This is a genomic window from Martinezella lusitana (genome assembly GCF_010668395.1).
Taxonomy (GTDB): domain Bacteria; phylum Pseudomonadota; class Alphaproteobacteria; order Rhizobiales; family Rhizobiaceae; genus Rhizobium; species Rhizobium lusitanum_A.
Genome location: NZ_WUEY01000015.1, coordinates 115,344 through 164,173 on the forward strand (window position 1 = coordinate 115,344; position 48,830 = coordinate 164,173).

Annotated in this window: 53 protein-coding genes, 1 pseudogene and 1 riboswitch (1 of these 55 only partly in view); of the genes and pseudogenes, 26 read left to right on the forward strand and 28 right to left on the reverse strand. The window is 61.1% G+C overall.

The genetic code is table 11. From position 1 onward, the window contains the following. The 5 genes from GR212_RS26130 to GR212_RS26150 form a co-directional block, all read right to left on the reverse strand. A protein-coding gene (locus GR212_RS26130; protein ID WP_163991028.1) for a hypothetical protein crosses the window boundary here: on the reverse strand, nt 1-145 show its 5' portion. Its footprint begins 263 nt before the window's first position; the window shows 145 of its 408 coding nt (coding positions 1-145); it begins with the start codon at nt 143-145; its stop codon lies beyond the left edge, outside the window. A 123-nt stretch (nt 146-268) separates the two neighbouring features. Then, nucleotides 269-940, reverse strand: a complete 672-nt coding sequence (gene purQ / locus GR212_RS26135) for a phosphoribosylformylglycinamidine synthase subunit PurQ (RefSeq protein ID WP_163991030.1) — start codon at nt 938-940, stop codon at nt 269-271. Nucleotides 941-1,043: 103 nt separating this feature from the next. After that, complete coding sequence (gene purS, locus GR212_RS26140) at nt 1,044-1,286, reverse strand: phosphoribosylformylglycinamidine synthase subunit PurS (RefSeq protein WP_037202350.1); 243 nt, start codon at nt 1,284-1,286, stop codon at nt 1,044-1,046. Between the two features lie 17 nt (nt 1,287-1,303). Then, nucleotides 1,304-2,068, reverse strand: coding sequence for a phosphoribosylaminoimidazolesuccinocarboxamide synthase (purC, locus tag GR212_RS26145; protein ID WP_015340039.1), 765 nt, complete (start codon nt 2,066-2,068; stop codon nt 1,304-1,306). 265 nt (nt 2,069-2,333) lie between these two features. After that, nucleotides 2,334-2,888 (reverse strand): RBBP9/YdeN family alpha/beta hydrolase, encoded by a 555-nt coding sequence (locus GR212_RS26150; RefSeq protein WP_163991032.1) that lies wholly within the window; start codon nt 2,886-2,888, stop codon nt 2,334-2,336. A gap of 170 nt (nt 2,889-3,058) precedes the next feature. Here GR212_RS26150 and GR212_RS26155 point away from each other — a divergent pair, with 170 nt between their 5' ends. Continuing rightward, a complete protein-coding gene (locus tag GR212_RS26155; protein WP_163991035.1) occupies nt 3,059-3,859 on the forward strand; it encodes a DUF2189 domain-containing protein in 801 nt (266 codons plus the stop codon). 86 nt (nt 3,860-3,945) lie between these two features. Continuing rightward, nucleotides 3,946-4,461 (forward strand): low affinity iron permease family protein, encoded by a 516-nt coding sequence (locus GR212_RS26160; protein ID WP_163991038.1) that lies wholly within the window; start codon nt 3,946-3,948, stop codon nt 4,459-4,461. On the opposite strand, the gene purB is transcribed toward GR212_RS26160, so the two are convergent. From purB to GR212_RS26180, 4 genes are all read right to left on the reverse strand, one after another. Further along, the gene (purB, locus tag GR212_RS26165; RefSeq protein ID WP_163991040.1) at nt 4,442-5,743 is read right to left on the reverse strand and encodes an adenylosuccinate lyase; all 1,302 of its coding nucleotides are present in this window, start codon (nt 5,741-5,743) and stop codon (nt 4,442-4,444) included. The genes GR212_RS26160 and purB overlap by 20 nt on opposite strands. A gap of 118 nt (nt 5,744-5,861) precedes the next feature. Next, complete coding sequence (locus tag GR212_RS26170; protein WP_432444408.1) at nt 5,862-6,383, reverse strand: hypothetical protein; 522 nt, start codon at nt 6,381-6,383, stop codon at nt 5,862-5,864. Further along, on the reverse strand, nt 6,370-7,056 hold the full coding sequence (gene rpe, locus GR212_RS26175) for a ribulose-phosphate 3-epimerase (RefSeq protein ID WP_163991042.1): 687 nt from the start codon (nt 7,054-7,056) through the stop codon (nt 6,370-6,372). The genes GR212_RS26170 and rpe overlap by 14 nt, the downstream gene beginning before the upstream one ends. A gap of 80 nt (nt 7,057-7,136) precedes the next feature. Continuing rightward, nucleotides 7,137-8,219 carry an ABC transporter substrate-binding protein gene (locus GR212_RS26180; protein ID WP_163991044.1) on the reverse strand — a complete coding sequence of 361 codons (1,083 nt, stop codon included), beginning with the start codon at nt 8,217-8,219 and terminating at the stop codon, nt 7,137-7,139. Nucleotides 8,220-8,387: 168 nt separating this feature from the next. Between GR212_RS26180 and GR212_RS26185 the strand changes: the two genes are divergently transcribed. Genes GR212_RS26185 through GR212_RS26215 form a run of 7 tightly spaced genes read left to right on the forward strand, consistent with a single transcriptional unit; the run spans nt 8,388 to nt 14,081 of the window. Next, a complete protein-coding gene (locus GR212_RS26185; RefSeq protein WP_163991130.1) occupies nt 8,388-8,882 on the forward strand; it encodes a flavin reductase in 495 nt (164 codons plus the stop codon). A gap of 19 nt (nt 8,883-8,901) precedes the next feature. After that, on the forward strand, nt 8,902-9,831 hold the full coding sequence (locus GR212_RS26190) for an AAA family ATPase (protein ID WP_163991046.1): 930 nt from the start codon (nt 8,902-8,904) through the stop codon (nt 9,829-9,831). 3 nt (nt 9,832-9,834) lie between these two features. Continuing rightward, nucleotides 9,835-11,082: a vWA domain-containing protein gene (locus GR212_RS26195; protein WP_163991047.1), complete on the forward strand. Its 1,248-nt coding sequence runs from the start codon at nt 9,835-9,837 to the stop codon at nt 11,080-11,082. A gap of 7 nt (nt 11,083-11,089) precedes the next feature. Next, nucleotides 11,090-11,419, forward strand: coding sequence for an XdhC family protein (locus GR212_RS26200; RefSeq protein ID WP_163991049.1), 330 nt, complete (start codon nt 11,090-11,092; stop codon nt 11,417-11,419). Then, the gene (locus GR212_RS26205) at nt 11,419-12,126 is read left to right on the forward strand and encodes an XdhC family protein (protein ID WP_163991051.1); all 708 of its coding nucleotides are present in this window, start codon (nt 11,419-11,421) and stop codon (nt 12,124-12,126) included. The genes GR212_RS26200 and GR212_RS26205 overlap by 1 nt, the downstream gene beginning before the upstream one ends. Beyond that, on the forward strand, nt 12,123-13,757 hold the full coding sequence (locus GR212_RS26210) for an NTP transferase domain-containing protein (protein ID WP_163991053.1): 1,635 nt from the start codon (nt 12,123-12,125) through the stop codon (nt 13,755-13,757). Before GR212_RS26205 ends, GR212_RS26210 begins: the two co-directional genes overlap by 4 nt. A 3-nt stretch (nt 13,758-13,760) precedes the next feature. Beyond that, complete coding sequence (locus GR212_RS26215) at nt 13,761-14,081, forward strand: TfoX/Sxy family protein (protein ID WP_163991055.1); 321 nt, start codon at nt 13,761-13,763, stop codon at nt 14,079-14,081. Nucleotides 14,082-14,180: 99 nt separating this feature from the next. Here the strand turns inward: GR212_RS26215 and GR212_RS26220 are convergent, their stop codons facing one another. From GR212_RS26220 to GR212_RS26245, 6 genes are all read right to left on the reverse strand, one after another. Further along, nucleotides 14,181-14,813 carry a DapH/DapD/GlmU-related protein gene (locus GR212_RS26220; RefSeq protein WP_163991057.1) on the reverse strand — a complete coding sequence of 211 codons (633 nt, stop codon included), beginning with the start codon at nt 14,811-14,813 and terminating at the stop codon, nt 14,181-14,183. 106 nt (nt 14,814-14,919) lie between these two features. Beyond that, entirely contained in the window at nt 14,920-15,342 is a 423-nt protein-coding gene (locus GR212_RS26225) for an NUDIX domain-containing protein (RefSeq protein WP_163991059.1), read from the reverse strand. A 66-nt stretch (nt 15,343-15,408) separates the two neighbouring features. Further along, nucleotides 15,409-16,926 (reverse strand): DEAD/DEAH box helicase, encoded by a 1,518-nt coding sequence (locus GR212_RS26230; protein ID WP_163991061.1) that lies wholly within the window; start codon nt 16,924-16,926, stop codon nt 15,409-15,411. Nucleotides 16,927-17,123: 197 nt separating this feature from the next. Beyond that, entirely contained in the window at nt 17,124-18,440 is a 1,317-nt protein-coding gene (locus GR212_RS26235) for a peptidoglycan DD-metalloendopeptidase family protein (protein ID WP_163991063.1), read from the reverse strand. Between the two features lie 114 nt (nt 18,441-18,554). Further along, on the reverse strand, nt 18,555-19,385 hold the full coding sequence (locus GR212_RS26240) for a ferritin-like domain-containing protein (RefSeq protein WP_163991065.1): 831 nt from the start codon (nt 19,383-19,385) through the stop codon (nt 18,555-18,557). A 4-nt stretch (nt 19,386-19,389) separates the two neighbouring features. Further along, on the reverse strand, nt 19,390-19,872 hold the full coding sequence (locus GR212_RS26245; RefSeq protein ID WP_163991067.1) for a redoxin domain-containing protein: 483 nt from the start codon (nt 19,870-19,872) through the stop codon (nt 19,390-19,392). A gap of 76 nt (nt 19,873-19,948) precedes the next feature. Here GR212_RS26245 and GR212_RS26250 point away from each other — a divergent pair, with 76 nt between their 5' ends. Continuing rightward, a complete protein-coding gene (locus GR212_RS26250; protein WP_204326765.1) occupies nt 19,949-23,419 on the forward strand; it encodes a DUF3971 domain-containing protein in 3,471 nt (1,156 codons plus the stop codon). Nucleotides 23,420-23,442: 23 nt separating this feature from the next. Here the strand turns inward: GR212_RS26250 and GR212_RS26255 are convergent, their stop codons facing one another. Both GR212_RS26255 and tyrS read right to left on the reverse strand, forming a co-directional pair. Further along, complete coding sequence (locus GR212_RS26255; RefSeq protein WP_163991070.1) at nt 23,443-23,769, reverse strand: hypothetical protein; 327 nt, start codon at nt 23,767-23,769, stop codon at nt 23,443-23,445. Between the two features lie 175 nt (nt 23,770-23,944). Beyond that, entirely contained in the window at nt 23,945-25,201 is a 1,257-nt protein-coding gene (gene tyrS / locus GR212_RS26260) for a tyrosine--tRNA ligase (protein WP_163991072.1), read from the reverse strand. Nucleotides 25,202-25,474: 273 nt separating this feature from the next. Between tyrS and GR212_RS26265 the strand changes: the two genes are divergently transcribed. Beyond that, a complete protein-coding gene (locus GR212_RS26265) occupies nt 25,475-25,993 on the forward strand; it encodes a GNAT family N-acetyltransferase (RefSeq protein WP_163991074.1) in 519 nt (172 codons plus the stop codon). A gap of 12 nt (nt 25,994-26,005) precedes the next feature. Here the strand turns inward: GR212_RS26265 and GR212_RS26270 are convergent, their stop codons facing one another. Further along, nucleotides 26,006-26,683 carry an alpha/beta hydrolase gene (locus GR212_RS26270; RefSeq protein ID WP_163991076.1) on the reverse strand — a complete coding sequence of 226 codons (678 nt, stop codon included), beginning with the start codon at nt 26,681-26,683 and terminating at the stop codon, nt 26,006-26,008. 233 nt (nt 26,684-26,916) lie between these two features. Here GR212_RS26270 and GR212_RS26275 point away from each other — a divergent pair, with 233 nt between their 5' ends. From GR212_RS26275 to sufA, 7 genes are all read left to right on the forward strand, one after another. Then, a complete protein-coding gene (locus tag GR212_RS26275) occupies nt 26,917-28,083 on the forward strand; it encodes a cysteine desulfurase family protein (protein ID WP_163991078.1) in 1,167 nt (388 codons plus the stop codon). 146 nt (nt 28,084-28,229) lie between these two features. Next, nucleotides 28,230-29,699, forward strand: a complete 1,470-nt coding sequence (gene sufB / locus GR212_RS26280) for a Fe-S cluster assembly protein SufB (RefSeq protein ID WP_163991080.1) — start codon at nt 28,230-28,232, stop codon at nt 29,697-29,699. Nucleotides 29,700-29,768: 69 nt separating this feature from the next. Next, nucleotides 29,769-30,524: a Fe-S cluster assembly ATPase SufC gene (gene sufC, locus GR212_RS26285; RefSeq protein WP_163991083.1), complete on the forward strand. Its 756-nt coding sequence runs from the start codon at nt 29,769-29,771 to the stop codon at nt 30,522-30,524. 22 nt (nt 30,525-30,546) lie between these two features. Further along, the gene (gene sufD, locus GR212_RS26290) at nt 30,547-31,821 is read left to right on the forward strand and encodes a Fe-S cluster assembly protein SufD (protein ID WP_163991085.1); all 1,275 of its coding nucleotides are present in this window, start codon (nt 30,547-30,549) and stop codon (nt 31,819-31,821) included. A 15-nt stretch (nt 31,822-31,836) separates the two neighbouring features. Beyond that, on the forward strand, nt 31,837-33,078 hold the full coding sequence (locus tag GR212_RS26295; RefSeq protein WP_163991087.1) for a SufS family cysteine desulfurase: 1,242 nt from the start codon (nt 31,837-31,839) through the stop codon (nt 33,076-33,078). A gap of 11 nt (nt 33,079-33,089) precedes the next feature. Next, complete coding sequence (locus tag GR212_RS26300) at nt 33,090-33,470, forward strand: SUF system Fe-S cluster assembly protein (protein ID WP_092716450.1); 381 nt, start codon at nt 33,090-33,092, stop codon at nt 33,468-33,470. Between the two features lie 76 nt (nt 33,471-33,546). Further along, nucleotides 33,547-33,936, forward strand: coding sequence for a Fe-S cluster assembly scaffold SufA (gene sufA / locus GR212_RS26305; protein WP_163991088.1), 390 nt, complete (start codon nt 33,547-33,549; stop codon nt 33,934-33,936). 23 nt (nt 33,937-33,959) lie between these two features. Here the strand turns inward: sufA and GR212_RS26310 are convergent, their stop codons facing one another. The 5 genes from GR212_RS26310 to gcvT form a co-directional block, all read right to left on the reverse strand. Beyond that, on the reverse strand, nt 33,960-34,244 hold the full coding sequence (locus tag GR212_RS26310) for an addiction module antidote protein (RefSeq protein ID WP_163991090.1): 285 nt from the start codon (nt 34,242-34,244) through the stop codon (nt 33,960-33,962). A gap of 1 nt (nt 34,245) precedes the next feature. Further along, the gene (locus tag GR212_RS26315) at nt 34,246-34,866 is read right to left on the reverse strand and encodes an alpha/beta hydrolase (protein ID WP_163991093.1); all 621 of its coding nucleotides are present in this window, start codon (nt 34,864-34,866) and stop codon (nt 34,246-34,248) included. Between the two features lie 147 nt (nt 34,867-35,013). Next, the gene (gene gcvP, locus GR212_RS26320) at nt 35,014-37,878 is read right to left on the reverse strand and encodes an aminomethyl-transferring glycine dehydrogenase (RefSeq protein WP_163991095.1); all 2,865 of its coding nucleotides are present in this window, start codon (nt 37,876-37,878) and stop codon (nt 35,014-35,016) included. Continuing rightward, entirely contained in the window at nt 37,878-38,240 is a 363-nt protein-coding gene (gcvH, locus tag GR212_RS26325; RefSeq protein ID WP_163991097.1) for a glycine cleavage system protein GcvH, read from the reverse strand. The genes gcvP and gcvH overlap by 1 nt, the downstream gene beginning before the upstream one ends. 25 nt (nt 38,241-38,265) lie before the next feature. Further along, complete coding sequence (gcvT, locus tag GR212_RS26330; protein WP_163991099.1) at nt 38,266-39,402, reverse strand: glycine cleavage system aminomethyltransferase GcvT; 1,137 nt, start codon at nt 39,400-39,402, stop codon at nt 38,266-38,268. Nucleotides 39,403-39,550: 148 nt separating this feature from the next. Beyond that, nucleotides 39,551-39,638, reverse strand: a riboswitch (glycine riboswitch). A 168-nt stretch (nt 39,639-39,806) separates the two neighbouring features. Between gcvT and GR212_RS26335 the strand changes: the two genes are divergently transcribed. The 8 genes from GR212_RS26335 to GR212_RS26370 all read left to right on the forward strand — a co-directional run bounded on the left by GR212_RS26335 (nt 39,807) and on the right by GR212_RS26370 (nt 46,147). Then, nucleotides 39,807-40,340, forward strand: coding sequence for a copper chaperone PCu(A)C (locus GR212_RS26335; RefSeq protein ID WP_163991101.1), 534 nt, complete (start codon nt 39,807-39,809; stop codon nt 40,338-40,340). Between the two features lie 187 nt (nt 40,341-40,527). Next, nucleotides 40,528-41,526: an RluA family pseudouridine synthase gene (locus GR212_RS26340; RefSeq protein WP_163991103.1), complete on the forward strand. Its 999-nt coding sequence runs from the start codon at nt 40,528-40,530 to the stop codon at nt 41,524-41,526. After that, nucleotides 41,523-42,176, forward strand: a complete 654-nt coding sequence (locus GR212_RS26345; RefSeq protein WP_163991105.1) for an HAD-IA family hydrolase — start codon at nt 41,523-41,525, stop codon at nt 42,174-42,176. Before GR212_RS26340 ends, GR212_RS26345 begins: the two co-directional genes overlap by 4 nt. 9 nt (nt 42,177-42,185) lie before the next feature. Next, complete coding sequence (locus GR212_RS26350) at nt 42,186-42,971, forward strand: ATP12 family chaperone protein (RefSeq protein ID WP_163991107.1); 786 nt, start codon at nt 42,186-42,188, stop codon at nt 42,969-42,971. Between the two features lie 69 nt (nt 42,972-43,040). Further along, nucleotides 43,041-43,511 carry a hypothetical protein gene (locus tag GR212_RS26355; RefSeq protein WP_163991109.1) on the forward strand — a complete coding sequence of 157 codons (471 nt, stop codon included), beginning with the start codon at nt 43,041-43,043 and terminating at the stop codon, nt 43,509-43,511. A gap of 63 nt (nt 43,512-43,574) precedes the next feature. After that, entirely contained in the window at nt 43,575-45,107 is a 1,533-nt protein-coding gene (locus GR212_RS26360; RefSeq protein WP_163991111.1) for an acyl-CoA carboxylase subunit beta, read from the forward strand. 123 nt (nt 45,108-45,230) lie between these two features. Continuing rightward, nucleotides 45,231-45,623, forward strand: a complete 393-nt coding sequence (locus GR212_RS26365) for a DoxX family protein (RefSeq protein WP_163991113.1) — start codon at nt 45,231-45,233, stop codon at nt 45,621-45,623. 137 nt (nt 45,624-45,760) lie between these two features. Beyond that, entirely contained in the window at nt 45,761-46,147 is a 387-nt protein-coding gene (locus GR212_RS26370) for a DoxX family protein (RefSeq protein ID WP_163991116.1), read from the forward strand. Between the two features lie 10 nt (nt 46,148-46,157). On the opposite strand, the gene sugE is transcribed toward GR212_RS26370, so the two are convergent. The 5 genes and pseudogenes from sugE to GR212_RS26395 all read right to left on the reverse strand — a co-directional run. Beyond that, nucleotides 46,158-46,472 (reverse strand): quaternary ammonium compound efflux SMR transporter SugE, encoded by a 315-nt coding sequence (gene sugE / locus GR212_RS26375; RefSeq protein ID WP_163991117.1) that lies wholly within the window; start codon nt 46,470-46,472, stop codon nt 46,158-46,160. Nucleotides 46,473-46,614: 142 nt separating this feature from the next. Further along, a complete protein-coding gene (gene fghA / locus GR212_RS26380) occupies nt 46,615-47,448 on the reverse strand; it encodes an S-formylglutathione hydrolase (RefSeq protein WP_163991119.1) in 834 nt (277 codons plus the stop codon). Further along, nucleotides 47,445-47,909 (reverse strand): YaiI/YqxD family protein, encoded by a 465-nt coding sequence (locus tag GR212_RS26385; RefSeq protein WP_163991131.1) that lies wholly within the window; start codon nt 47,907-47,909, stop codon nt 47,445-47,447. The genes fghA and GR212_RS26385 overlap by 4 nt, the downstream gene beginning before the upstream one ends. A gap of 88 nt (nt 47,910-47,997) precedes the next feature. Further along, entirely contained in the window at nt 47,998-48,573 is a 576-nt protein-coding gene (gene gfa, locus GR212_RS26390; protein ID WP_163991121.1) for an S-(hydroxymethyl)glutathione synthase, read from the reverse strand. 121 nt (nt 48,574-48,694) lie between these two features. Beyond that, nucleotides 48,695-48,830, reverse strand: a pseudogene (locus GR212_RS26395) (S-(hydroxymethyl)glutathione dehydrogenase); the annotation flags it as partial.

Below are 48,830 nucleotides of genomic sequence, written 5' to 3' on the forward strand. Positions count from 1 at the left end.
TGAGCATGACGCGCTCCATCGTCGACAGGGCGCTGTGATCGGTCGCATTGATGCTCGGCGGACGCGGGCCGCACGAGGTCACCAGCAGCCCGAGCATCGCGATGGCAGCGGCGGAGTAAAATCCTGTCAGGAGGCGAGGGCGCATCAATCTCTTTCCAATGAGGCGGTTAAGGCTGTTCGGCCGAAGATCGCCGGATCGCTTTCCGGCGTCCTGCTGTTTTATGCAAAGACGCCGATTTTATGGTTCCGATACCGGGGCAGCCTGTTATCAGGCTGCGATCACGCCGAGCGCGGAGGCAAACAGCCCACGGCCATCGCTGCCGCCGTGAGCAGCCTCGATCAGATTTTCCGGGTGCGGCATCATGCCGAGCACATTGCCCTTGGCGTTCATCACGCCGGCGATGTCGTTGACCGAGCCGTTCGGGTTGGTGCCTTCGGCATAGCGGAAGACCACCTGGCCATTGTCCTCGATCGCCTTCAGCGTCTCGGCGTCGGCGAAATAATTGCCATCGTGATGCGCGACCGGGCTGCGGATGATCTGGCCCTTGGCGTAGGCAGCGGTGAAATCCGTCTCGGCGTTGACGACTTCAAGCTTTATTTCGCGGCAGACGAACTTGAGCGAGGCGTTGCGCATCAGCGCCCCGGGCAACATCCCCGCTTCCAGCAGGATCTGGAAACCGTTGCACACGCCGAGAACCTTGACGCCCTTGTCTGCCTTGTCCTTGATCGCCTGCATGATCGGCATGCGGGCGGCGATTGCGCCGCAACGCAGATAGTCGCCGTAGGAGAAGCCGCCGGGAATGACGATCAGATCGACATCCGGAATCTCGGTCTCGGTCTGCCACACGGTCACCGGCGCATGACCGGAAATCTTGGTCAGTGCCGCGATCATATCGCGATCGCGATTGAGGCCGGGGAGTTGGACGACTGCTGATTTCATGATGCTGATCCCGCAACAGGCTAGGGGTAATCGCTGGAATATTCTTCGTGAGCCATACTCCATCGCCTCAGGCAAAGGAAGAACGGCTCGCGAAAGAGGACGATCAGTCGATCGAAATGCTGAAGTTCTCGATCACCGTATTGGCGAGAAGCTTTTCGCACATGGCTTTGAGATCCGCCTCGGCCTTGCTCTTGTCCGTGCCTTCCAGCTCGAGATCGAAGACCTTGCCCTGGCGGACCTGGTGAACGCCGTCAAAGCCGAGCGCACCGAGCGCGCCTTCGATTGCCTTGCCCTGCGGATCGAGAACGCCGTTCTTCAGCGTGACGGTTACACGAGCCTTGATCACGATTGTCCTTTCTGAACTTACTTGACGAGAACCGGGCCCGTGCCACGCACGGGTTCGTTTTCATTGATAATGCCGAGGCGGCGCGCCACTTCGGAATAGGCTTCCAGCAAGCCGCCCATGTCGCGGCGGAAGCGATCCTTGTCCATCTTCTCATGGGTTTCTATGTCCCAGAGACGGCAGCTGTCCGGCGAGATTTCGTCCGCGAGGATGATGCGCATCATGTCGCCTTCGAACAGGCGGCCGCATTCGATCTTGAAATCGACGAGCTGGATGCCGACGCCGAGGAAAAGGCCGGTCATGAAATCGTTGACGCGGATGGCGAGCGCCATGATGTCATCGAGTTCCGCCGGATTGGCCCAGCCGAAGGCGGTGATGTGCTCTTCGGAGACCATCGGGTCTTCGAGCGCGTCGGACTTGTAGTAGAATTCGATGATCGAGCGCGGCAGCACCACGCCTTCCTCGATGCCGAGGCGCTTGGCGAGCGAGCCGGCGGCAACGTTGCGCACGACGATCTCGAGCGGAATCATCTCCACTTCCTTGATCAGCTGCTCGCGCATGTTGAGGCGGCGGATGAAATGCGTGGGAATGCCGATCTTGTTCAGATGGCTGAAAATATACTCGCAGATGCGATTGTTCAGAACACCCTTGCCATCGATGACTTCGTGCTTCTTCTTGTTGAAGGCGGTGGCATCGTCCTTGAAGAACTGGATCAGCGTGCCCGGCTCAGGCCCTTCGTAAAGGATCTTGGCCTTGCCTTCGTAAATACGGCGGCGACGGTTCATTGTTATTGTTCTCTGTCTTTGGCGCTCTCGGGATAGCGCAAGTGGATCATACGTGGGCGTCCCCATAACGGATAAGAAGCGAATTCACAATCCGCCTGCGCCTCCTTCCTCGGAATTCCGGCCTCGGCGGGGCGCCAATGCTAGAATCGGGATCCTGTCTTGGCCTGTTTTACAGGCTTTTGTCTGACGATGGAATGAAGGTGCCCGGTACTTCACAGGCTAGTGAGGCAAGGCGCATCCTATTCCGTTGTCGCTGCCGACACAATCAGGGCTTCAACTGGCTCAGGAACTTGGCGAAGACCATCGTGCCTTCGGGCCAGGGGCCGTGTCCGGATTCGGTATTTATGTGGCCTGCTTCGCCGGCATCGATCAGGAGCGAACCCCAGCTATTGGCAATGTCGTCCGCATGTTCGTAGCTGCCGAAGGGATCGTTGCGGCTGGCGATCGTGATCGATGGGAACGGCAGGGGATCGCGCGGATAGGGCCCGAAGGTCATCAGATGCTTCGGTCTGATGCCGGGATTGGCGACATCCGGCGGAGCGACGAAGAAAGCGCCCGCGACCTTGTTGCGAAATTGCGGAATGGCATGGATCACCGAGGGAATGCCGAGCGAATGCGCCACGAGCACGACGGGCTTGTCCGAAGCATTCACCTCCTCGGCGATACGGGCGGCCCAATCATCGCGCACGGGCTTCGACCATTCCGCCTGCTCCACGCGCCGCGCGGTCGAGAGCTTCTGCTCCCAACGGGTCTGCCAGTGGTCGGGGCCGGAATTCGTATAGCCGGGGATGATAAGGATATTTGCGTCGGAGGCTTTCATGATGGCGCCGATGTGGAAAAGGTGAACTCAACTGTCAAGGGAGAAAGGCGACAATTGCGGCAAAATTTGCTAATATGGCAGCTGCCGGTAGCGAATGATGATGTCGGCATCCATTTTGCCGTCATTTTGCGCCGCCTGCCGAGCACGTCGAGGTTGAGGAGGAGAGCATTATGACGGCCTTTCATGTCATGGCGGGAGCGGATCATACTTTTAGCCGACCAGCCATTCGCAAGATCGGTATCGCCGATCTCGTCGACGCCCTGAAGCTAGGGCTGGACGACTTCAGCGAGAAGCCATCCCACTACGTTTTTCTGTGTCTGATGTACCCGATAGCGGGCATCGCGCTGGCGATCTGGAGCACGGACCAGAACCTGTTGCCGCTGTTGTTTCCATTGATGTCCGGTTTTGCCCTGCTGGGCCCGATCGCCGCAATCGGCCTCTATGAGATCAGCCGACGCCGGGAAAAGGGGCTGGATACGTCGTGGAGCCATGCATTCGACGTGCGGTTCTCGCCGGCATTGCCGTCGATCATCGTCGCCGGCCTCATGCTGTTCGGCCTTTTCATCGTCTGGCTGTTCGTGGCGCAGAATATCTACTTCATCTATTTCGGCGATGGCGTGCCGCCCACGCTTTCCTCCTTCGTGTCGAGCGTCCTGACAACGCCGGAAGGCATGGCGATGATGCTTTGGGGCGATCTGATCGGCTTCCTCTTCGCGCTCGTCGTACTGGCGACTACGGTCGTCACCTTCCCGCTGCTGCTGGACCGTGACGTCGGCGTCGTCGCGGCGATCGATGCGAGCATCCGGGCGACGCTGACCAATCCGGTGCCGGTGGCGGTCTGGGGCCTGATCGTGGCGGCGCTGCTTGTCATCGGCAGCATCCCGGTCTTTGCCGGGTTGGCGGTTGTCATGCCGATACTCGGTCATGCATCCTGGCATCTCTATCGCAAACTGGTGGTATCCGAAGGGTAGATACAGCCATTACAGACGGCGCGTTGCCATCACTGGAACCGTGGCGCGCTTCTCGCGTTGATCCGCATCATCAGGAGATGCGGATCATGACCCGGCTTACGCATGTTTTTACCCGCTTTGCAGTCGTGGTTTCGGAATGGACGGGCAAGCCGGCGATCTTCGTCCTGGCGCTGTGCTCCGTCATTCTATGGGGCGCCACCGGCCCGATCTTCCATTATTCCGACACCTGGCAGCTGGTCATCAATACCAGCACGACGATCGTCACGTTCCTGATGGTTTTCCTGCTCCAGAACGCGCAGACGCGAGACACGCGGGCCATTCAGGCCAAACTCAACGAACTGATCCTGACCAGTGCCGCCGAAAATCGTTTCGTCGGGATAGAGAACCTCGACGAGGAGGATCTCAAGCACCTCGACCGGCTCGTGGGAAAGGCGGCAAAGCGCCAGCAGGACCAATTCGAAGGCAAGGATGAAGGACGTGTCGAGCAAAGTCGCGTGATCGTCGCGAAATCGGCGAGCAAACGAAAAAGGCGGCGCGTCAGTCGCGCCGCCTCAACCAAGGAGCAATCTAAAACGGCAGCTTCTAGCCGAAAACCCGCTTGAAGATCGTATCGACATGCTTGGTGTGATAGCCGAGGTCGAATTTTTCGCGGATATCCTCCTCGGAAAGGGCGGCGCGCACCTCCTGGTCGGCGAGCAGTTCCTCAAGGAAATCCTTGCCTTGCTCCCAGACCTTCATGGCGTTGCGCTGCACGAGGCGGTAGGCGTCCTCGCGGGAAACGCCGGCCTGGGTCAGCGCCAGCAGCACGCGCTGCGAGTGAACAAGTCCGCGGAACTTGTTCAGGTTCTTCATCATGTTTTCCGGGTAGACGAGAAGCTTGTCGACGACGCTGGTCAGGCGGGACAGCGCAAAATCGAGCGTCACGGTCGCGTCGGGGCCGATCATGCGCTCGACGGACGAGTGCGAGATATCGCGCTCGTGCCAGAGGGCGACATTTTCCATGGCCGGGATCGAATAGGAGCGGACCATGCGGGCAAGGCCCGTCAGGTTTTCCGTCAGCACCGGATTGCGCTTGTGCGGCATGGCGGACGAGCCCTTCTGGCCCGGAGAGAAATACTCTTCCGCTTCCAGAACTTCGGTGCGCTGCAGATGGCGGATTTCGGTGGCAAGGCGCTCGATCGAGGAGGCGACGACGCCGAGGGTGGCGAAGAACATCGCGTGGCGGTCGCGCGGGATGACCTGGGTGGAGACCGGCTCCGGCTTCAGGCCGAGTGCGGCGGCGACATGTTCCTCGACGCGGGGATCGATGTTGGCGAAGGTGCCGACGGCGCCGGAAATGGCGCAGGTGGCGACTTCTTCGCGGGCTGCGATCAGGCGCTGCTTGCAGCGCTCGAATTCGGCATAGGCCAGCGCCAGCTTGATGCCGAAGGTGATCGGCTCTGCATGAATGCCGTGCGAGCGGCCGATGGTAACGGTGTCCTTGTGCTCGAAGGCGCGGCGCTTCAGCGCTTCCAGAAGCTTGTCGATATCGGCGAGCAACAGGTCGCTGGCGCGCACGAGCTGCACGTTGAAGCAGGTATCGAGCACGTCGGAGGAGGTCATGCCCTGGTGAACGAACCGCGCATCCGGACCGACGATTTCGGCGAGATGCGTGAGGAAGGCGATGACGTCGTGTTTCGTCACGGCTTCGATCTCGTCGATGCGGGCGACGTCGAACGTGGCCTTGCCGCCCTTTTCCCAGATGGTGTCCGCAGCCGATTTCGGGATGACGCCGAGGGCTGCCAGCGCGTCACAGGCATGGGCCTCGATCTCGAACCAGATGCGAAACTTGGTTTCGGGCGACCAGATGGCGACCATTTCCGGTCGGGAGTAGCGCGGGATCATAGGCTCAAAGCTTTCTTGGCTATCGGAAAAGGAAAACTCGGCGCCCCCATAACAAAGACGGGCGGCAATCACAATGTTTCAAGGGCACAATGTTTGTTGGGCCGATCTTTCGTGCGTCTCAACGGCTCTGGCGAGCAAGATAGGCGGAAACGGCGGTCAGGCATAGCAGGCCGACCGGCAGAAACAGAGTAAGGCCGAGGACGGCGAACTGGTAGACGGCGCTGGCGCCGGTGAACAGGAACTGGAATATCCAGACGAGCGAGCCGAACGGCGCGTGCCAGCGCGAATAGAACCAGCGATAGTCCATCGCGAAAATGAATGCCGTCATCGCCGCAGTGCCGATGGAGAGCGCCAGAAAGAAGGCCGCGAAACGCGCGCTGGTCGGTCGGCCACGCGCGAAACGGCGGGTAAACGGCACGAGAATGGGCCAGGAGAGAGCGCCCCCGAAGAAATAGACGAGAGCAAGGGCCGCGAGGTGGCTGGTCAGAAGGCCGTTGCGCAGGAAGAGGGCCACGAGTGCGGAGGCGGCCATCGCCGCGCCCCAGCAGACCGCACTGCCGAAAACCTCGCGGCAATGCGATGCGACGGTCCTTGCCCGGCCCGTCGCGACGATGGTGTTGGTCGGATTAGTTTGATCCAACGCGACCTCGTTCGGCGGCGGCCCTGAGATCGCCGACCGTCTGGCGATAGGCTTCGACCGATTCGCCCTTGAAGATCGCCGAGCCTGCGACAAGAACGTTTGCGCCGGAGGCGGTGATGAGAGGAGCGGTTTCCACCGAAACGCCGCCGTCGACTTCGAGCTCGATCGGGCGGTCACCGATCAGGGACCTGGCGTTGCGGATCTTGTCGGCCATGGCCGGAATGAACTTCTGGCCGCCGAAACCCGGATTGACCGACATGATGAGAATCAGGTCGATATCGTCGAGCACGTTTTCCAGCACGGACAGCGGCGTTGCCGGATTGAGGGTGACGCCGACCTTCTTGCCGAGATGACGGATCGTTTGCAGCGAACGGTGCAGGTGCACGCCGGCTTCAGCGTGGACCGTGATGCGGTCGCAGCCGGCTTTGGCAAAGGCTTCCAGATAGGGATCGGCCGGCGAGATCATCAGGTGGCAGTCGAAGGTGGCGGTCGTATAGGGGCGCAGCGCCTTGATGACATCGGCGCCGAAGGAGATGTTCGGCACGAAATGGCCGTCCATGACATCCAGATGGATCCAGTCGGCTCCGGCTTCGGTCACATCCTTGACTTCCTGTCCGAGCTTGGCGAAGTCGGCTGCGAGAATGGAAGGGGCAATGCGGATCGGCAAGGTCATGGGTAGCTGAGCTCCATCTGATTTTTCGCGACTGGATTAGCACCGCTATCGAGGCCAAACAACCGCCCGAACGGATCGCTTCAGTTCGACGGCGTCGGCGGCGGCACGAACGCGTTGCCTCGCCACTCCAGCAAGCGATAGGGGTTTTGTGTCAATTCGTGGTTCTGCCCGAAGGAGATCGGGCCGATCGCTGTCTGGAATGCCGTGCCGACGAGCTTGTCGGCAATGGGCTTGTTGTCTGCCTTTGCGCCTTCCGCCGCCTGGCTGGCGATCTGTGCGGCGGCGGCGGCCGGCAGGATGTAGCCGTCCGGCTCGATACCGCCCGCGCGCATGGCTTGCACTGTCTGTTGGGCCGCCGGCAGGGTGCCGTACTCGGGCAGCGCGATTGCCTGCACGCTCTCCAGAAGAGGCAGCGGTTGGTCGGCGGCGCGCATGGCATCGCCGCCCATCAGAACCAGCGAGATATTTTCGCTCTTGGCGTCGCGGGCGATGACCGCGACATCGCTGCGGTCGCCGCCGACGAAGACGCGCGTTGCGCCAGCCTTCTTCAGGCGGCGCACGAGGGCGATCTGCTGATCCTGGCCGGGGCGGTAAGTATCGGTGAAGACCGGCTTCAGCCCTTTTTCCTCGAGCGCGTTGCGGATCGCGCCGACCAACTCGCGGCCGTGTATCGTGCCGTCGTCGATCAGCGCCATTGGCTCCGCCGCCCAGTTTTTCAGGATCGTATCGATCGCCATGGCGGCCTCGGCGCTGTCGACCGGCGCCAGCCGAAACAATGGCCAGCCGCTCTTCAAGGCATCTTCCATGAGGATGCGCGAGCGCACGGAAACGGTGATGACGGGGATGCCGGCATCCTTGAGACGCGGCAGCGCGCCCTCCAGGGTCTCCGTGCAGAGGAAGCCGATCGCGACCTGTACCTTGGCGGCAACCAGCGCCTCGGCGGCAGCCCGGCCGCCGTCCTCGGTGCAAGGTTCGTCGACCACGGTCGCCGTATCCTTCTGGGCCTGGATCTCGAAATTGGCTCCGGCGGAGATTTCGGCGCCCAGCATCGCGAAGTTGCCGTCCTGCGGTGCTACTACGCCGATGTTAATTCCTGCGGCGTAGCTGCTGCCGGCCGCCGAAAGCAGCACAAACAGGAGCGGAAGGCGACGCAGAACGCTCATCGATCGATTATCCCGGACAATTTTTCTGCTCTATTTATCCGTCTGAAGGGGATCGTCAAAGAAAAAGCAACAAAATCTCTCTGTTTTCAATAATGCTATTGTAGAAAAGCTAATATCTGACCGTCATATTGAATGACAAACGGGCATGACATGACAAAGGAGACGGTGGTGCTAGACAGGCAGCGTATGGATCCGGCGCTTTATCGCGATGCCATGAGCCGCTACGCGGGGCATGTGCAGCTGGTGACGACGGCGCTCGGAGCGGAGCGGCGCGGCGTCACGATCACGGCTGCATGCTCGGTGTCGGATAGTCCCGCAACCGTTCTGATATGCCTCAACAACAGCAACGCCAAGAACGAGATCTTCTTCAAGAGTGGGATCTTCGCGCTGAATACGCTCGGCGCGGATCACCAATCTTTGGCCGACGCCTTTTCCGGAAAGACGCAGCTGACCGTCGACGAGCGCTTCGCTGCCGGCAAGTTCGAGACGCTGGCAACCGGCGCGCCTGTCCTGACCGATGCGCTTGCCGCTTTCGATTGCCGCGTCATCGAGATCAAGCAGGCAACCACGCACAACATCATCTTCGGCGAGGTGATGGCCATACGCTACAGCGAAGCCAAGCCGGCATTGATCTATATGAACCGGGGCTATCACGCGCTATAACCCCTGCGAGGGAGTTATCATGGCGGATCAGACATTACCTTCATTGCCGAGTTCGATCGATGAAGCGATGGCCTTGCTCGGCGCCCACGATTATCTGGCCGGCCGTGCGCTCGGCACGGTCCTGTTTCTCGCCCTGAAGATGAAGCGGCCGCTCTTTCTGGAGGGGGAGGCCGGTGTCGGCAAGACCGAGATCGCCAAGGTGCTCTCCAAGGCGCTCGACAGGCCGCTGATCCGGCTGCAATGCTACGAAGGGCTGGACGTATCCTCGGCCGTCTACGAATGGAACTATCCGGCGCAGATGCTGGAAATCCGGCTGGCGGAGGCATCGGGCCTTACCGACCGCGACCGTATCGAGGCTGATATCTTCTCCGAGCGCTATCTCATCCGCCGGCCGGTGCTGCAGGCGCTGTCGGGTGTCGGTGGGCGTGCCCCGGTATTCCTGATCGACGAGCTCGACCGCACCGACGAGGCTTTCGAGGCATTCCTTCTAGAGGTGCTTTCCGATTTCCAGGTGACGGTGCCGGAACTCGGCACGATCCGCGCCGCCGAACCGCCGATCGTCATCATCACGACGAACCGCACGCGCGAGGTGCATGACGCCCTGAAACGGCGCTGTCTCTATCATTGGGTCGATTATCCCGGGGCCGAGCAGGAGCTCGACATCATTCGCCGCAAGGTGCCCGGCTGCAACGAAGCGCTCTCGCGCCAGATCGTCGCCTATGTGCAGAAGCTGCGCACGCTCGATCTCTTCAAGAATCCCGGCGTTGCCGAGACCATCGACTGGGCGACCGCCTTGACCGAGCTGGATCGGCTGGCGCTCGATCCGGAGACCGTTGCGGACACGCTGGGCACGCTGCTGAAATATCAGGACGATATCGCTCGCATCCAGGGCGCCGAAGGCAGGCGCGTGCTGGATGAAGTGAAATCCGAACTGCTCGCGGCGGGATAAGTCATGGAAACCGGCGCGCAGGATGGCATCGTCGTGGCGCCGTCACCGCCTGGTGACGGGCGCCTTGCCGACAATATCGTGCTGTTCGGCCGGGCGCTGCGCAAGGCGGGTCTCAAGATCGGTCCCGGAGCGATCGCCGACGCCATCGAGGCGGTCGAGGCCATAGGGATCGGTTCCCGCGAGGAGTTCCATGCCGCCTTGTGTTCGGCCTTCGTCAAGCGGCATGAAGATCTTGCCGTGTTCGACGAGGCGTTCCGGCTGTTCTGGCGCTCGCGCGATCTCGTTGCCAAGATGATCGCGATGATGTCGCCGGTCGCACCCGATCACAGGGAGAAGGAAAAGCCGAAGCCGGGAGAGAGCCGGGCAAGCGATGCCTTGCTCAACGACCGCGGCGACCGGCGTCCCCCGCGGGAAACGCCCGATATCGAGATCGATGCGCGCTTCACGAGTTCCGGCAGCGAGCTGCTGCGTCATCTGGATTTCGCGCAGATGTCGGCAGCGGAAATCGCCTACGCCAGGAAGGAGCTCGAAAAGCTGCAATTGCCGCTCGACCGCGTGCGCACCCGCCGCTTTACGCCATCCCTGATGCCGGCCAAGGTCGATCCGCGTGCGACGATGCGCTCGGCGCTGCGAACGGGAGGAGCGCTGATCCTGCCGCGTTTTCGGCGGCCGAAAGAAATACAGCCGCCGCTGGTCGTGCTTGCCGATATTTCAGGCTCCATGAGCCAATATACGCGCATCTTCCTGCATTTCCTGCATGTGCTGACCGAGCGGCGCCGGCGGGTTCATACGTTTCTGTTCGGAACGCGCCTGACCAACGTGACGCGGGCGATGCGGCACAAGGATCCCGATCAGGCACTGGACGAATGTGCGGCGGCGGTGCGCGACTGGTCGGGCGGGACGCGGATCGGCGAGACGCTGAAGGAATTCAACCTCATATGGGCACGCCGCGTGCTGGGGCAGGGCGCGATCGTGCTGCTGATTACCGACGGGCTGGAGCGCGAAGGCGTGGAACTGCTTGCGCAGGAGATGGATCGGTTGCATCGTTCCTGCCGGCGGCTCATCTGGCTCAATCCGCTGTTGCGTTTCGACGGCTTCGAGGCGCGTGCCCGCGGTGTAAAAGCCATGCTGCCGCATGTTGACGAATTCCGTCCGGTTCACAATCTATTATCTCTGGCCGATCTCGTATCGGCCCTCACCGCCGGCCGCGCGGATGCCTATGATCCGCGACGGTTTCTCGGCAAGAAATGAGGCTCCGATGTCAGATATTTCCGAAAGTCTGGATCCGCTCGTGATCGCGGAGGAATGGGTGTCGGCAGGCCGCAATGTGGCCATGGCGACCGTCGTCGATACCTGGGGGTCGGCTCCGCGCCCTGCCGGCAGCCATCTCGTGATCGACGGCGAGGGCAATTTCCATGGTTCCGTTTCCGGCGGCTGCGTGGAGGGTGCTGTGATTACCGAGGCGCTCGATGTCATCGAAACCGGCAAGCCGCGTATGCTGGAATTCGGCGTTGCCGACGAGACGGCCTGGCGGGTCGGCCTGTCATGCGGCGGCCGGATCCGCGTCTATGTCGAAAGGCTCGTCTGATGGACCGTCCAATACTGGCGCGGCTGAACGAGATGCGGCGCAGGCGGCAGGCGGCTATCCTTGTATCCGACCTCTCCGGGGGACCGGATCGGCTTATCGTCGAAGGCGATGTCCTTGAAGGCCCACTGGCCGAAGCGGTTTCGTCCGCATTCCGTTCGGGCCGGTCCTCAGCGGTTGAAATCGATGGGCAGAGCCTGTTCCTGAACGTGCATTTGCCGCCGCCGCGCATCGTCGTCATCGGCGCCGTGCATATCAGCCAGGTTCTGGCGCGCATGGCGGCACTTGCGGACTTCGACGTCACCATCATCGATCCGCGTACCGCCTTCGCGACGCCGGAACGTTTCGAGGGCATCGACCTGATTGCCGACTGGCCTGTGGACGCGCTGAAGGAGCGGCCGCTCGACAGCTATATGGCGCTGGTAGCCGTGACCCACGATCCGAAGATCGATGACGAGCCGATCATTCAGGCGTTGAGGACGGACTGTTTCTATGTCGGCGCGCTCGGCAGCCGCAAGACGCATGCCGGCCGTATGGAACGCCTGAAACGGGCGGGTCTGACAGAGGCGGAGCTTGCCCGCATCCACGCGCCGATCGGGCTTCCCATCGGTGCCGCAAGTCCGGCCGAGATCGCGGTCGCCATCCTGGCGGAGATCATCGGTTCTCTTCGCGGGCGTGACGTGTCGTCGCCCAAAGGTGGGATGCCATGATTTTCGGGGAGTTTTCGACAGTGGAGGCGGAGGGTGCGATTCTCGCGCATTCCGTACGGCTGGCCGATGGCGGCTTTTCCAAGGGACACAGGCTCGTCCACGACGACATCGACCGCCTGACGGCAGCCGGGGTCGAGCACGTCATTGCCGCGCGCATCGAGCCGGGCGATCTCATGGAAGACGAGGCGGCCGAACGGCTGGCGCGAGCGATGGCGCCGGACCATATCACCTTTTCGGAGGCGGCAACGGGACGGGTGAACATCCACAGCGCCGTCGATGGCCTGTTCGTTGCAAACCGTGCGGCCGTCGATCGGATCAACAATGTCGATCCGGCGATTACCCTTGCCTGTCTTGCCGATCACGTTCCGGTACGGTCGGGCGATATGATCGCGACTTTCAAGATCATTCCGCTCGCTGTTTCCGGTTCGAAGGTGGCGGCAGGCGTTGAAATTCTGCGGCAGACGCCGGTTTTCGAGGTCAAACCCTTCCAACCTCACGCCATTTCGCTCATTGCCACCGAGCTGCCATCGTTGAAACCGGCAGTTATGGACAAGACGGCACGCATTCTGTCGCAACGGCTGCAGCCTTCGGGCAGTGTCCTGCAGCGGGAAGAGCGCGTTGCGCACCGGGCGAGCGCTGTTGCCGACGCGATCTGTCGCGCCATGGCGGCACCGGATCGGCTGCCGAAGCTGGTGATCGTCTTCGGCGCATCGGCGGTCATCGATGCCGGCGACGTCATTCCGGAGGCTATACGGCTGGGTGGCGGCGACGTCATTCACGTCGGCATGCCCGTCGATCCGGGCAATCTTCTCGTGCTTGGCAGGGTGAACGACGTCTATGTCGTCGGGGCGCCGGGATGCGCGCGCAGCCCGAAGGAAAACGGATTCGATTGGGTGCTGGACAGAATATTAGCCGGAGAACGACCTGCGCCGCAGGATATTAGCGGCATGGGCGTGGGAGGGTTGCTCATGGAAATACAGTCACGCCCGCGGCCGCGCGACATCGCTACGAAGCCGGCGTCACAAATATCGGTAGCCGTCGTCTTGCTGGCCGCCGGCAAGGCCAGCCGCATGGGCGAGGGTGGTTCACACAAGCTTCTGGCGGAATTCGACGGCGTGCCGCTGGTTCGCCGATCGGCGTTGATTGCCATTGAAAGCGGTGCGTCCGATATCGTCGCAGTCACCGGGCACCGCCGCGACGATATCGAAGATGCGTTGCGTGGTCTTGCGCTCGAGCGGGTCTTCAATCCGGATTATGCCTCGGGCATGGCGAGTTCACTAGTTGCGGGCGTCGGCACGCAGGCGGCACAAAAAGCCGATGGCGTTCTTGTCATGCTTGCCGATATGCCCGGCGTTACCGGCGATGATCTGAAAGCCCTAACGGCCTCCTTCCGCGAGGCGAACGGACAGGCGATCGTGCGGGCGGTCTCCGGCGGCAAACGCGGCAATCCCGTTATCCTGCCGAGATCCGTTCTGAATGCGGTGATGCGGCTGGAGGGCGATGTGGGCGCCCGGCATATCATCGAAACATCGGGGCTTCCGGTCATCGACGTCGAGCTCGGAGAGGCGGCGCATCTGGATGTCGACACGCCCGAGGCCGTCGTCGCGGCCGGCGGCGTCCTGAAAGGGTAGGGAATGGACAATATCGATATCGAGGAGATGTTCCGGTCTCTTGGGCCGGTCACCATCAAACGCATGTTCGGCGGCAAGGGCATCTACCATATGGGGCGGATCCTGGCGCTTGAGGTGGACGACGAGATTCTCCTGAAGGCGGACGATGCCAGCGCGTCCGAATTCGAGGCCGCCGGCGCGCGGCGCTGGGCTTATGAAGGCAAGAAGGGCAAGGCCATCAACATGCCCTATTGGTCGATACCCGACGATGCGTTCGACGATCCGGACGTAATGGCGCGCTGGGTGGGGCTTGCCTATGAGGCAGCGCTGCGCGCGGAAAAATAACAAGATTCGCGCAAAAATGCCGAACTCGGTAGCCGCGCAGCCAACCGAGCCGGTAGCATTTACTGTGATTTGGCTGCGGAAGCGGTCACGCGGCGGAGACTACGCCCAGCGTTCACAAAAGGCCTCTATGTCGCTTGATTGAAAGTCCGCAAGCCGTCCCATGATGGTTTCGAACGGCCAATCCCACCAGGCGATAGAGGCAAGCTTCTCCGCGATGGTTCGTGTAAACCGCTCGCGAATGAATTTGGCGGGAACGCCGCCGACGACGGTATATGGCTCGACGTCTTTGGTGACCACCGCTCCCGCCGCGAGAACGGCACCGTCTCCCACGGTGACACCCGGCAGCACAATGACGCCGTGGCCGATCCAAACATCGTTGCCAATGATGGCGCGATCCTGCTTGCGCTGATCAAAAAAGGAAACGTCGCGTACGGCTTCTGCAGAGTAATATTCCGGGCAATAGGTAAAGCGGTGCATGGACGGGCGGTCCATCGGGTGATTGGGAGCCCCGATCCTCACCTCTGCTGCAATGGCGCAGAACTTTCCAATCGTTGCATCGCCGACGATGCAGCGAGGCCCCAGGTAGGAATAGTCCCCGAGTTCAACCGTGTGCAGAGATGTGTCCGCCAGGATCTCGCAACATTTGCCGATGTGCGAATCTCTTATGCTCGCCGTTTGATGGATTACGGTTTCGGCGATCTTGGGGCGGGTGGGTTGTGCGGTCGAGTGCATTGATGGCCTCCGGATTTCCGCCTGCCTAACCGGAGACGATGAAGGACATGTGACGCAGATCGTGCAGGTGCATCGCGCATCTGAAAGATGGCGGCAAGCCCGGGCGTCAGCGGAAGTCTTCCTCGCTCAGATGCGCGATGGTTGCCTTGGCGAATTCAGAAAGCTGGGGCGGCAGCTCGTCACGGCCGAACCAGCCGAAATCGGAGAGCTTGTCGGGCTCCATCAGGCGAGGCTCGCCCGAAAAATTCCTGCAGACGTAGATAAGAGAGATCCAGTGCTGGCGGTCGGCATCTACGATGACCTCCTCGGTGCAGAGGTAATCGATCCTGCCAATGGAAAGACCGCTTTCCTCTTCCGCCTCGCGGATAGCGGCCTTGGCGGCAGGCTCCATATGATCGACCTTGCCGCCGACGATGCTCCAGAAGCCGGCTTCCGGCGCCTTGAGGCGCCGATAGAGCAACAGCTTGCCGTCCCGCACTATTGCGAGACCAGTTCCCAATCCCGGGAAATCGATGCCAGGCTTGCCCATGCCATGATTCCGAATTTTGCCGCGACTTCCGGCGCAGGGGTTCGGATCGGCGGCAGGTGCGGTTTATCAGCCCTTGGCGTTCGCCACGATGAGCATGAAAGCGGGGATGTCGTCACCGAAACCAACCGGCGTCGGACCGTCATCCTGATCGCGATAACGGTTGCGACGCTCGCGATGATCGTCGTTGGCAGCTGGGAAGGGCCGATGGTTGTTGCGAGAACCGTTATGGGACTTGTTGTTGTTCTCAGACTTGCGCTCGTTCTTCACGCTTTCGGCCTTTGCTGGTGCTGCTTCGATCGCCACGACGCCATTATCCTCGACGTCGATATCAGTTTTATGACTCGGGGCGCTGCGGCCTCCGCGGCTGCGATCGCGATCGCGGCCCTTGCTCTTGGGATCACGGCGGCGGGAGGAGCGATTGTCGTCTCCGCTTTCGTCCGCCGGCGGCAATGCCGACAGGTCGCCGTTCAGCCACTGGACGTCCTCGCCGATCAACTTCTCGATCGCGTCTACATGCTTGGTATCGCGCTTCGTGACGATCGTGAAGGCGGCGCCGGAGCGACCGGCGCGACCGGTGCGGCCAATGCGATGGACGTAATCTTCCGAATGGATCGGAACATCGAAATTGAAGACGTGGCCGACATCGGGAAGATCGAGACCGCGTGCCGCGACGTCGGATGCGACGAGAAGCTGGATCTGGCCGTCACGGAAGTTCTGCAGCATGGTCGTGCGCGAGCGCTGATCCATGTCGCCGTGCAATGCGCCGACCGAGAAGCCGTGGCGCTCGAGCGAACGGAAGAGATCAGCCACATCCTTCTTGCGATTGCAGAAGATGATCGCGTTCTTGAGATCCGTCTGGGCGCGGATGAGATCGCGCAACGTGGCGCGCTTCTCGTAATCCTTGCCATGCGAGGCAACGAAGCGCTGCGTCACGGTCTTGGCCGTCGATGCGGGCTTGGCGACTTCGATGCGCTCCGGATTTTGCAGGAACCGGTCGGCCAGCTTCTGGATTTCAGCCGGCATCGTCGCCGAGAAGAACAGCGTCTGGCGCGTGAAGGGAATGAGCTTGGCGATGCGCTCGATATCCGGGATGAAGCCCATATCGAGCATGCGGTCCGCCTCGTCGATGACCAAGATCTCGACGCCGCTCATCAGAAGCTTGCCGCGTTCGAAATGGTCCAACAGGCGTCCAGGCGTGCAGATCAGCACATCGGCGCCACGCTCAAGCTTGCGATCCTGCTCTTCGAAGGAAACGCCGCCGATCAGCAAGGCGATGTTCAGGCGATGATTCTTGCCATACTTCTCGAAGTTTTCGGCGACCTGCGCCGCCAGTTCGCGCGTCGGCTCCAGGATCAGCGTGCGCGGCATGCGCGCTCGTGCGCGGCCTTTTTCAAGCAGCGTCAGCATCGGCAGCACGAAGGAGGCGGTCTTGCCGGTTCCGGTCTGGGCGATGCCGCAGATGTCGCGGCGCTGAAGCGCAAACGGGATGGCACCGGCCTGGATCGGAGTCGGTGTGGTGTAACCCGCGTCAGTAACCGCGGAAAGGACTTTTTGGCTCAGGCCAAGGTCAGCAAATGTTGTCAAAGGGAAATCTAGTTCCGTCTTGGTTCAGTCGAACACCATGAGTCGACATGCAGGAGCGTGCCGTAATGCTGGGCGACATAGAACCAAATACCCGGGAAGTCAAGGAAAGCAGGCGCTTCAACCGACCTGAAGTTCATTCATGACACAATTTTCGGATTAGTGCCAACTTTGTTGCGCGTTTGTCACAATTCCGGCAGCTAAATTGCGCCCAATCCGCTGATGTAACTTGCGAGTTTCGTGCCGGCATTGATGAAATACATCGGATCGACGGGATGCCCATTCTCGCGTACTTCATAGTGCAGATGGGTCCCGGTCGAGCGCCCGGTGCTGCCGGCAAGACCCACGACATCGCCTGCGCCGACCTTGTCGCCGATCTTGACGAGCACCTGTTCCATATGGCCATAGCGCGTCGAGATGCCATCGCCGTGGTCGATCTCCACCATGTTGCCGTAGCCGCCGGTCCAGCCGGCTGCCGTTATCCTGCCGGGCGCCGTGGCCTTGACCTTCTCGCCGGGACTGAAATGAAAATCCGTACCCGTGTGGAGAGCCAGGGTGCCGAAGAACGGGTCCTTGCGGTTGCCGAAGGGGCTGGTGATGAGCTTGCCCGCAGCCGGATTGCGGAACGGCAGGCTTTCGGCCGCTCCCCGCACCGTTTCCAGATGCGTCAACGCGGTATCGAGGTCTGCCATCGACTGCTCGAACTGATCGACGTTTTCCGGCGGGACATAAGGACCGCCGACGCCGCCATCCGTGTCATCGCTTCCTGAGCTTGCGACATCATTCGGAACTTTGACGCCGACATTGTGCATGATCGTCTGGATCTCGTTCGCGGTTTCGGAGGCGTCCGCGGTGAGATTGCGGATTCTGGACAGCTGATCCTGTTCGATGTGCTTTAGCGACAGCGTCACCTTTGAGAAGACACGATCGGCGCGATCCGCGACGGTTTCCGGGGCGGGGACATAGGCGAGCGTGGAGTTGTCGGGCGTGGCGTCGGCCGGCTTGCCGCCGAGGAGAAGCTTTTCGATCGCCTTGGGCGAGGTCAGCTGAGCGTGCTCATTCTTGGGGGCGGCCGTATTTGCATCGGGATGCGCGCTCTTGTCGGTCAGGCCGGAATTCTCCGCCCTGTCGAGCAGGGTGCTGAGTTTGCCGTTCCGCGAGGTCAGTTGCTGTTGCTGCTCGATAAGCTTGTCGACCTTTTCTTCCACCACCTGCTGATCGAGAAGCTGGCGGGACGTGACACGGTCGACCTGGGCGCGCAGCGCGGCGATGCGATCCTCATAGTCATATTGCATGCGCGCCTGGCGCGCCATCGTCGCGCCGATCAGATCGTCCCGCAACACGAGGTACGACGTCGCAAGGAGATAGCCGATCGAGAAGATACCGACCAGACAGACGGCAATGGCCGCCATCCATGGGCGCACGGTCATATGGCGCACCGTATCGCCGCTCGCGACGATAATGGTGTGATGCCGCTGTTGTTTGCCGAAAACCCGGTTCTGAGGCTTTGCTGTCACCGAGAATCTCCCAATCGATGCCTTTTGGCATTGATTGGAAGTACACGGCATTATGGTTAACGAATGCTTTCGAAGTCATCGTTAGATACGGGAAAACCCTTTGATCTGAGTGGGCTATGCGCTGCTCGTGGATGTCAGGGAGCGATAGAAGGAAGGCGTCAGTCCTGCTTCCGCGCGGGCAATGTCGTTGAACGGCGCCTTGAGCGAGCCGCGGAAATTGGCGCGCACCAGCTCCTGGAACGTCCGGGCGGGATCGCGTTTCTCCCGCGCGCACAGAAAGCGGAACCATTTGGCACCCACAGCGACATGGCCTTTTTCGTCATTGTAGATGACATCGAGAATCGCGGCGCTCTCCAGGTCGCCGGTCTCGCGCATCTTTGCCTGCAATGCCGGCGTCACGTCCAGCCCCCTGGCTTCCAGGATGAGGGGCACGACGGCGAGGCGGGCCGTCAGATCGGTTCGGGTCGCATGGGCTGCCTGCCATAGGCCGTCATGGGCGGGAAGATCGCCATAGTCGGCGCCCAGCTCGCGCAGGCGCGCGCGTACCATACGGAAATGCTTGGCTTCCTCGAAGGCGACCTGCATCCACCCGTCGAAGAACGAATTGGGGACCGGGCCGGTCGCGAAGCGGGCGACGATATCCAGCGCCAGATCGACGGCATTCAGCTCGATATGGGCGATGGCATGCAATAGTGCGATCCGGCCCTTGAGCGTGTGCAGGGAGCGTTTTTCCATATGTTTGGGCGGCACCAGATCCGGCTTCTCCGGCCGGCCGGGGCGATCGGCCAAGGGCGGATCGAGCGGCGAGCGCAGGGAGAGGGTGCGGGCAAACCAGCGCGTCGCCGATTCCTGGGCAAGCGCGGTCTTGCGATCGAGATCGGCCGCAAGGATGGCGGCGATGGCGCCGCCACGCAGCGAGGTGATCGTTTCGGGACTGCCAGTCATGCCGTCAGAGTTCCTTTGCAGCGGCCAGAACTGCCTCGGCATGCCCCGCGACCTTGACCTTGTCCCATATCCTGGCGATCCGGCCGTCGGAGCCGATCAGAAAGGTCGAGCGGACGACACCCATATAGGTGCGGCCATACATGCTTTTTTCCCGCCAGACTCCATAGGCGATAGCCATCGTCTTTTCCTCGTCGGCGGCGAGCGGAATGGAAAGCGCATGCTTCTTGACGAATTTGTCATGGCTCTTGACGGTATCCGGCGAGACGCCGAGAAGGGCGACACCCGCCTTGCCGAACTCGCCTGAGAGCGCCGTGAAGGAAATCGATTCCGTCGTGCATGCCGTGGTGTCGTCCTTCGGATAGAAATAGATGACCAGCGGTCTTGCGGCGAAATCTGCGAGACTCACGCGTCCGCCGCCGTCACGCGGAAGATCGAAATCCGGTGCCTTGTCGCCAATGCCTGGTTGAACTGGGAAAACTTCCGTCACGGGAAAACCTTTCTTTTGCCGGTTTTTTAGATGACACTCACGGGAAGCCATATATACTGCCCGCGTATGCCGTCCAATGGGACGCAGCGTCATCAAAAAAGAAGAAGAGCGAAAGGCACGCACAGGAGTGATCCGAGGCGAAAAGGTAACATTCCGCAAAAAGGATCTCGTGTCGCTCGACCATCTGCCGTCCGCCCAGGTCGAAGATCCCTTGATTGTCCATGTGCCCGAGCGCTCCCGCCGCAGCCGCTCGCATGTCTGGCATGTCTGCCGGATGACGCTGGTTTTCTTCGCATTCCTTGCCGTCATCCTCGGAGCCGTCATCGCGACCATCGAAAGCGGCGTCTTCGACGAGCCGCTATCGCAGAAGGCGCAGACGGCCCTCGATCAAGCTATCGGGCCACGTTACAAGGCCGAAGTCGGCGCGACCGTGATCCGGTTCACCTCCGATCTGCGGCTGGCGCTGGAGGCGCGCGACGTCAATGTGGTCGATCAGGACAGCGGCAAGCATCTGTCGACGATGTCGGCGGTGAATATGGAGCTGGATCCGCTGGCCTTGATCGAAGGGCGGATCGAAGTGGCGAGCGTGGCGGCGGAGGGCATTGCGCTCGATACGTCGCTGCTGCCCCAGGGAGATCCGGTCGATCTGACGGCGTTGCGCGTCGATGCATTGCCGCGGGCTCTCAGCGCGACCTTCGACAATCTCGATTTTCTGGAACATTTCGTGCAGCGCGGTGGGACGAACTCCGTGCGTATTTCCGGCTTCTCCATGAAGCTGGCGCGTCAGGAGGGCGATCCGATCTCCCTCGTGGTCGATAGCCTGACCTTCGAACGGGCCGAGCCGAACTCCCTGCATCTTTATGGCAAGGTCGCCGTCAACGGATCCGTTGCGACCCTGGATGTGAAGGCGAATCAGCAGGAGGCCGGCCACACGTCTTCATTGATCGCGAAAATATCCAATCTCGATCTGAAGCCGCTGACGATGGCCTATGATGCAAGCGGCACGCCGCGGCAGGGCGTCATGAGCCTTGCCGACGTCACGCTTTCGGCCGTCAAGGGAGGCGATGGTGCCGATCCGAAGCTCGATGCTTCGATCAATGTAAAGCCTGGCACCATCTATATGGACCGCGATGCGCAGGACCTGACGGCAGGCAATATCAACCTCGCCTACAATTTCGACCACCAGACCTTGGAGATTGCGCCGTCGAAGGTGCAATTCGTCGGTACGATGGTGCCTTTCTCCGGTGCCCTCATCGATCTCGATCGTATCGATGCCAACGCAGGCAAGGGGTTCGGGGTCGATTTCGTGATCAAGAACGGTATCGCCGCCTCGTCCATTTCGGGGGAAAAGCCTGTTAGCTTCGATGGCCGCGCCATGGGACGCTTCCTTTCGGCGACCAAGGAGCTTCAGGTCGACAATCTCGGCATATCGACGCCGCAGGGCGCGCTGTTCGGCTCTCTCCATGCGAAGTTCGGAGACAGCTCGCCGGAGATCAGTTTCGGCGGCCGAGCCGACAAGCTCGACACGACGGTCGTCAAGCAGCTATGGCCGTTCTGGATGGCGTCCAAGCCCAGGGCCTGGGTCGAAGCCAACCTCTTCGGCGGCTCGGTGACCAATGCCGTCATATCGGTCTTCATTCCTGCCGGAAGGCTGCGGGAGGCTGCCCAATCCGGCAAGCTGCAGCTCGGCAAGAACGAGCTCCACATCGCCTTCGACATAGACGGCGCCCGCCTGAACATTCCGGGCGAAATTCCGCCGCTGCGCGACACCAAGGCCCATTTCGACCTGACCGGTCCGGCGATGGTCGTCGATATCAATACGGCGACCTCCTATTTCCCGACCGGACGAACGATCTCCCTGAATAACAGCAGCTTTTCGATCCCGTCGACCTACGACAAGCCGCTGATGGCCGATCTCGCGCTGACGATATCCGGTTCCGGCGACGCCATCGGCGAGCTTCTTACCTACAAGCCTCTCGAGGTATTGCAGAGAACCGAGTTCAAGCCGGAGGATTTCAACGGCAAGATCGTCGCCAAGGTCGATGCCAGGATCGGGCTGATCAACGACCAGAAGCCGCCTCCGCCGGATTGGCAGGCGACACTCGAGCTCAACAATGTCGATCTGCTGAAGCCGATGAACAATCGCAAGATCGACAATATCACCGGCGAGATTTCGGCTGACTCGCAATCCGTGCACTTGCAGGCGCAGGCCCAGATCGACGGTATTCCCGCGCAGATCGACATGGTCGAGCCCACCGACGGCAAATCGTCCGTCAAACGCAGCCGCGTGATAACGGCGACGCTCAACGACGCCCAGCGCAACACGGTTCTGCCGGGTCTTCGCGATATGATAGACGGGCCCGTCAAGGTGGAGCTGACCCGCATCGACGACGATCGTCAGGGCGTCAAGGTCGATCTCGGTAAGGCGACGCTCACGGTTCCCTGGGTCGGTTGGTCGAAGGGCGTCGGCATTCCGGCGACGGCTCAGTTTGAAGCGTCCGGACCGGATAGCCAGACCGCCTTGAAGAACTTCACGCTCAAGGGGGATGGTTTCGGGGTCAGCGGCGATCTCCTGATCAGCAAGGGAAGCCTGTCGTCGGCCAATTTCGATAGCGTGAAGCTCTCGGCGCTCGACGATTTCGCGCTATCCCTGAAGCGGAGCAAGAGCAGCGGCTACGACGTCTCCGTATCGGGCAATTCCGCGGACATACGCCCGATCCTCGCGCGCCTGAAGACATCGACGTCCGGCGGCCAGCAAAGCTCCGGCGGGGACGATTCAGCGAGCGCGACCGTTCGAGCCAATATCGACAAGGTCATCGGCTTCAACGACGAGACGATCGGCAACGTCAAGGGCGTCTATTCGATCGCCGGCGGCAAGACGACGGCAGCGGATTTCTCCGGCGTGACGCGCAGCGGCGAGGCGCTCGTCACGCAGATGAGCAAGGGCAGCAATGGAGCGATCCGTATCACAAGCGGCGATGCCGGCGCGGTGGCGCGCTTTACAGATCTCTACAAGCACCTGAGGGGCGGGCTGTTGAATTTGTCGCTCCGCTCGACCGGGCAGGATGATTGGGACGGCTCGCTGGATATCCGCAACTTCTCCATCATCGATGAAAAGAAGCTCTCGACCATCGTGTCGACGCCGAGCGGCAAGAACGGAAAGAGCCTGAACTCGGCCGTCAAGGAGAATATCGATACGCGCTCGCAGAGCTTCGGGCGGGGTTTTGCCCGACTGGTCATGCGTGACGGCGCACTTTCGGTCGAGAACGGCGTGGTGCGCGGCGTGCAGGTGGGGGCGACGTTCCAGGGAGTGCTGAAGGATGCCAGCGGCAAGATGGACATGACCGGGACCTTCATGCCCGCTTACGGCCTGAACCGGCTGTTCGCAGAAGTTCCCATCGTCGGCTTCATTCTGGGCAACGGCAGCGATCGCGGCCTGATCGGCATCACTTTCCGGCTGACGGGCAGCTTCGACAAGCCGAACATGCAGATCAATCCATTGTCGATCATCGCGCCGGGCGTCTTCAGGCAGATCTTCGAATTCTGATCAGGCGCACGGCGCGACGGCTATCATTTTTCCTCGGCCAATCGCTGGCGGATGCCTTCGGGTCCGCCGGCCACGCGCCGCGCAAATGGTCGATCGGGGTCCACAAGGCGCCAAAACGGAGCGGTACCGCTCTGGCTGATCTGCACCAGATGCCGCTGAAGGGTGACCGGACAGCAAGCATCCGCTCCATATTGCTTTGCAAGCGCCCGCCTGACTCCGGCAACGTCGGATAGTTGCCCAGGGGTCGCCGCCCGTAGCGCGCGGATAATCATCTCCTCGCTCGGAATCAACATGCTCTGCGTGAGGCTTCGGCCTTTGCGCCTCGTCTTGATCACCGGCAGTTCGTCCATAAGGCACCTCTGGGATTAGGATATTACCAGAGGACGAGCGGGCCAACGGCGATCCGACAAAACGGACGTAAAAAGTCTCGAACAAGGCAGACGATATCGCCAAGTCCACGCTCAAGGCAAAAAGCAACAAAGCCGGCGGGGATGCGCCGGCTTTGTTGGAAGACTGCTCGATTGATCAACCCGCCGGCCGGATCAGGATGTGCTTCTTCTTGCCGAGCGACAGCTTGACGACGCCATCCGCCGTCACTTCGCCGCTGCCGATGACCTTGCGCTCGTCGCTGACGGCTTCGTCGTTGATACGCACCGCGCCGCCCTGGACGTGGCGGCGAGCCTCGCCGTTGGAAGCGGCAAGGCCGGCGCGAACGATCAGCGAGAGAAGGCCGATGCCGGCTTCCAGTTCGGAGGCCGGAACGTCGACCGACGGCAGGTTTTCGGACAGGCCGCCTTCCTCGAAAGTCTTGCGCGCGGTTTCGGCTGCCTGCTCGGCCGCGGCGCGGCCGTGCAGGATTGCCGTAACCTCGGTCGCGAGGATCTTCTTGACCTCGTTGATTTCAGAGCCGGCGAGCGCCGAAAGACGGGCGATCTCGTCCATCGGCAGCGTCGTGTAGAGCTTCAGGAAGCGGGAAACGTCGGCATCCTCGGTGTTGCGCCAGTACTGCCAGAAGTCGTAGGCCGAGAGCAGGTCGGCATTCAGCCAGACCGCGCCGGTGGCGGACTTGCCCATCTTGGCGCCCGACGCCGTCGTCAGCAAGGGCGACGTCAGTGCGAAGAGCTGCGGCGTCCCCATGCGGTGACCAAGGTCGATACCGTTGACGATGTTGCCCCACTGATCCGAACCGCCCATCTGCAGGCGGCAATCATAGCGCTTGGCCAGCTCGACGAAGTCGTAGGCCTGCAGGATCATGTAGTTGAATTCGAGGAAGGACAGCGATTGCTCGCGGTCGAGGCGCGTCTTGACGCTGTCGAATGACAGCATGCGATTGACCGAGAAGTGGCGGCCAACGTCGCGCAGGAATTCGAGGTAGTTCAGCGAGCGCAGCCATTCGGCGTTGTTGATCATCAACGCATTCTTCGGGCCTTCGCCGTAGCTGAGGTAGTTCGAAAAGCAACGCTTGATCGAAGCGATGTTGCTTTCGATCGTATCGATCGTCATGAGCTGGCGGGACTCTTCCTTGAAGGAGGGGTCGCCGACCATGCCGGTGCCGCCGCCCATCAGCGAGATGGGCCGATGGCCGGTTGCCTGCATCCAGTGCAGCATCATGATCTGGATCAGCGAGCCGGCGTGCAAGCTCGACGCCGTCGGATCGAAGCCGATATAGGCCGTCACGGTTTCCTTGGCGAAGAGGTCGTCGAGGCCGGATTCATCGGAAATCTGATGAATGAAGCCGCGCTCTTGCAGAGTGCGCAGGAAATCGGATTTGAACTCAGCCATGATCTTGGTCTCTCGAAGCCGCATCGCTGCAGGATGCGGTGAAGTCGCTGTTGTTGAATGTCGCGGTGGCGCGTTTAGCACCGATTTGCCGACGCGTCATCATTTTGGTGGGTGCAATGTCAAGTTTCAGGCGCGGCGACGGGTCAAAGCGCTATTTTCAGGCGGTTGCGGCGCTCGCACTATCACCCGATTGCCCTTGTTGAAATCATGCCGTGCGTTTAGCACTTGTCCGCGAATTCGTGCCGATACCGTACCGCGAAAGCAGGCAAGCTGATGAGTGACATCCCGGTTCTCGAAACTCCGCGCCTCGTTCTGACGATGTGGGGCAAGGACGATGCAGAGCTGATTCGGCAGCTGCATTCGACGATCGAAACGACGCGCTATCTTTCCGGCGCGGCTCCGTGGACGCTGGAAAAGGCGGAGGAGCGGCTGAAGAGCTGGTTCGGCGAACAGGCGCGCGACGGCGTGACCAAATACAAGATGCTGAAGCGTGAAGATGGCCGCTTTATCGGCCGAGCCGGTTTTTCGCGCTTTCAGGGGGAAAGCGGGCGTGGCGAATTCGAACTCGGTTACTCGATACGAAGGGAAGCCTGGGGCAATGGCTATGCGACGGAGATCGCCGCCGCGCTCGCCCAATGGTTCTTCAGCCGCGGTTTTTCCAGGCAGTTCATCGCCTTCACGCATCCGGAGAATTCGGCATCGCAACGCGTGTTGCGAAAGATCGGGATGCAGGATCACCCGCCGATGACCATCGACGGGATCTCGTGTCCAACGTTCAGGATGGCCCGATAAGGGCCGGTTTCCTTAGCGGATGCGCTTGGCGGCCGGTTCCGGCACCAGTTCGCCGTTCAGGCGGCGATCGAGGTAATCCTCGCATTCGCCCAGAAGCGTGTCGACCTGGCCGTTGAAGAAGTGGTTGGCACCCGACACGATCTTGTGCGTGATGAGGATACCCTTTTGCGTCTTCAGTTTCTCGACGAGGCCGTTGACATCCTTTTCCGGCGCGACCTTGTCGGCGTCGCCGTTGATGATGAGGCCGGACGACGGGCAGGGGGCGAGGAAGGAGAAATCGTAGATGTTCGGCTGCGGTGCGATCGACATGAAACCTTCGATCTCGGGGCGGCGCATCAGGAGCTGCATGCCGATCCAGGCGCCGAAGGAGTAACCGGCAACCCAGCAGCTCTTGGAATCAGGATGAAGGCTCTGGACCCAATCGAGCGCCGATGCCGCATCGGAAAGCTCGCCGGCGCCGTGATCGAACTCGCCCTGGCTGCGCCCGATTCCGCGGAAGTTGAAGCGAAGCGTCGTGAAGCCGCGCTTCTGGAACATATAGAAGAGCTGGTAGACAACTTGGTTGTTCATCGTCCCACCGAACTGCGGGTGGGGATGAAGAATGATCGCGATCGGGGCGCTCTTCTCCTTGGAGGGTTGATAGCGGCCTTCAAGGCGACCAGCGGGGCCGTTGAAAATTACTTCAGGCATCGATACTCCGGCTCTTCTTTTTCTGCGTTCAAACCCAACGGCACGCAGCAAGTTGACTTGACGAATGCGCTCATCTTTTCTAGAACGCAGTTTAGAACAATTCGAAACTTGATGCGGTGGTCCGCGCGTTGTGTGTGCAACGGTTTGTGGAACGTGTCATAAGGCATGCTCGGCTGAAATTTCAAGGAAAATGAGCCGACCTTAGCAAAGCAACGTCGCGCAGGAAGAAGATTATGGCGGCACCACGCCTTTATCTCGATTGGAATGCTACCGCGCCGCTTCATCCGGCGGTGCGCGAGGCAATGATGCGTGCGATGGATATTCAAGGCAACCCCAATTCCGTTCACGGCGAAGGTAGGGCGGCGCGCGCCGCCGTCGAGGCCGCGCGTCGGCAGGTTGCAAGCTTGACGGGTGCCGAGCCTGCTCATGTCGTTTTCACCAGCGGCGCCACCGAGGCGGCCAACATGGTGCTGACGCCGGAATTCCGCATGGGGCGCACGCCGCTGACGGTAAGCCATTTGTATATATCGGCCGTCGAACATCCCGCCGTGCGCGAGGGCGGGCGATTTGCCGGGGACAGGATCAGCGAAATACCGGTGACGCCGGACGGCACGGTCGATCTTGCCGCGCTGGAGGCGATGCTCTCCGCCCATGACAAGACGGCCGGCCTGCCGATGGTTGCCATCATGCTCGCCAACAACGAGACTGGAATTCTCCAGCCCGTCGGTGAAGCGGCGAAGATTGTTCAAGCTGCCGGCGGGCTGTTCGTCGTCGATGCCGTGCAGGCTGCCGGTCGGGTACCGCTCGATATCAATGAGATCGGCGCAGATTTCCTCATCGTCTCCTCGCACAAGATCGGCGGCCCCAAGGGTGTCGGCGCGCTCGTCTCACGCGGCGAGGTTCTGATGCCGAAGCCGCTGATCCATGGCGGCGGACAGGAAAAAGGCCATCGCTCAGGCACGGAAAACACGCTGGCGATCATCGGCTTCGGCGCGGCTGCAGCTGCGGCGCTGGATCAGTTCGATGCCCGCAATGCCGCGATCGAGGTGCTTCGCGAGCGGCTGGAGGACGGTATGCGGCTTGCTGCACCGGATGTCACTATTCATGGCGAAGGTGGCGCGCGCGTTCCGAATACCTGCTTCTTTACCTTGCCGGGATTGAAATCCGAGACCGGCCAGATTGCCTTCGATCTCGAAGGCGTCGCCATATCGGCCGGCTCCGCCTGCTCGTCGGGCAAGGTCGGCGAGAGCCATGTGCTCGTGGCGATGGGATGCGATCCCAAGCTCGGGGCTCTGCGCATTTCGCTGGGGCCCACCACTACCGAGGCCGACATCGACCAGGCAATCGCTGCTTTTGCCCGCATCGCGGGAAGGCGCAAACTGGCGGGTGCGGCGGCCTGACGGCCATAATTTTGCGGAAACAGAATTTTCCGCTTGCCAAGCGGGATGAAAAATCCCTTTTGGCCGACTACATAGGGGGCAGACATAAGTCTGCCGCAACGTTGACAAGCTGCCGGACCTTGGATCCGGCGAGATTGGAGAACGAAATGCCTGCAGTCCAGGAAACGGTCGATCAGGTTCGCCAGATCGACGTGGACCAGTATAAGTATGGTTTTGAAACCACCATCGAGGTGGACAAGGCTCCCAAGGGCCTATCCGAAGACATCATCCGCTTCATCTCCGCCAAGAAGCAGGAGCCGGAATGGATGCTGGAATGGCGCCTCGAAGCCTATCGCCGCTGGCTGACGCTGGAAGAGCCCACATGGGCGCGCGTCGACTATCCGAAGATCGACTTCAACGACATCTATTATTATGCCGCGCCGAAGAGCACGTCGGGACCGACCTCGCTTGAGGACGTCGATCCGGAACTCTTAAAGGTTTACGAGAAGCTGGGCATCCCCTTGCGCGAGCAGGAGATGCTTGCCGGTGTCAAGCAGTCGAAGATCGCGGTCGATGCCGTGTTCGATTCCGTTTCGGTCGTCACCACGTTCAAGGAAGAGCTGAAAAAGGCCGGCGTGATTTTCATGTCGATCTCCGAAGCCATCCGCGAACATCCCGATCTGGTGCGCAAGTATCTCGGCTCCGTCGTGCCGACGACCGATAATTTCTACGCGACGCTGAATTCGGCCGTCTTCACCGACGGTTCGTTCGTCTTCGTGCCGAAGGGCGTTCGTTGCCCGATGGAACTGTCGACCTATTTCCGTATCAACGAGAAGAACACCGGCCAGTTCGAGCGCACGCTGATCATCGCCGAAGAGGGAGCTTATGTCTCCTATCTCGAAGGCTGCACCGCGCCGCAGCGTGACGAAAACCAGCTGCACGCCGCCGTCGTCGAGCTTGTCGCCCTGGATGATGCCGAGATCAAGTATTCGACCGTCCAGAACTGGTATCCGGGCGACAGCAACGGCAAGGGCGGTATCTACAACTTCGTTACCAAGCGTGGCGATTGCCGCGGCCACCGTTCCAAGATTTCCTGGACGCAGGTCGAGACCGGCTCCGCGATCACCTGGAAATATCCGTCCTGCATCCTGCGCGGCGACGACAGCCGTGGCGAATTCTACTCGATCGCCGTTTCCAACGGCCATCAGCAGGTCGACAGCGGCACCAAGATGATCCATCTCGGCAAGAACACGTCGAGCCGTATCGTTTCGAAGGGCATCGCTGCCGGCGTCTCGCAGAACACCTATCGCGGTCAGGTCTCGGCTCACCGCAAGGCGTCGAACGCCCGTAACTTCACGCAGTGCGATTCGCTGCTGATCGGCGACAAATGCGGCGCGCATACCGTGCCCTACATCGAGGCGAAGAACTCGACGGCGCAGTTCGAGCATGAAGCCACGACGTCGAAGATCTCCGAGGACCAGCTGTTCTACTGCCTGCAGCGCGGCATCCCGACCGAAGCGGCGATCGCACTGATCGTCAACGGCTTCGTCAAGGAAGTGCTGCAGGAGCTGCCGATGGAATTCGCCGTCGAAGCACAGAAGCTGATCGGCATCTCGCTTGAAGGCAGCGTCGGCTGACCTTCGCATAAAAACCAGTTCTGGCGCGCCGAGCGCGCCGCACGTCCATTCCTTCGTTAGGATTCTACAATGCTTGAAATCAAGAACCTGCACGCCCGTATCGCCGAAGACGGCACCGAAATCATCCGTGGCCTGAACCTGACCGTGAAGGCAGGCGAAGTCGCCGCGATCATGGGGCCGAATGGCTCCGGCAAGTCGACGCTCTCCTATATCCTGGCCGGCCGCAGCGACTACGAAGTCACCGAGGGTGACATTCTCTATAACGGCGAGAGCATTCTGGAGCTCGATGCCGCCGAACGCGCTTCAAAGGGCATCTTCCTGGCCTTCCAGTATCCGGTCGAAATTCCCGGTGTCGCCACCATGCAGTTCCTGAAGGTGGCCCTGAACGAGCAGCGCAAGGCACGCGGCGAAGACGAGCTGACGACGCCGGACTTCATCCGCCGCGTCAAGGATGCCGCGGCCAAGCTGCAGATCAACATGGACATGCTGAAGCGCCCGCTAAACGTCGGCTTCTCCGGCGGCGAGAAGAAGCGCGCGGAAATCCTGCAGATGGCTCTGCTGGAGCCGAAGCTTTGCGTGCTCGATGAAACCGATTCCGGCCTCGACATCGACGCCTTGAAGATCGTTGCCGATGGCGTCAACGCGCTGCGCTCCCCGGATCGCGCCGTGATCGTCATCACCCACTATCAGCGCCTGCTCGACTATATCGTTCCGGACACCGTTCACGTTCTCTACAAGGGCCAGGTAATCAAGTCCGGCGACAAGACGCTGGCGCATGAGCTCGAAGCCAACGGCTATGCCGACATCATCGGAGCTGCAGCCTGATCGGGGCGGAAAGGACACGTCGATGAACATTCAGACGACGAACCGCCTCACCGCCGCGGAAACGGCGTTGATCGAGGCATATAACGACCAGTTGGGCGATCTGCCCGGTGACGGCGAAGTCTTTGCCGTCCGGGATCGGCTGCTGGACGACCTGAAAACCGCAGGCCTGCCGACGCGCCGCGTCGAGGCCTGGCACTACACCGATTTCAAGAACCTGCTGCGTCTGGTTCCCAGCGACATCGGCAAGGGTCTAGCCGAAGCGCTGCCGCCGACGGTCGAGGGATCTTCCGTTCTCGCCGTTCTTCAGGGCAGGGCGAGCGAGAAGGCTGCCGTCAAGAATCTGACGGTCGCACGCTATGCGGACAGCCTGGTCAACGGCAAGGCTGCCGCCGGGCTCGAAGCGCTCGGCAAGGATGATGCCATCGGGCGCATCAATGCAAGCTTCGTGCGCGATGGCTATGTCATCGATCTGCCCGACGGCACGGAACTCGACGCGCCCCTGGAAGTGCAGTTCGTCCATGCCGGCGGCCAGATTCACAGCCGCCTGCCTGTCAACTTCGGCGCCGACGTCAAGGCGACCCTCATCGAGCGCCATCAGGCCGTCGAAGGTGCCGCGGCACTCGTCTCGTCGGTGAGCGAAGTCAAGATCGGCGAGCGGGCCGACGTGACCTGGATCGTCCTGCAGGAACAGGGAACCGAGGATACGCATCTCGGCCAGATCCGTGTCGATCTCGGTGCCGACGCCAAGCTGAGACTGTTCGTCATCAACGCCGGCGGCAAGCTGGTGCGCCAGGAACTGCATGTCAAGGTGACGGGCGAGGGCGCCGATCTCAAGATTCGCGGCGTCAATCTTTTGGGTGGCGACACCCATACGGACGTGACGCTGGTGCTCGGCCATGACGTTCCGCATACAGGCTCGACGGAAATCGTCCGTAACGTGGTGTTCGACCGCGCCCGCGGCGTCTTCCAGGGCATGATCCGTGTGGCGCCCGATGCGCAGAAGACCGACGCGCGCATGGCTTGCAATACGCTGCTGATGTCCGACGATGCCGAATTCTCGGTGAAGCCGGAGCTCGAAATCTTCGCCGACGACGTGCAGTGCGGCCATGGTGCGACTGTCGCCGATATCGACGGCAACCATCTCTACTACCTGATGGCGCGCGGCATTCCGAAGAACAAGGCGCGTGCCATGCTGGTCAACGCCTTCGTGGCGGAGATCGTCGAGGAACTGGAAGACGAAGCCCTGGTCGAGGCGCTGGAAGGCGTTATCTCCGGCTGGCTGGAAAAGCACGCCTGATTGGAGGCAAAGCTCGTGGACAAGATCCTGCCGGCAACGGCCTATGACGTCGAAGCCATTCGCCGGGATTTCCCGATCCTGACGAAAACGGTGCATGGCAAGCCGTTGGTCTATCTCGACAACGGCGCGTCGGCACAGAAGCCGCAAGTCGTCATCGACGCGATTTCACATGCCTATTCCAACGAATATGCCAATGTGCATCGCGGCCTGCACTTCCTGTCCAACGCGGCGACGGAAGCCTATGAGGCGGCTCGCGAAAAAGTGCGCCGCTTCCTGAACGCGCCGTCGGTGGACGATATCGTTTTCACCAAGAATTCGACGGAGGCGATCAACACCGTCGCCTACGGTTGGGGCATGCCGAAGATCGGCGAAGGCGACGAGATCGTCGTCTCCATCATGGAGCATCACTCCAATATCGTTCCCTGGCATTTCATCCGGGAGCGGCAGGGCGCCAAGCTCGTCTGGGTGCCGGTCGACGACGAGGGCGCGTTCCATATCGAGGATTTCGAGAAGAGCCTCACGGAGCGCACCAAGCTCGTCGCCATCACCCATATGTCGAACGCGCTCGGAACCATCGTTCCGGTGAAGGAAGTGTGCCGCATCGCCCATGGGCGCGGCATTCCGGTTCTGATCGACGGGTCGCAGGGTGCGGTGCATCTGCCTGTCGACGTGCAGGATATCGATTGTGACTGGTACGTCATGACCGGGCACAAGCTCTATGGCCCCTCCGGCATCGGCGTTCTCTACGGCAAGAAGGATCGGCTTGCCGAGATGCGGCCTTTCCAGGGCGGCGGCGAGATGATCTTCGACGTCACCGAGGAAAACGTCACCTACAACGAGCCGCCGCATCGCTTCGAAGCCGGCACGCCGCCGATCGTGCAGGCGATCGGCTTGGGCTACGCGCTCGACTATATGGACGGCGTCGGCCGCGAGGCGATCGCACGCCACGAGGCCGATCTCGCCGCCTATGCGGCCGAGCGGCTACGGGATATCAATTCGTTGCGCGTGATCGGCACGGCGCCCGGCAAGGGCGGCATTTTCTCCTTCGAGCTTGCCGGCATCCATTCGCACGACGTCTCGATGGTGATCGACCGCCAGGGTGTTGCCGTTCGCGCCGGGACGCATTGCGCCCAGCCGCTCTTGAAACGCTTCGGCGTTACCTCCACATGCCGTGCATCGTTCGGCCTGTACAATACGCGCGCCGAGGTGGATGCTTTGGCGGATGCGCTGGAATATGCGCGCAAGTTCTTTGCCTAAGGAGGCAAGCGATGTCACTCGACGAAAGCGAACAGAAGATCGACGTACGCGAAGGGATCGTACATTCCAGCATTCCCGAGGATGAGCTGGCTCGCCTCAGCGACGATATCATCAGCGCGCTGAAAACGGTCTACGATCCTGAAATTCCCGCCGATATTTTCGAGCTTGGTCTGGTCTACAAGATCGATATCGAAGACGACCGCATGGTGAAGATCGTCATGACCTTGACCGCGCCCGGGTGCCCCGTTGCCGGCGAGATGCCGGGCTGGGTCGAGAATGCCGTCGGCGCCGTCGAAGGCGTTTCCGGCGTCGATGTCAGCATGACCTTCGATCCGCCGTGGACGCCGGACCGCATGTCGGAAGAAGCGCAGGTCGCCGTCGGCTGGTATTGAAGCTTTAAGCCGCCGGCTTTACATTAAGACTCGAAGCGCCGGATCTTGACCCCGGTTGTGGAAGGAGAATGAGCCCATGGGCTTTTCAGTGATGAGCATGACGGATGCGGCAGCGGCCCGCGTCAAGGCAATCGTCGAGAATTCCGGTCCTGATGCCAAGGGCGTCCGCGTCGGCATCAAGAAGGGCGGTTGCGCCGGCATGGAATATACCATCGACCTGGTGACGGAGCCGAACCCGAAGGATGATCTGATCGAGCGCGACGGCGCAAGAGTCTGGGTCGAGCCGTCGGCCGTGCTTTATCTGCTCGGCACGGAGATGGGCTTCGAGATGACGACGCTGCGTTCGGGCTTCATCTTTACCAACCCGAACCAGACATCGGCCTGCGGCTGCGGCGAATCCGTCGAGCTGAAGCCTGCCGATCTCGCTGCTCTGGCGGCACAGCGTCAGTCTGCGCAGGCGATCTGAGTCAAATTCTATCTTCCAGTCTTTCAGATCGTGCCGGATTCGCAATGCGCGGCCGGCACCGGCGTCAGCTTGAGCCCCAGCGCCTTGACAACTTTCAGGATCGTCGCGAATTCCGGATTTCCATCGCCGCTGAGCGCGCGATAGAGCGCTGAACGGTTCATGCCGACATCCTTGGCGAGCTTGCTCATGTTGCGGGTGCGGGCGACTTCGCCCAGTGCCTTGGCGATCGAGGCCGGATCGTCCGTTGCAAAAGCGGCTGCGATGTAGCTGTCGGGATCGTCGGTGCTCAGGGAAATCTCCTGATTCATGTCATGGGCCTTTCCGTAGCAGCCAATCGCGGATGATGCCGGTCTCGTCCTGATGAAGGTCGTGACCGGCCGCCAGCACATGGGCACTGACATCCGCGCCGGCATTTTCAAGTTGGTTTTTCATGACATCCGCATCGCCGGCCTCGCGCCGCCGGTCGTGCTCGCCCGATGTGATCAGGATCGGCAATGCGGTCAGCGGCGGGAAATCTGCTGTCGGTGCCGGCGAGAGCGGCCGTATCAGAATAGCGGCGGAGGCCAGTTGCGGTTGCCGAAGAAGAATGGACGCGGCCATGATCGCGCCATTTGAGAAGCCGAGCAGAATTGGCGGCTGGGAGATTGTCTCGTCTTCCAAGGCCGAGGCGATGAAATGGCAGAGTTTGTCGGTCCGTCTCTCGAGATCGGCATGATCCAGGCTGCGATCCGGATTGCGACGGAAGAAAGCAAAGCCTGTCTCCCATGTCAGGGAGCCGCGCAGGGCGATATAGGGCCGATGCGATGCGACCGCGCCGGCAAGGGGGGTAAGCGATGTTTCGTCCCCGCCGCTGCCATGCAGCAGAAGCAGTGGGGAAGAGGAATAGTCCGCTCGTCCGATGATGAAGTGATGTTCCGGTTGTTCCGGCATGAAACTGAATTCCAGGGCCCGATGCCGACTCACGAAAAACGCCGCGCATCCGTTGAGATACGCGGCGTTTTCATAGACAAGTTTCGCGATAGATTTATGTCTATTGCAAGCGAAGCGACTGAACCGCTTCGCTTTTTCGTAAAAATCCTACTCCGCGGCCTCGGCGTAGGATTCCAGCGGCGGGCAGGTGCAGATCAGATTGCGGTCGCCGTAAACATTGTCGATGCGGTTGACCGGAGACCAGTATTTGTCCACGCGGAAGGCGCCGGGCGGAAAGCAGGCCTGTTCGCGCGAATAGGGACGATCCCACTCGCCGACCAGGTCTTCCACCGTATGCGGTGCGTTCTTCAGCGGGTTGTTGGTCTTGTCCATCCGGCCGTCCTCGATGGCGCGGGCTTCCTCGCGGATGGCCAGCATTGCCTCGCAGAAGCGGTCGAGCTCGGCCTTGGTTTCCGATTCGGTCGGCTCGATCATCAGCGTGCCGGCAACCGGCCAGCTCATGGTCGGCGCGTGGAAGCCGCAATCGATGAGGCGCTTGGCGACATCGTCGACCGTCACGCCGGCGCTTGTGACCAGCGGGCGGGTATCGATGATGCATTCGTGCGCGACGCGTCCGGCCTCGGACTTATAGAGCACATCATAGGCACCCTTCAGCCGGGCGGCGATATAGTTGGCGTTGAGGATCGCCACCTTCGTCGCCTGCGTCAGGCCTTCGCCGCCCATCATCAGGCAGTAGCTCCAGGAGATCGGCAGGATAGAGGCCGAACCGAAGGCTGCCGCCGAGACAGCACCGCTGCGACCGTCCGTTTCCGGGTGACCGGGCAGATAGGGCGCCAGATGCGCCTTGACGCCGATCGGGCCCATGCCCGGACCGCCGCCGCCATGCGGGATGCAGAAGGTCTTGTGCAGGTTCAGGTGGCTGACATCGGAACCGATATCGCCCGGACGTGACAGGCCGACCATGGCGTTCATGTTGGCGCCGTCGAGATAGACCTGACCGCCATGCTTGTGCACGAGATCGCAGATCTCCTTCACCGTCTCCTCGAAAACGCCGTGCGTCGAGGGATAGGTGATCATGCAGCAGGAGAGGTTGTCGGCATATTGCTCGGTCTTGGCGCGGAAGTCGGCCATGTCGATATCGCCGTCGTCGCTGACCTTGACCACTACGACCTTCATGCCCGCCATTTGCGCCGAGGCGGGGTTGGTCCCATGCGCGGAGGTCGGGATGAGGCAGATGTCGCGATGTCCCTGGCCATTGGCAATATGGTAATTGCGGATGGTCAGGAGGCCGGCATATTCGCCCTGCGCGCCGGAATTCGGCTGCATGGAGAAGGCGTCGTAGCCGGTCACGGCGCAGAGCTTGTCCGTGAGGTCGTCGATCATCTCGCGGTAGCCGAGCGCCTGGTCGGCCGGAACGAAAGGATGGATATCCGAAAATTCCGGCCATGTGATCGGCAGCATTTCCGCCGTCGCATTGAGCTTCATGGTGCAGGAGCCGAGCGGGATCATCGAGCGGTCGAGCGCCAGGTCGCGGTCGGAGAGACGACGGATGTAGCGCGTCATCTCGCTTTCGGCGCGGTTCATATGGAAGATCGGATGCGCCAGGTATTCGCTGGTGCGCAGCAGGGTCTTCGGCAGGCGATAGGACGGCTCGAAATCGGCGATGCGGAAATCGCCGCCGAATGCGCGCCAGACGGCTTCAACCGTCGCCGGGCGGGTGCGCTCGTCGAGGCTGATGCCGATCTTCGTTTCACCGACCTTGCGCAGGTTCACGCCTTCGGCGACGGCCGCGCGCAGGATGAGGCCCTGCATATGGCCGACTTCGACGGTGATGGTGTCGAAGAAGGTTTCAGGCTCGACGGCGTAGCCGAGCTTTTCCAGCCCCTTGGCCGTCAGGACGGCCTTCTGGTGAACCTGCTGGGCGATCGCCTTGAGACCCTGCGGACCGTGGAAGACCGCATACATGGAGGCCATGACGGCGAGCAGCACCTGTGCGGTGCAGATGTTCGACGTCGCCTTTTCGCGGCGGATATGCTGCTCGCGTGTCTGCAGCGACAGGCGATAGGCGCGATTGCCGCGTGCGTCGACCGAAACGCCGACGAGACGGCCGGGCATGGAGCGCTTGTACTCGTCCTTGACCGCCATATAGGCCGCATGCGGGCCGCCGTAGCCAACCGGCACGCCGAAGCGCTGCGAGGAGCCGATGGCGATATCAGCGCCCATTTCGCCCGGAGATTTCAGCAGCGTCAGCGCCAGCAGATCGGCGGCGACGATTGCGATTGCGCCGGTCTGGTGCAAGCGAGCGATCAGGCCGCTGAAGTCGTTGATATGGCCATGCGTGCCGGGATACTGGAAGACCGCGCCGAAGACATCGACGGGATCGAGATCGGTGAAGGGATTGCCGACGATGACGGTCCAGCCGAGCGGCTCGGCGCGGGTCCGGATCAGCGCGATGGTCTGCGGATGGCAGGCGGCGTCGACGAAGAAGGCCTTTGCCTTCGACTTGGCGACGCGTTCGGCCATCGCCATGCCTTCGGCCGCGGCGGTCGCTTCATCGAGCAGCGAGGCGTTGGCGACATCGAGGCCGGTGAGGTCGCTGATCATCGTCTGGTAGTTCAGCAGTGCCTCGAGGCGGCCCTGGCTGATTTCCGGCTGGTAGGGCGTATAAGCGGTGTACCAGGCCGGATTTTCCAGAATGTTGCGCTGGATAACCGGCGGCGTGATCGTGCCGTAATAGCCCTGGCCGATCAGCGAAACGAGAACCTTGTTCTTGTTGGCGGTCTCGCGCAGCCTGTCGAGCGCCTCGCGCTCGGTCATCGGCGCGCCCCAGGAGAGCGGCGTCTTCTGGCGGATGGCCGGGGGCAGCGTCGCGTCGATCAGGCCATCGAGGCTCTTATAGCCGATCACCTTGAGCATATCGGTCATCTCGGAGGGAGACGGGCCGATATGGCGGCGATTGGCAAAATCGTATGGCTGATAGTCGGTGAATGTGAATTCCGTAGGCGTCGTCATTATCCGATCAGCTCCTTGTAACCGGATTCATCAAGAAGACCATCGACATCGCTCACATTCTTCAGCTTGAGCTTGAAGAACCAGCCGGCACCCATCGGGTCGGAATTGACGAGCGCCGGGTCGGCGGTGATGGCTTCGTTGACTTCGGTGATCTCTCCGTCGAGCGGACAATAGACTTCGGACGCCGCCTTGACGGATTCGACGGTTGCCGCATCGTCGCCCTTGGAGAAGCTGGCGCCGACCTCGGGCAGTTCCACGAACACGAGATCGCCGAGCTGCTCGGCCGCATGCGCCGTGATGCCGACGGTTGCGACATCGCCTTCAATGTTCAGCCACTCGTGTTCTTCGGTAAACTTCAGCATGGATAATCCTCTCTGGAAAAGACGTTCAGCGTTTGTAGGTAGGCTTGATGAAAGGCAGGGCGCTGACGGCGACCGGCAGATACTTGCCGCGCACCTCGGCATAAACGGTGGTGCCGGGCGCCGTGAATTCGGTCGGCACATAGCCCATGGCGACCGGGGATTCGGCGCTGGGACCGAAACCGCCAGACGTGACTTCGCCAATCTCGGTCTTGCCTTCGGCATCGGCATAAAGCTTGGCGTGACCGCGAACCGGTGCCTTGCCCTCGGGCTTCAGGCCCACGCGGCGGCGCGACGTGCCGCCATCGAGTTCGGCGAGAATGCGGGTTGCACCGGGGAAGCCGCCGGCTCTGATGCCGCCGGTCTTGCGGGCCTTCTGGATGGCCCATTCGAGCGCGCCTTCGGCCGGCGTCGTCGTCTCGTCGATGTCGTTGCCATAGAGGCAGAGACCGGCTTCGAGGCGAAGGGAGTCGCGGGCGCCGAGGCCGATGGGCTGAACGTCGGGATGTTCCAGCAATCGCTTGGCGATATCCTCGGCCTTGTCTGACGGAACGGAGATTTCGAAACCGTCTTCGCCGCTATAGCCTGAGCGCGACACGAGGCAGGAGACGTCGTGGAGGCGACAATGGCGCACGTCCATGAACTTCATGTAGGCGATATCGGCCCAGAGTTCGGCAAGCACATCGACGGCGCGCGGTCCCTGCAGGGCAATGAGCGCGCGATCGAGTAATGTAACTTCGCAGCTATCGCCTATATGATCTTGAAGATGCTTGAAATCCTGCTCTTTGCAAGCAGCGTTGACGACGACGAAAAGATAGTCGTCCAAATGGGTGATCATCAGATCGTCCAGAATGCCGCCCTTGTCGTCGGTGAAGAAGCCGTAGCGCTGGCGGCCTTCGGCGAGGCCGAGGATATCGACCGGCACGAGGCTTTCCAGGGCGAGCGCAGCATCTTCATATTTGCCGGAGCGGGCGCGGATCGTCACCTGACCCATATGCGACACATCGAACAGGCCGGCATTCGATCGAGTCCAGAGATGCTCCTTAAGGACGCCGGGGGCATATTGCACCGGCATGTCGTAGCCGGCAAACGGCACCATGCGGGCACCGAGAGACACATGCAGGGCGTGAAGGGGTGTTGTCTTGAGGGCAGCGGTCTCGTCCAAATGACGCCTCCGGGTTTTGCGCTCGTTTCGAAGCGCTGAGCTCACAATTTCGGCGCGACTGCGCCTGACGATGAGCCCCCTCTGTCTGTTTGCCTGAGATTGTTATCCCTTCGGCGAACGCTTGCGCGCTTCTCTCCAGAGTTCCGTCTGCCCCTTGCTGGTCCTTTGGCCTGAGAGTTTCCGGGGCGGTTGCTCCTTCGGCACCGGCTTGCGCCGGATTCTCCCAACAAGGTCGAGTGCCATTATCCGGTCCCGGGCAGAGATGGCAAGGGGCAAATGTCGCCGCTGAACAAATTTTTGTCGCGCCGATCAATCCTGCGTTTGGCAATGATTACGGGCCTTTGCAACGGACATGGGAGAGGCTATCCCTTTTCGTCGTTTGAGGAGCCGGGCAGGAGATGAAGATGAACCGCAACCACGCCGCCGCACTGCTGACTTCGATCGGCGCATTTTCACTTTCCCTCGGCGGAGCGATGGCGCAGGACAACGGCACGATGAAGTCGATGCCCGGAATGCACATGGATGCCGGCGCGGCGCCTTCCGGCTCCGCCGGGGTCAAACTGGGCGATCTCGATATCAGCGGCGGCTATGTTCGCGCCATGCTTCCCGGCCAGCCGGTCGGCGGCGGGTACATCACCATCCACAACGGCGGCAAGTCCGACGACAGGCTGACCTCGGTGACGTCATCGGCGGCCGGCAAGGTCGAACTGCACGAAATGAAGATGGACGGCGAGATCATGAAGATGCGCGAGATAAAGGGCGGCATCGCCATTCCGGCCGGTGCCACCGTGACGCTTGCGCCGAACACGATGCACATGATGTTCAAGCAGGTGAAGGCACCCTTCAAGCAGGGCGGCACGGTGCCCGTAATGCTGATGTTCGACAAGGCGGGCATGGTCGATATCAATCTGCCCGTCGTCTCCGCCAAGGGAAACTGAGCCAGAAAATCATTCTGCCGCGCAATTCCGATTTCCACTTTTCCTCGAAATGCTCTAAAGCCACGTCAAAAGGCCGGAAAATGTCCGGCCGCGGGGCCGATGGTTCCGTCGTTTGAATAGGCATGAACCCCGTCCAGCGATCGTCTGACACTTCCTGGGACATGCCGCGGTATTTGAAAGAAGAAGAATGGCCGGGATTGAGCATATTGAGGTCGAGCCTGACGAGGCCGGCATGCGCCTCGACCGCTGGTTCAAGGTGCATTTTCCGGGGCTCGGCTTCGGACAATTGCAGAAGCTGATGCGCTCCGGTCAGGTGCGTGTCGACGGCGGACGCGTGAAGACGGACGCGCGCGTTCAGCCGGGGCAGATGGTGCGCGTGCCGCCGCTGGATGTCGACGCCAAAGGTCCGAAGAGTGGCCCCATTGCCGGCAGTGACCTCAAACATTCCGGCGATGCCGAGCTGCTTGCGCGGATGCTGCTGCATGAAGACGACAAGGTCTATGTGCTGAACAAGCCGGCAGGCCTCGCCGTGCAGGGCGGCTCCGGCCTTACCCGTCATATCGACAAGATGCTCGAGGCATGGACGAACAAGAAGGGCGAGAAGCCGCGCCTGGTGCACCGTCTCGACCGCGACACGTCTGGCGTTCTCGTCGTTGCCCGCACCCGTGGCGCGGCGCAGAAGTTGACGGCGGCCTTCCGTGAACGCGACACCAAGAAGACCTATTGGTCACTGGTAAAGGGCGTGCCGCGCAAGCATGAAGACAAGATTTCGACCTGGCTGGTGAAGGAAGCGACGCCTGACGGCGACCGCATGCGCATCGCCAAGCATGGAGAGGAGGACGCCGATCACGCCATCTCCTATTATCGCGTGCTCGAAACCGCCGCGCAGAGCCTCGCGTGGCTTGAGATGGAGCCCTATACCGGCCGCACCCATCAGCTGCGCGTCCACGCGCTGCACATGGGCCATCCGATCATCGGCGACCCCAAATATTTCGACGACGATCCGAATTGGGATTTCCCGGGCGGCGTGCAGAAGCGGCTGCATCTGCACGCCCGCCATATCGATATTCCGCATCCGAACGGCGGCCGCCTGCGCGTAACCGCTCCTCTGCCGCCGCATATGGTGCAGACCTGGAACCTTCTCGGACTTGACATGGCATCGGCAGGGGAGCCGGACGACGAATGAAGCTGGTTCTTTTCGATTGCGATGGCACGCTGGTCGATAGCGTGCGGTTGATCCATGAGGTCATGGCACGAACCTTCGTGGCTTTCGGCTACAAGCGCCCGGACGTCTCCGCCACCAAGTCGATCATCGGCCTCACGCTGGATATCGCCATCGCCCGCCTGCAGGGCAAGCCGCATGTCGATGAGGAAGCGATCGCCATGACCGCGCATTACAAGTCGATCTTTCCCGACGTGCGCGACGAAGCGGATATGCAGACGCCTCTCTTTGATGGCATAAAGCCGCTGATCGAGACACTTGCCGCGCATGAGGAGCTGCTGCTCGGCGCCGTGACGGGTAAATCCCGCCGCGGCCTGACCCATATTCTTGCCGTCAACGATTTCACGCCCTATTTCATCGTCTCGCGTACCGCCGACGATTGCCCGTCGAAGCCGCATCCGGCGATGGTGACGGAATGCTGCGATGAAACCGGCATGGATCCGCACGATACCATCGTCATCGGCGATGCGATCTACGACATGCAGATGGCGAAAGCGGCGGGTGCGACCGCCATCGGCGTCGCCTGGGGCTATGCCTCCGTCGAGGATCTGCTGGCAGCCGGGGCCGATGCCATCGCCCACCATCCGAACGATTTGTTGAGCCATATTCTCTGAGGTGACGCCATGCGCGACCTGTTGAACGACCTTTCCGAGGGTCTCAGCCATCCAGATCCGATCCGCCGCGCGCAGATCCAGATGAAGAAGCCGTTGCCCAAGCGCTTCTACAAGGATGTCACGATCAATGAAGGCGAGGGCGGCCATGCCATCGCGCTCGACGGAAAGGTGGTCAAGACGCCGGCAAGGCATTCCCTGGCTTTGCCGACGGAAGCGCTTGCCAAGCTGGTGGCTGCTGAGTGGGTACGGCAGGTCGACGTGATCGATCCCTCGACCATGCCGGTCACACGCCTCGTCAACACGGCTATCGACGGTGTTGCGACGGAGAGCCAGGCCGTATTCGACGAAATCGTCCGTTTCTCCGGCAGCGATCTGCTCAGTTACCGCGCTGACGGCCCCGAGCGGCTTGTCGAGCGGCAGTCGGCGCGCTGGAACCCGGTGATCGAATGGGCGGCGCGCGACATCGGCGCCCGCTTCATTCTGGCCGAGGGCGTCATACATCAGGAACAGCCCGGCGAAGCCATCGCGGCATTTTCCGCCGCATTGCGCAAATACGACACGCCGATGGAGCTTGCCAGCCTGCATACGATCACCACGCTCACCGGCTCTGCGATCCTGGCGCTTGCATTTGCCGAAGGCTTCCTCCCGCTTGCCGATGTGTGGTCGCTTGCCCATCTCGATGAAGACTGGACGATCGAGCATTGGGGCAGCGACGAAGAAGCCGAACAGCGCCGTGCACAGCGTTTTGAGGAGTTTCAGGCCGCGACCGACGTTTTTTCTGCGCTTCGCAGTTGAATATTGTTGGATTTCAGTCCTTTATATCGATCTGCATAACTTGCGGGTTTGAAAGTCGGGGCAGGGATCATGTTGTTGTCGAGGTCGAGAGCCGTGTCGGCGCTCGTGGTATGTTTGGCATTGGCCGCATGCTCGAGCTGGTCTGTCGAACCTCCGCCTGCCGCCTATGACGTGCGTAGCGCGACTGTGGTAGCGGATCAGGCTTTGCCGCCGGTATCGCCGGCTCTGGTCGCCGCCGTCAACGATCGCGTCAATGCCGCAATTACGTCCACCACCCGTACGACCACCTTGCCGCAGGTCGCCCTGACTGTCCGGCTTACCGATGTCCGCCGCGCCCGCGGTTTCAACCGGGATCGCAACAGCGCCAAAATCAATATCGACGCGGCGGCGATGGATGGGGGCGCGGTGGTCGCCATGGCGTCCTTCGAGATCAGAACTGTCGCTCCGGATCCCGCCACGGCGGATGAGCTGATGGCGGAGGACATAGCCGCCCGCATTCGCTCGATATTCGCGTTGAACACGCCGCGGCTGGCAAACTGAGCCGGCGGCTTCAAACGATGCGCACATCATGCTAAGCCCGAGTGGCAATGGAGAGAGGGCCGCATGAAGGAAATCCTACAGGAACTGGAACGCCGCCGCGAGGTTGCCAGACTGGGTGGCGGGCAGGTGCGAATAGACGCGCAGCACGCGCGCGGCAAGCTGACCGCCCGCGAGCGCATCGACATCTTTCTCGATGAGGGTTCCTTCGAGGAGTTCGACATGTTCGTCGAACATCGCTCGACCGATTTCGGCATGGACAAGAGCAAGATCGCCGGCGACGGCGTCGTGACGGGCTGGGGCACGGTCAACGGCCGTACCGTTTTCCTTTTTGCCAAGGATTTCACGGTCTTCGGTGGATCTCTTTCGGAAGCACATGCGGAAAAGATCACCAAGGTACAGGATATGGCGCTGAAGAACCGGGCGCCGATCATCGGCATCTATGATGCCGGTGGCGCCCGCATCCAGGAAGGCGTTGCAGCACTCGGCGGCTATGCCGAGGTGTTCCAGCGCAACGTGCTGGCCTCCGGCGTCATTCCGCAGATTTCGATCATCATGGGTCCATGCGCCGGCGGCGACGTCTATTCTCCCGCCATGACTGATTTCATCTTCATGGTGCGCGACACCTCCTACATGTTCGTCACCGGCCCGGATGTGGTGAAGACGGTCACGAACGAAACAGTCACCTCCGAGCAGCTCGGCGGTGCCTCGGTGCATACGACGAAATCCTCGATCGCCGATGCCGCCTACGACAACGATATCGACACGCTGCTGCAGGTGCGCCGCCTCATCGATTTCCTGCCGCAGTCGAACACGGCGGCGGGGCCTGAGATCGAGTGCCATCAATCCGTCACCGAGCCGGACACGTCGCTCGATACGCTGATTCCCGCCAATGCAAACAAGCCCTACGACATCAAGGAGCTGATCCTGAAGGTCGCCGACGAGGGCGACTTCTTGGAAATACAGGAAAGCTTTGCCAAGAATATCGTCTGCGGCTTCGGCCGTATCGAGGGTGCCACGGTTGGCTTCGTCGCCAACCAGCCCATGGTGCTGGCCGGCGTTCTTGACAGCGACGCATCGCGAAAGGCCGCGCGCTTCGTGCGCTTCTGCGATTGCTTCAACATCCCGATCGTCACCTTCGTCGATGTGCCCGGTTTCCTGCCGGGAACCGCACAGGAATATGGTGGCCTTATCAAGCACGGCGCCAAGTTGCTCTTTGCCTATGCCGAAGCGACAGTGCCGAAGCTCACCGTCATCACCCGCAAGGCGTTCGGCGGCGCTTATGACGTTATGGCCTCGAAGCACCTGCGCGGCGACCTCAACTATGCCTGGCCGACGGCGCAGATCGCGGTCATGGGCGCCAAGGGTGCGGTCGAGATCATCTTCCGCAAGGACATTGCCGATCCGGAGAAGATCGCAGCCCATACCAAGATGTATGAGGACCGCTTCCTTTCTCCCTTCGTTGCCGCCGAACGCGGCTATATCGATGAAGTGATCATGCCGCGTTCCACCCGCAGACGGTTGGCGCAGGGGCTGCGGATGCTCCGCAACAAAGATCTGACCAATCCCTGGAAGAAGCACGACAACATTCCGCTGTGAAACTGTGACAACAAGCCACGGATTTCACACGGAAAATTGATTGGACGTCAGAAGCCGTGTTTTCCCGTCTCAGGCAGGTCGCTCTAAAGATTCCTGCAGGGGGAGTTGAAACTGGAGTTAAAAATGGCGCTTTCCGATCGGCTGAATCAATATCAGCCCCATGCTCTTACTGTATTGCGTATCGTCACCGGCGTGTTGTTCATCGAACATGGCCTGCAGAAGCTTTTCGGCTTTCCGCCCGGCGGGCAGTTTCCAAGCCCGCTGCCGACCCTGCTTCTGGTTCAGGGTATCATCGAGGTCGTCGGCGGCTTGGCCACGATCGTCGGATTCTTTACCCGTCCCGTCGCCTTCATCCTTTGCGGCAACATGGCGGTCGCCTATTTCATGGCGCACTATCCGAAGAATTTCTTCCCCGCCAACAACGGCGGCGATGCAGCCATCCTCTACTGCTTCGTCTTCCTGTTCCTGATCTTCGCAGGCCCGGGCCTTCTGGCGATCGACAACAAGAAGAAGTAAATCATACCTGCGCCGGGCTCGATCAATCATCGGGCCCGGCGAATAAAATCGTCTCTCGCGTGTTGATTCCGTTATCAGCGGAGCGGGAGTCTTTCGACAAGATCTCGTCCGCATCCCAAATTCGAACGGAGATCTTCATGTCACTTTCCGAGCGCCTGTCGCCTTACCAGCCGTCCGCACTCGCGATGCTGCGATTGATAACGGCCATTTTGTTCATCGAACACGGGAGCCAGAAGCTGTTCGGCTTTCCGCCGGCGCCCTATGCCATTACGACATTGTTCTTCGTGGCGGGGGTGCTGGAGCTCGTGGGCGGCATTCTTGTTCTGCTCGGACTCTTCACTCGACCCGTCGCCTTTCTCCTTAGCGGCGAAATGGCGATCGCCTATTTCACGGTGCACATGCCGATCAATTTTTTCCCGGCCAACAACCAGGGAGACGGCGCGATCCTGTTCTGCTTCATCTTCCTGTTCATGGTGTTTTCCGGACCGGGGGATTGGGCGCTGGACAATCGCCAGCGCCGATAGCGGCAACCCGTCAGGCGGTGAGCTTGAGGCCCGCAATGCCGGCGACGATCAGGCCGATGCAGAGCACGCGGACAAGATTTGCAGGGTCGCCCAGCAACCATATGCCCAGCAGAACGGTGCCGACCGTGCCTATGCCGGTCCAAACCGCATAGGCGGTGCCCATCGGCAAGGTCTTTACCGCGAGGCCGAGCAGCACGACGCTGATGACCATGGAAACGACGGTGAGGGCCGTCGGCACGAGCCGGGTGAAACCATCGGTATATTTGAGGCCAACTGCCCAGCCGATTTCAAACAAGCCTGCAAGGAAAAGCAGGAACCAAGCCATTTTACGCTCCTTGTTAAGAGCGAGGCCGTCCCCGCGATGTCTACGGCCGGCTATAGATGCCGGCCGCCGCAGTCGTCTGCGTGATTCCTATATGCCTTTGCCGCTCGCGCATTTCAAGGCATGTCGCGAATGCTGGCCGGGTTCACGCCAGACGTTCGGCGTGCCACTTCAGGTGATCGTCCATGAAGCTTGAGATGAAGTAGTAGGAGTGGTCGTAGCGCTCGTGCATGCGCAGCGTCAGGCCGATGCCGGTGCCTTTGATCGCTTCTTCGAACAGCCAGGGACGGAGACCGCTTTCGAGGAAGCTGTCCGCCTTGCCCTGGTCGATCAGGAATTCGGGGAAGCGGGCGCCATCTTCGACGAGCGAGCAGGCGTCGTATCGTCTCCATGCGGATTTGTCGCTGCCGAGATACTTTTCGAAGGCGGGTGCAGACCAGTCGGCCGTCGACGGCTGGACGATGGGGGCGAAAGCGGAGCAGCTCTTGAAGCGGTCCGGATGCTTCAGCGCGATCGTCATGGCGCCATGGCCGCCCATGGAATGGCCAAAGATGCCCTGACGGCTCATATCTGCCCGGAATTGCCTGGCGATGAGACCGGGCAGCTCTTCCGTGATGTAGCTGTACATCCGATAGTTTTCGGCCCAGGGCGTCTCGGTGGCGTCGAGATAGAAGCCGGCGCCTTTGCCCATCTGCCAATTGGTCAGTTCGTCGGGCACGTCGTTGCCGCGCGGGCTGGTGTCCGGGCAGACGATAATCAGGCCGAGCTCGGCGGCCATGCGGCGATATTCGCCTTTCTCCATGACGTTGGCATGGGTGCAGGTGAGGCCGGAAAGATACCAGAGGACGGGACGAGGCTCCCGGATCGCCTGCGGTGGCACGAAGACGGCAAAGGTCATCTCGCATTTGCAGGCTTCGGAATCATGCGAAAAGACGCCCTGCATACCGCCGAATGCGGTGTTCTGGGAAATGATGTTCACGGCTGGTCTCCAGGCGATTGATAGGCTTTTGCACGCCGGCAAAGCCGGTCGAAGGTTTCGAGAAAGGCGGAGCGGTCGCGCGGCGAGAAGGCGGCATTGTACCCCTTGCTTTCGCCGGTTTCGCGAAGATGCGCGCCGAGATCGCGCATGGCCGTCACCATGCCGATGTTGGTCTTGTCGAAGATGCGGCCGGTCGGCCCGGTCACCTCCGCTCCGGCGGCGACGCAGCGCCCGGCCAGTGGAACATCGGCCGTCACGACGATATCGCCGGGACCGGCATGTTCCGCGATCCAGTTGTCGGCGGCGTCGAAAGCATTGGAGACGATGACATTGCGGACCATCGGATCACGCGACGGCCTGAGCCCGGAATTGGCAACGAAGGTCACCTCGATGCCGTGGCGCTCGGCCACTTTCAAAATCTCCGGCTTCACCGGACAGGCATCGGCATCGACATAGATCATTGGCAACGGAACTTTATCATGATGAGCGCTGCGCGTCCGACCGAACGCGCAGTCGCGGTTTATCGAAGTCCCACGCATGGGGCCAGATTTATTCCCTCAAGGTGCCCGCCTTTTTCGCCACAAAGGTGGCGATGACATCCATCAATGTCGGCGAGAGGCAGTCGTAGGGCTCGAGACGAAGTTCTCTCAGCCGGCTGCGAACGGCGGTCATCGCAGACGGCGGCGTTCCCGATTCGATAATGGACGAAACAAAGGCCGCGAATGTGGGTTCCGGCCAGCCGCCCTCCTGGAAACGTTCCGGATGAATGAAATCAAGACCCTTGAAGGCGTGGTCGCGCTCCACCGGTCCATACATGTGGACACCACACGCCTTGCAGGCATGGCGGAGGATCAACGCGTCCGGATCGACAATCGCGAGCTTGTCGCCATTTTCGAGAACCTTCACGTTTTCATGGGCCGTCACGGCAACGACCGAGAAGGCGGCGCCTTGCGGCTTCCAGCATTTGGTGCAGCCGCAGGCGTGATTATGTGCAATCCCGCCGGTGATCGCGACTTTGACCGGGCGATCGGTGCAGGCGCAAACGAGCGTCCCACCGCTGAAATTCGCCTGTCCTGCCTTCACTCTGCCGTCGAGCGCCGGATGTATCGATACTTGACTTGGCATGTTCAGCTCCTCCTCCTTGGTTGCCCACGGCCTCCCAAATCCGGATCGATTTGCGAAAAGGCCGTGTGCCATTCAAAGTCGTGCAGCGTTCCCTCGTGCCGTCTAAGTCTCAGGCAGTCTTTTAGTACAGCACCACGCTTCTGATGCTTTCGCCTGAGTGCATGAGCTCGAAGCCCTTGTTGATGTCCTCGAGCGGCATGGTGTGGGTGATCATCGGATCGATGATGATCTTGCCCTCCATGTACCAGTCGACGATC

Excerpts from the sequence above, each read along its gene's own strand:
- sufC (WP_163991083.1), top strand. The coding sequence starts at position 29,769 with ATGCTTGAAATCAAGAACCTGCACGCCCGTATCGCCGAAGACGGCACC.
- GR212_RS26275 (WP_163991078.1), top strand. The coding sequence starts at position 26,917 with ATGGCGGCACCACGCCTTTATCTCGATTGGAATGCTACCGCGCCGCTT.
- GR212_RS26365 (WP_163991113.1), top strand. The coding sequence starts at position 45,231 with ATGGCGCTTTCCGATCGGCTGAATCAATATCAGCCCCATGCTCTTACT.
- GR212_RS26315 (WP_163991093.1), bottom strand. The coding sequence starts at position 34,866 with ATGCCGGAACAACCGGAACATCACTTCATCATCGGACGAGCGGACTAT.
- GR212_RS26220 (WP_163991057.1), bottom strand. The coding sequence starts at position 14,813 with ATGCACTCGACCGCACAACCCACCCGCCCCAAGATCGCCGAAACCGTA.
- GR212_RS26210 (WP_163991053.1), top strand. The coding sequence starts at position 12,123 with ATGATTTTCGGGGAGTTTTCGACAGTGGAGGCGGAGGGTGCGATTCTC.
- GR212_RS26355 (WP_163991109.1), top strand. The coding sequence starts at position 43,041 with ATGTTGTTGTCGAGGTCGAGAGCCGTGTCGGCGCTCGTGGTATGTTTG.
- sufA (WP_163991088.1), top strand. The coding sequence starts at position 33,547 with ATGGGCTTTTCAGTGATGAGCATGACGGATGCGGCAGCGGCCCGCGTC.
- GR212_RS26240 (WP_163991065.1), bottom strand. The coding sequence starts at position 19,385 with ATGACTGGCAGTCCCGAAACGATCACCTCGCTGCGTGGCGGCGCCATC.
- sugE (WP_163991117.1), bottom strand. The coding sequence starts at position 46,472 with ATGGCTTGGTTCCTGCTTTTCCTTGCAGGCTTGTTTGAAATCGGCTGG.
- GR212_RS26205 (WP_163991051.1), top strand. The coding sequence starts at position 11,419 with ATGGACCGTCCAATACTGGCGCGGCTGAACGAGATGCGGCGCAGGCGG.
- GR212_RS26265 (WP_163991074.1), top strand. The coding sequence starts at position 25,475 with ATGAGTGACATCCCGGTTCTCGAAACTCCGCGCCTCGTTCTGACGATG.
- sufD (WP_163991085.1), top strand. The coding sequence starts at position 30,547 with ATGAACATTCAGACGACGAACCGCCTCACCGCCGCGGAAACGGCGTTG.
- GR212_RS26385 (WP_163991131.1), bottom strand. The coding sequence starts at position 47,909 with ATGATCTATGTCGATGCCGATGCCTGTCCGGTGAAGCCGGAGATTTTG.
- GR212_RS26180 (WP_163991044.1), bottom strand. The coding sequence starts at position 8,219 with ATGAGCGTTCTGCGTCGCCTTCCGCTCCTGTTTGTGCTGCTTTCGGCG.
- gfa (WP_163991121.1), bottom strand. The coding sequence starts at position 48,573 with ATGCCAAGTCAAGTATCGATACATCCGGCGCTCGACGGCAGAGTGAAG.
- sufB (WP_163991080.1), top strand. The coding sequence starts at position 28,230 with ATGCCTGCAGTCCAGGAAACGGTCGATCAGGTTCGCCAGATCGACGTG.
- purC (WP_015340039.1), bottom strand. The coding sequence starts at position 2,068 with ATGAACCGTCGCCGCCGTATTTACGAAGGCAAGGCCAAGATCCTTTAC.
- GR212_RS26225 (WP_163991059.1), bottom strand. The coding sequence starts at position 15,342 with ATGGGCAAGCCTGGCATCGATTTCCCGGGATTGGGAACTGGTCTCGCA.
- gcvP (WP_163991095.1), bottom strand. The coding sequence starts at position 37,878 with ATGACGACGCCTACGGAATTCACATTCACCGACTATCAGCCATACGAT.
- tyrS (WP_163991072.1), bottom strand. The coding sequence starts at position 25,201 with ATGGCTGAGTTCAAATCCGATTTCCTGCGCACTCTGCAAGAGCGCGGC.
- GR212_RS26255 (WP_163991070.1), bottom strand. The coding sequence starts at position 23,769 with ATGGACGAACTGCCGGTGATCAAGACGAGGCGCAAAGGCCGAAGCCTC.
- GR212_RS26345 (WP_163991105.1), top strand. The coding sequence starts at position 41,523 with ATGAAGCTGGTTCTTTTCGATTGCGATGGCACGCTGGTCGATAGCGTG.
- purB (WP_163991040.1), bottom strand. The coding sequence starts at position 5,743 with ATGATCCCGCGCTACTCCCGACCGGAAATGGTCGCCATCTGGTCGCCC.
- GR212_RS26150 (WP_163991032.1), bottom strand. The coding sequence starts at position 2,888 with ATGAAAGCCTCCGACGCAAATATCCTTATCATCCCCGGCTATACGAAT.
- GR212_RS26190 (WP_163991046.1), top strand. The coding sequence starts at position 8,902 with ATGGCGGATCAGACATTACCTTCATTGCCGAGTTCGATCGATGAAGCG.
- GR212_RS26340 (WP_163991103.1), top strand. The coding sequence starts at position 40,528 with ATGGCCGGGATTGAGCATATTGAGGTCGAGCCTGACGAGGCCGGCATG.
- GR212_RS26370 (WP_163991116.1), top strand. The coding sequence starts at position 45,761 with ATGTCACTTTCCGAGCGCCTGTCGCCTTACCAGCCGTCCGCACTCGCG.
- purQ (WP_163991030.1), bottom strand. The coding sequence starts at position 940 with ATGAAATCAGCAGTCGTCCAACTCCCCGGCCTCAATCGCGATCGCGAT.
- GR212_RS26155 (WP_163991035.1), top strand. The coding sequence starts at position 3,059 with ATGACGGCCTTTCATGTCATGGCGGGAGCGGATCATACTTTTAGCCGA.
- GR212_RS26160 (WP_163991038.1), top strand. The coding sequence starts at position 3,946 with ATGACCCGGCTTACGCATGTTTTTACCCGCTTTGCAGTCGTGGTTTCG.
- GR212_RS26250 (WP_204326765.1), top strand. The coding sequence starts at position 19,949 with ATGGGACGCAGCGTCATCAAAAAAGAAGAAGAGCGAAAGGCACGCACA.
- rpe (WP_163991042.1), bottom strand. The coding sequence starts at position 7,056 with ATGACCTTGCCGATCCGCATTGCCCCTTCCATTCTCGCAGCCGACTTC.
- GR212_RS26350 (WP_163991107.1), top strand. The coding sequence starts at position 42,186 with ATGCGCGACCTGTTGAACGACCTTTCCGAGGGTCTCAGCCATCCAGAT.
- GR212_RS26360 (WP_163991111.1), top strand. The coding sequence starts at position 43,575 with ATGAAGGAAATCCTACAGGAACTGGAACGCCGCCGCGAGGTTGCCAGA.
- GR212_RS26300 (WP_092716450.1), top strand. The coding sequence starts at position 33,090 with ATGTCACTCGACGAAAGCGAACAGAAGATCGACGTACGCGAAGGGATC.
- GR212_RS26215 (WP_163991055.1), top strand. The coding sequence starts at position 13,761 with ATGGACAATATCGATATCGAGGAGATGTTCCGGTCTCTTGGGCCGGTC.
- GR212_RS26310 (WP_163991090.1), bottom strand. The coding sequence starts at position 34,244 with ATGAATCAGGAGATTTCCCTGAGCACCGACGATCCCGACAGCTACATC.
- GR212_RS26335 (WP_163991101.1), top strand. The coding sequence starts at position 39,807 with ATGAACCGCAACCACGCCGCCGCACTGCTGACTTCGATCGGCGCATTT.
- GR212_RS26195 (WP_163991047.1), top strand. The coding sequence starts at position 9,835 with ATGGAAACCGGCGCGCAGGATGGCATCGTCGTGGCGCCGTCACCGCCT.
- gcvH (WP_163991097.1), bottom strand. The coding sequence starts at position 38,240 with ATGCTGAAGTTTACCGAAGAACACGAGTGGCTGAACATTGAAGGCGAT.
- GR212_RS26200 (WP_163991049.1), top strand. The coding sequence starts at position 11,090 with ATGTCAGATATTTCCGAAAGTCTGGATCCGCTCGTGATCGCGGAGGAA.
- GR212_RS26270 (WP_163991076.1), bottom strand. The coding sequence starts at position 26,683 with ATGCCTGAAGTAATTTTCAACGGCCCCGCTGGTCGCCTTGAAGGCCGC.